Origin of the sequence: Serratia sp. T13T92 (genome assembly GCF_047530105.1) — a bacterium.
Classification (GTDB): domain Bacteria; phylum Pseudomonadota; class Gammaproteobacteria; order Enterobacterales; family Enterobacteriaceae; genus Chania; species Chania fonticola.
The window spans coordinates 1-57671 of record NZ_JBLJAK010000027.1 but is presented as its reverse complement, the minus strand read 5'-3'; the positions used below and the strand labels follow the sequence as shown (position 1 = coordinate 57671).

Annotated in this window: 53 protein-coding genes and 1 other annotated feature (1 of these 54 running past the window's edge); of the genes, 32 read left to right on the top strand and 21 right to left on the bottom strand. The window is 55.0% G+C overall.

Annotated features, from left to right (window positions below):
• From ACMV5I_RS20800 to sapF, 6 genes are all read left to right on the top strand, one after another.
• Nucleotides 1-486, top strand: the 3' portion of a protein-coding gene (locus tag ACMV5I_RS20800; RefSeq protein WP_414825192.1) for an NAD(P)H-dependent oxidoreductase. The gene continues 291 nt to the left of window position 1, outside the view; 486 of the gene's 777 nt are visible here — the last part of the coding sequence; its start codon lies off the left edge, out of view; it ends in the stop codon at nt 484-486.
• Between the two features lie 350 nt (nt 487-836).
• The gene (gene sapA, locus ACMV5I_RS20795) at nt 837-2489 is read left to right on the top strand and encodes an ABC transporter substrate-binding protein SapA (protein ID WP_414825188.1); all 1653 of its coding nucleotides are present in this window, start codon (nt 837-839) and stop codon (nt 2487-2489) included.
• Complete coding sequence (gene sapB / locus ACMV5I_RS20790) at nt 2486-3451, top strand: putrescine export ABC transporter permease SapB (protein WP_021806550.1); 966 nt, start codon at nt 2486-2488, stop codon at nt 3449-3451. The genes sapA and sapB overlap by 4 nt, the downstream gene beginning before the upstream one ends.
• Nucleotides 3438-4328 (top strand): putrescine export ABC transporter permease SapC, encoded by an 891-nt coding sequence (gene sapC / locus ACMV5I_RS20785; RefSeq protein WP_024486758.1) that lies wholly within the window; start codon nt 3438-3440, stop codon nt 4326-4328. The genes sapB and sapC overlap by 14 nt, the downstream gene beginning before the upstream one ends.
• A complete protein-coding gene (gene sapD / locus ACMV5I_RS20780) occupies nt 4328-5320 on the top strand; it encodes a putrescine export ABC transporter ATP-binding protein SapD (RefSeq protein ID WP_021806551.1) in 993 nt (330 codons plus the stop codon). The genes sapC and sapD overlap by 1 nt, the downstream gene beginning before the upstream one ends.
• Before the next feature lies 1 nt (nt 5321).
• Nucleotides 5322-6134: a putrescine export ABC transporter ATP-binding protein SapF gene (gene sapF, locus ACMV5I_RS20775; RefSeq protein ID WP_046808282.1), complete on the top strand. Its 813-nt coding sequence runs from the start codon at nt 5322-5324 to the stop codon at nt 6132-6134.
• Nucleotides 6135-7170: 1036 nt separating this feature from the next.
• Here the strand turns inward: sapF and ACMV5I_RS20770 are convergent.
• Complete coding sequence (locus ACMV5I_RS20770) at nt 7171-7320, bottom strand: hypothetical protein (RefSeq protein ID WP_202672967.1); 150 nt, start codon at nt 7318-7320, stop codon at nt 7171-7173.
• Nucleotides 7321-7421: 101 nt separating this feature from the next.
• Between ACMV5I_RS20770 and ACMV5I_RS20765 the strand changes: the two genes are divergently transcribed.
• Nucleotides 7422-8600, top strand: a complete 1179-nt coding sequence (locus tag ACMV5I_RS20765; protein ID WP_121606967.1) for a CMD domain-containing protein — start codon at nt 7422-7424, stop codon at nt 8598-8600.
• On the opposite strand, the gene ACMV5I_RS20760 is transcribed toward ACMV5I_RS20765, so the two are convergent.
• On the bottom strand, nt 8589-9485 hold the full coding sequence (locus ACMV5I_RS20760) for a LysR family transcriptional regulator (RefSeq protein ID WP_046808284.1): 897 nt from the start codon (nt 9483-9485) through the stop codon (nt 8589-8591). The genes ACMV5I_RS20765 and ACMV5I_RS20760 overlap by 12 nt on opposite strands.
• Before the next feature lie 204 nt (nt 9486-9689).
• Between ACMV5I_RS20760 and ACMV5I_RS20755 the strand changes: the two genes are divergently transcribed.
• The 3 genes from ACMV5I_RS20755 to ACMV5I_RS20745 all read left to right on the top strand — a co-directional run bounded on the left by ACMV5I_RS20755 (nt 9690) and on the right by ACMV5I_RS20745 (nt 16410).
• Entirely contained in the window at nt 9690-11996 is a 2307-nt protein-coding gene (locus ACMV5I_RS20755) for an FdhF/YdeP family oxidoreductase (RefSeq protein ID WP_414825187.1), read from the top strand.
• A 171-nt stretch (nt 11997-12167) separates the two neighbouring features.
• Nucleotides 12168-14102, top strand: a complete 1935-nt coding sequence (locus ACMV5I_RS20750; protein ID WP_414825186.1) for an exoribonuclease II — start codon at nt 12168-12170, stop codon at nt 14100-14102.
• Between the two features lie 241 nt (nt 14103-14343).
• A complete protein-coding gene (locus ACMV5I_RS20745; protein WP_024486517.1) occupies nt 14344-16410 on the top strand; it encodes a carbon starvation CstA family protein in 2067 nt (688 codons plus the stop codon).
• An 88-nt stretch (nt 16411-16498) separates the two neighbouring features.
• On the opposite strand, the gene fsa is transcribed toward ACMV5I_RS20745, so the two are convergent.
• Complete coding sequence (fsa, locus tag ACMV5I_RS20740) at nt 16499-17164, bottom strand: fructose-6-phosphate aldolase (RefSeq protein WP_021806558.1); 666 nt, start codon at nt 17162-17164, stop codon at nt 16499-16501.
• A gap of 147 nt (nt 17165-17311) precedes the next feature.
• On the opposite strand from fsa, the gene ACMV5I_RS20735 reads away from it, so the two are divergent.
• From ACMV5I_RS20735 to ACMV5I_RS20725, 3 genes are read left to right on the top strand one after another with little or no spacing between them, the layout of a single operon-like run.
• A complete protein-coding gene (locus tag ACMV5I_RS20735; protein WP_261444875.1) occupies nt 17312-18214 on the top strand; it encodes a glycyl-radical enzyme activating protein in 903 nt (300 codons plus the stop codon).
• A 4-nt stretch (nt 18215-18218) separates the two neighbouring features.
• On the top strand, nt 18219-20651 hold the full coding sequence (locus ACMV5I_RS20730; protein WP_414825185.1) for a formate C-acetyltransferase/glycerol dehydratase family glycyl radical enzyme: 2433 nt from the start codon (nt 18219-18221) through the stop codon (nt 20649-20651).
• 48 nt (nt 20652-20699) lie between these two features.
• On the top strand, nt 20700-21446 hold the full coding sequence (locus ACMV5I_RS20725; RefSeq protein WP_024486514.1) for a DNA-binding transcriptional regulator YciT: 747 nt from the start codon (nt 20700-20702) through the stop codon (nt 21444-21446).
• Nucleotides 21447-21478: 32 nt separating this feature from the next.
• On the opposite strand, the gene araD is transcribed toward ACMV5I_RS20725, so the two are convergent.
• A complete protein-coding gene (gene araD / locus ACMV5I_RS20720; protein ID WP_202672972.1) occupies nt 21479-22174 on the bottom strand; it encodes an L-ribulose-5-phosphate 4-epimerase in 696 nt (231 codons plus the stop codon).
• Nucleotides 22175-22675: 501 nt separating this feature from the next.
• Here araD and osmB point away from each other — a divergent pair.
• Nucleotides 22676-22894 (top strand): osmotically-inducible lipoprotein OsmB, encoded by a 219-nt coding sequence (osmB, locus tag ACMV5I_RS20715; protein ID WP_037375983.1) that lies wholly within the window; start codon nt 22676-22678, stop codon nt 22892-22894.
• A 152-nt stretch (nt 22895-23046) separates the two neighbouring features.
• Here the strand turns inward: osmB and yciH are convergent, their stop codons facing one another.
• Together yciH and pyrF are read right to left on the bottom strand one after the other, a co-directional pair.
• Nucleotides 23047-23373, bottom strand: coding sequence for a stress response translation initiation inhibitor YciH (yciH, locus tag ACMV5I_RS20710; RefSeq protein WP_024529279.1), 327 nt, complete (start codon nt 23371-23373; stop codon nt 23047-23049).
• A gap of 10 nt (nt 23374-23383) precedes the next feature.
• Complete coding sequence (gene pyrF, locus ACMV5I_RS20705) at nt 23384-24112, bottom strand: orotidine-5'-phosphate decarboxylase (protein WP_024487003.1); 729 nt, start codon at nt 24110-24112, stop codon at nt 23384-23386.
• Between the two features lie 327 nt (nt 24113-24439).
• On the opposite strand from pyrF, the gene bhsA reads away from it, so the two are divergent.
• Nucleotides 24440-24700 (top strand): multiple stress resistance protein BhsA, encoded by a 261-nt coding sequence (gene bhsA / locus ACMV5I_RS20700; RefSeq protein ID WP_202672974.1) that lies wholly within the window; start codon nt 24440-24442, stop codon nt 24698-24700.
• Between the two features lie 79 nt (nt 24701-24779).
• Here the strand turns inward: bhsA and ACMV5I_RS20695 are convergent, their stop codons facing one another.
• Nucleotides 24780-25709: a LysR family transcriptional regulator gene (locus ACMV5I_RS20695; protein ID WP_414825184.1), complete on the bottom strand. Its 930-nt coding sequence runs from the start codon at nt 25707-25709 to the stop codon at nt 24780-24782.
• A gap of 153 nt (nt 25710-25862) precedes the next feature.
• On the opposite strand from ACMV5I_RS20695, the gene ACMV5I_RS20690 reads away from it, so the two are divergent.
• Nucleotides 25863-26150, top strand: coding sequence for an Arc family DNA-binding protein (locus ACMV5I_RS20690; protein WP_024487006.1), 288 nt, complete (start codon nt 25863-25865; stop codon nt 26148-26150).
• 56 nt (nt 26151-26206) lie between these two features.
• On the opposite strand, the gene lapB is transcribed toward ACMV5I_RS20690, so the two are convergent.
• The 3 genes from lapB to pgpB all read right to left on the bottom strand — a co-directional run bounded on the left by lapB (nt 26207) and on the right by pgpB (nt 28826).
• Nucleotides 26207-27379 (bottom strand): lipopolysaccharide assembly protein LapB, encoded by a 1173-nt coding sequence (gene lapB / locus ACMV5I_RS20685; RefSeq protein WP_121606975.1) that lies wholly within the window; start codon nt 27377-27379, stop codon nt 26207-26209.
• Nucleotides 27380-27385: 6 nt separating this feature from the next.
• The gene (locus ACMV5I_RS20680; protein ID WP_024486501.1) at nt 27386-27688 is read right to left on the bottom strand and encodes a LapA family protein; all 303 of its coding nucleotides are present in this window, start codon (nt 27686-27688) and stop codon (nt 27386-27388) included.
• A gap of 373 nt (nt 27689-28061) precedes the next feature.
• The gene (gene pgpB, locus ACMV5I_RS20675) at nt 28062-28826 is read right to left on the bottom strand and encodes a phosphatidylglycerophosphatase B (RefSeq protein WP_414825183.1); all 765 of its coding nucleotides are present in this window, start codon (nt 28824-28826) and stop codon (nt 28062-28064) included.
• 277 nt (nt 28827-29103) lie between these two features.
• On the opposite strand from pgpB, the gene ribA reads away from it, so the two are divergent.
• The gene (gene ribA, locus ACMV5I_RS20670; RefSeq protein ID WP_414825182.1) at nt 29104-29697 is read left to right on the top strand and encodes a GTP cyclohydrolase II; all 594 of its coding nucleotides are present in this window, start codon (nt 29104-29106) and stop codon (nt 29695-29697) included.
• Between the two features lie 33 nt (nt 29698-29730).
• Here the strand turns inward: ribA and acnA are convergent, their stop codons facing one another.
• From acnA to topA, 3 genes are all read right to left on the bottom strand, one after another.
• Nucleotides 29731-32403 carry an aconitate hydratase AcnA gene (acnA, locus tag ACMV5I_RS20665; protein WP_414825181.1) on the bottom strand — a complete coding sequence of 891 codons (2673 nt, stop codon included), beginning with the start codon at nt 32401-32403 and terminating at the stop codon, nt 29731-29733.
• Between the two features lie 228 nt (nt 32404-32631).
• Nucleotides 32632-33606 (bottom strand): HTH-type transcriptional regulator CysB, encoded by a 975-nt coding sequence (cysB, locus tag ACMV5I_RS20660; RefSeq protein ID WP_021181263.1) that lies wholly within the window; start codon nt 33604-33606, stop codon nt 32632-32634.
• Nucleotides 33607-33969: 363 nt separating this feature from the next.
• Nucleotides 33970-36579 carry a type I DNA topoisomerase gene (topA, locus tag ACMV5I_RS20655; protein ID WP_121606978.1) on the bottom strand — a complete coding sequence of 870 codons (2610 nt, stop codon included), beginning with the start codon at nt 36577-36579 and terminating at the stop codon, nt 33970-33972.
• A gap of 426 nt (nt 36580-37005) precedes the next feature.
• Here topA and ACMV5I_RS20650 point away from each other — a divergent pair, with 426 nt between their 5' ends.
• On the top strand, nt 37006-37257 hold the full coding sequence (locus ACMV5I_RS20650; RefSeq protein ID WP_021181261.1) for a YciN family protein: 252 nt from the start codon (nt 37006-37008) through the stop codon (nt 37255-37257).
• 49 nt (nt 37258-37306) lie between these two features.
• On the opposite strand, the gene sohB is transcribed toward ACMV5I_RS20650, so the two are convergent.
• A complete protein-coding gene (gene sohB, locus ACMV5I_RS20645; RefSeq protein ID WP_202672979.1) occupies nt 37307-38353 on the bottom strand; it encodes a protease SohB in 1047 nt (348 codons plus the stop codon).
• Nucleotides 38354-38735: 382 nt separating this feature from the next.
• Between sohB and ACMV5I_RS20640 the strand changes: the two genes are divergently transcribed.
• Both ACMV5I_RS20640 and cobO read left to right on the top strand, forming a co-directional pair.
• Nucleotides 38736-39497 (top strand): YciK family oxidoreductase, encoded by a 762-nt coding sequence (locus ACMV5I_RS20640; RefSeq protein WP_024486386.1) that lies wholly within the window; start codon nt 38736-38738, stop codon nt 39495-39497.
• Between the two features lie 13 nt (nt 39498-39510).
• Nucleotides 39511-40101 (top strand): cob(I)yrinic acid a,c-diamide adenosyltransferase, encoded by a 591-nt coding sequence (gene cobO / locus ACMV5I_RS20635; RefSeq protein ID WP_024486387.1) that lies wholly within the window; start codon nt 39511-39513, stop codon nt 40099-40101.
• 47 nt (nt 40102-40148) lie between these two features.
• On the opposite strand, the gene rluB is transcribed toward cobO, so the two are convergent.
• The 3 genes from rluB to rnm all read right to left on the bottom strand — a co-directional run bounded on the left by rluB (nt 40149) and on the right by rnm (nt 42767).
• Nucleotides 40149-41057, bottom strand: coding sequence for a 23S rRNA pseudouridine(2605) synthase RluB (gene rluB, locus ACMV5I_RS20630; RefSeq protein ID WP_024486388.1), 909 nt, complete (start codon nt 41055-41057; stop codon nt 40149-40151).
• A gap of 153 nt (nt 41058-41210) precedes the next feature.
• Complete coding sequence (locus ACMV5I_RS20625) at nt 41211-41831, bottom strand: L-threonylcarbamoyladenylate synthase (protein WP_021181255.1); 621 nt, start codon at nt 41829-41831, stop codon at nt 41211-41213.
• Nucleotides 41832-41879: 48 nt separating this feature from the next.
• On the bottom strand, nt 41880-42767 hold the full coding sequence (gene rnm / locus ACMV5I_RS20620) for an RNase RNM (protein ID WP_414825180.1): 888 nt from the start codon (nt 42765-42767) through the stop codon (nt 41880-41882).
• Nucleotides 42768-43007: 240 nt separating this feature from the next.
• Nucleotides 43008-43112: a sequence feature (Trp leader region), on the top strand.
• 28 nt (nt 43113-43140) lie between these two features.
• On the opposite strand from rnm, the gene ACMV5I_RS20615 reads away from it, so the two are divergent.
• From ACMV5I_RS20615 to ACMV5I_RS20585, 7 genes are all read left to right on the top strand, one after another.
• Nucleotides 43141-44700 (top strand): anthranilate synthase component 1, encoded by a 1560-nt coding sequence (locus ACMV5I_RS20615; RefSeq protein WP_284121422.1) that lies wholly within the window; start codon nt 43141-43143, stop codon nt 44698-44700.
• Entirely contained in the window at nt 44700-45281 is a 582-nt protein-coding gene (locus ACMV5I_RS20610) for a glutamine amidotransferase-related protein (RefSeq protein ID WP_021806581.1), read from the top strand. The genes ACMV5I_RS20615 and ACMV5I_RS20610 overlap by 1 nt, the downstream gene beginning before the upstream one ends.
• A 16-nt stretch (nt 45282-45297) precedes the next feature.
• Complete coding sequence (gene trpD / locus ACMV5I_RS20605; protein WP_414825179.1) at nt 45298-46296, top strand: anthranilate phosphoribosyltransferase; 999 nt, start codon at nt 45298-45300, stop codon at nt 46294-46296.
• A 3-nt stretch (nt 46297-46299) separates the two neighbouring features.
• Nucleotides 46300-47661, top strand: a complete 1362-nt coding sequence (trpCF, locus tag ACMV5I_RS20600; protein WP_202727437.1) for a bifunctional indole-3-glycerol-phosphate synthase TrpC/phosphoribosylanthranilate isomerase TrpF — start codon at nt 46300-46302, stop codon at nt 47659-47661.
• A 38-nt stretch (nt 47662-47699) separates the two neighbouring features.
• Complete coding sequence (gene trpB, locus ACMV5I_RS20595; RefSeq protein WP_024486835.1) at nt 47700-48890, top strand: tryptophan synthase subunit beta; 1191 nt, start codon at nt 47700-47702, stop codon at nt 48888-48890.
• Nucleotides 48890-49696: a tryptophan synthase subunit alpha gene (gene trpA, locus ACMV5I_RS20590; protein ID WP_021806584.1), complete on the top strand. Its 807-nt coding sequence runs from the start codon at nt 48890-48892 to the stop codon at nt 49694-49696. The genes trpB and trpA overlap by 1 nt, the downstream gene beginning before the upstream one ends.
• A gap of 225 nt (nt 49697-49921) precedes the next feature.
• Complete coding sequence (locus ACMV5I_RS20585; protein WP_024486834.1) at nt 49922-50236, top strand: BON domain-containing protein; 315 nt, start codon at nt 49922-49924, stop codon at nt 50234-50236.
• Nucleotides 50237-50281: 45 nt separating this feature from the next.
• Here the strand turns inward: ACMV5I_RS20585 and ompW are convergent, their stop codons facing one another.
• Nucleotides 50282-50923, bottom strand: a complete 642-nt coding sequence (gene ompW / locus ACMV5I_RS20580) for an outer membrane protein OmpW (RefSeq protein WP_121606986.1) — start codon at nt 50921-50923, stop codon at nt 50282-50284.
• 295 nt (nt 50924-51218) lie between these two features.
• Here ompW and ACMV5I_RS20575 point away from each other — a divergent pair, with 295 nt between their 5' ends.
• Nucleotides 51219-51659: a YkgJ family cysteine cluster protein gene (locus ACMV5I_RS20575; protein ID WP_414825191.1), complete on the top strand. Its 441-nt coding sequence runs from the start codon at nt 51219-51221 to the stop codon at nt 51657-51659.
• Nucleotides 51660-51700: 41 nt separating this feature from the next.
• Entirely contained in the window at nt 51701-52495 is a 795-nt protein-coding gene (locus ACMV5I_RS20570) for a YciC family protein (RefSeq protein WP_121608980.1), read from the top strand.
• Nucleotides 52496-52544: 49 nt separating this feature from the next.
• On the opposite strand, the gene ACMV5I_RS20565 is transcribed toward ACMV5I_RS20570, so the two are convergent.
• Complete coding sequence (locus ACMV5I_RS20565) at nt 52545-54248, bottom strand: SulP family inorganic anion transporter (protein WP_414825178.1); 1704 nt, start codon at nt 54246-54248, stop codon at nt 52545-52547.
• A gap of 222 nt (nt 54249-54470) precedes the next feature.
• Here ACMV5I_RS20565 and ACMV5I_RS20560 point away from each other — a divergent pair, with 222 nt between their 5' ends.
• On the top strand, nt 54471-55010 hold the full coding sequence (locus tag ACMV5I_RS20560; protein WP_021181242.1) for a septation protein A: 540 nt from the start codon (nt 54471-54473) through the stop codon (nt 55008-55010).
• Nucleotides 55010-55432: an acyl-CoA thioester hydrolase YciA gene (gene yciA / locus ACMV5I_RS20555; protein ID WP_021181241.1), complete on the top strand. Its 423-nt coding sequence runs from the start codon at nt 55010-55012 to the stop codon at nt 55430-55432. Before ACMV5I_RS20560 ends, yciA begins: the two co-directional genes overlap by 1 nt.
• A 48-nt stretch (nt 55433-55480) precedes the next feature.
• Here yciA and tonB read toward each other — a convergent pair whose 3' ends face one another.
• A complete protein-coding gene (tonB, locus tag ACMV5I_RS20550; RefSeq protein WP_368443977.1) occupies nt 55481-56227 on the bottom strand; it encodes a TonB system transport protein TonB in 747 nt (248 codons plus the stop codon).
• Between the two features lie 319 nt (nt 56228-56546).
• Here tonB and ACMV5I_RS20545 point away from each other — a divergent pair, with 319 nt between their 5' ends.
• Nucleotides 56547-56843: a YciI family protein gene (locus tag ACMV5I_RS20545; RefSeq protein WP_024486857.1), complete on the top strand. Its 297-nt coding sequence runs from the start codon at nt 56547-56549 to the stop codon at nt 56841-56843.
• A gap of 111 nt (nt 56844-56954) precedes the next feature.
• On the opposite strand, the gene tnpA is transcribed toward ACMV5I_RS20545, so the two are convergent.
• Nucleotides 56955-57413 (bottom strand): IS200/IS605-like element IS1541B family transposase, encoded by a 459-nt coding sequence (gene tnpA / locus ACMV5I_RS20540; RefSeq protein ID WP_202811174.1) that lies wholly within the window; start codon nt 57411-57413, stop codon nt 56955-56957.
• Nucleotides 57414-57671: the final 258 nt, after the last annotated feature.

Below are 57671 nucleotides of genomic sequence, written 5' to 3'. Positions count from 1 at the left end.
TTTCCACTGTGGTGGTTCTCCATGCCAGCCATCCTCAAAGGTTGGGTAGAACGCGTGTATGCCTATGGCTTCGCGTACGGCGTTGGCGAGCATTCCGATACGCATTGGGGGGATCGTTATGGCGAAGGTACGCTGGCAGGAAAACGGGCTATGTTGCTGGTTACCGCTGGCGGTTGGGAGTCTCATTACAGCCCGCGCGGTATCAACGGCCCGATAGAGGATATTTTGTTCCCCATTCACCATGGCATTCTGTATTACCCCGGCTTTGACGTGCTGCCACCGTTTGTGGCGTACCGCACCGATCGCTTCGACGAGGCGAAATTCCCAGAGCTTTGTGCGGCGCTGGGGGAACGACTGGATACGCTGGCCAGTACCGAGCCGTTGCCATTTCGTAAGCAAAACTTTGGCGATTATGAGATCCCACAGTTAACGCTGCGAGAAGACATTGCCCCTGGCCGCTCCGGTTTTGCCGTTCACCTGAAATAGAGGCAAAAAAAAAGCCAGCACCCGAGCTGGCTAAGTAAACACTGGAAGCAATGTGAGCAATGTCGTGCCTTCCACAAAGGGCCACAAGGTGTGGCCTTCCGTGAACTGCCAAATGATGATAATGGTTATCAGTATCATCTGTAAAGCAATTTGTTGAGAATTTTTCTCATTACCACACTAAGCTTGGGTAATTATCCACCAGCACGGATTTCGGGCTGAGGCCGACACGCCAAAAAACAGCGGCAAGCTTAACCAAACCGCCGAAATTTCAGCCATTTTGCTCAAGGAATTGGGCTGTTGGTCAGAGTGCGATACACTAACGTTATTGCTTAATAACCCATGAAGCGTCTATGCGTGGTTTACCTCTTTGGATAATGTCGCTCGGCTGCCTGGCAACGTCTGCCCTGGCCGCGACACCGGCTGTGCCCAGCGCAGCACCACCGCCAGCAGACATCCGCCAGAGCGGCTTTGTCTATTGCGTCAGCGGCATACTGAACACCTTCAATCCGCAGATGGCCAGCAGCGGTCTGACGGTCGATACCCTCGCCGCCCAGCTTTACGATCGGCTACTGGATGTCGACCCCTACACTTACCGCCTGATCCCGGAACTGGCGGAAAGCTGGGAAGTGCTGGACAACGGCGCTACCTACCGTTTCCACCTGCGCCGGGATGTGCCTTTCCAGACCACCGCCTGGTTCCAACCCACCCGCAAAATGAACGCCGACGATGTAGTGTTTAGCTTTCAGCGGGTGTTTGACCAGAAGCATCCGTTCCACAATGTCAACGGCGGTGAATACCCGTACTTCGATAGTTTGCAGTTTGCCGACTCTGTGCAAAGCGTTAAAAAGCTGGACCAATACACCGTCGAGTTCCGCTTGCAGGCACCGGATGCGTCCTTCCTATGGCATCTGGCAACCCATTATGCGCCGGTGCTATCGGCAGAGTATGCCGACAACCTGACGCTGGATGGCACCCAGGAAATGATCGATCGTGAACCGGTCGGCACCGGCCCATTCTTGTTGAACGAATACCGTTCCGGGCAATATATCCGTCTGGCACGCAATGACGTTTACTGGAAAGGGAAACCGCGCATGCCGCAGGTGGTGATCGACATGGGGGCCGGGGGTACGGGCCGCTTGTCCAAATTGCTGACCGGCGAGTGCGACGTATTGGCCTACCCCGCTGCCAGCCAGCTTTCGATCCTGCGCGACGATCCGCGTTTACGCCTGACGCTGCGCCCAGGGATGAATATCGCCTATCTGGCCTTCAACACCCGCAAGCCGCCGCTGGATAACCTGAAGGTGCGCCAGGCCATTGCGTTAGCCATTAACAACCAACGCCTGATGCAGTCGATCTATTACGGCACCGCAGAGACCGCCGCCTCGATCCTGCCGCGCGCCTCCTGGGCCTATGATAATGATGCCCACGTTACCGAATACGATCCGGCCAAGGCGAGAGAGATGCTACGCGAAGCCGGTGTGGGGCCACTGGATCTGAAGCTGTGGGTGCCTACCGCATCACAATCCTATAACCCTAGCCCGTTGAAAACGGCGGAGCTGTTACAGGCAGATTTGGCTCAGGTCGGCATTAATGTCACCATCGTGCCGGTAGAGGGCCGCTTCCAGGAAGCCCGACTGATGGAGATGAACCACGATCTGACGCTCACAGGCTGGTCAACCGACAGTAACGATCCTGACAGCTTCTTCCGCCCGCTGCTGAGCTGTGCGGCAATCCGTTCGCAAACCAACTATGCTCACTGGTGTGATCCCGCTTTTGATGAACAGTTGCAGGATGCCTTGTTGTCACAGCAGTTATCACAGCGTATCGAGCATTATCAGATGGCGCAGAAGATCCTCGAACAGCAGTTGCCGGTATTGCCGCTGGCCTCCTCTTTGCGTTTGCAGGCCTACCGTTATGATATTAAAGGACTGGTGTTGAGCCCGTTCGGCAACTCATCATTTGCCGGGGTGTACCGTGAACCGGCGGAGGCCGCGAAAAAGTGATTATCTTTACCTTACGCCGCATTCTGTTGCTGCTGATCACGCTGTTCTTCCTGACGCTGGTCAGCTTCAGCCTGAGCTACTTTACCCCGCGCGCGCCGTTAAACGGTGCCGCCTTGCTGGATGCCTACCAGTTCTATTTCGTCAGCCTGCTGCACTGGGACTTTGGCGTTTCCAGCATCAACGGCCAGGCGATCAGCGAACAGCTGCGCGAAGTGTTCCCGGCCACCATGGAACTGTGCATTTTAGCCTTCACGCTGGCCCTGTTTATCGGCATTCCGCTGGGCATTATTGCCGGTGTGATGCGCGGCAAGTGGCAGGATACCGCCATCAGTACCTTTGCCCTGCTGGGCTTTTCCATTCCGGTGTTCTGGCTGGCGCTGCTATTGATGCTCTATTTTTCACTGCATCTTGGCTGGTTGCCGGTGTCAGGCCGTTTCGATCTGCTGTATCAGGTCAAGCAGGTCACCGGTCTGGCACTGGTTGACGCCTGGCTGTCCGATTCGCCTTATCGCAATGAGATGATTGCCAGTGCACTGCGCCATATGGTGCTGCCGATTGCCGCTCTGGCGGTGGCCCCAATCACCGAGGTGATCCGCCTGATGCGCATCAGCACCGACGATGTCCTCAGCCAGAACTACATCAAGGCTGCCGCTACACGTGGCCTGTCACGCTTCACCATTATCCGCCGTCACGTGTTGCACAACGCGTTACCACCGATCATCCCAAAACTCGGTCTGCAATTTTCTACCATGCTCACGCTGGCCATGATCACCGAGGTGGTGTTCAGTTGGCCAGGGCTGGGGCGCTGGCTGATCAATGCCATCCGCCAACAGGACTACGCAGCCATCTCCGCTGGCGTGATGGTGATCGGCACGCTAGTGATCACCATTAACGTGCTTGCCGACATTCTGGGCGCGGCGACCAACCCGCTGAAACATAAGGAATGGTATGCCCTTCGATAACGTATACCGCGAAAAGAAAATGCCTAGCCCGCTGCTCTATACCTGGCGGATTTTCTATGGCGACACTTTGGCGATGATTGGTTTTTATGGGGTGATCGGCCTGCTGCTGCTTTCCCTGTTCGGCAGCCTGCTGGCACCTTACGCCCTCGATCAGCAATTCCTGGGATATCAGTTGCTACCACCGTCCTGGTCACGCTACGGCAACGTGTCGTTCTTCCTGGGCACCGACGATCTCGGCCGCGATATCCTTAGCCGTTTGCTGACCGGCACCGCCGCCACCTATGGTTCGGCACTGATTGTGACCATCGCCGCCGCCCTATGTGGCGTGATCCTGGGGGTGTTTGCCGGGGTCACCCATGGTCTGCTGTCTGCGATGCTCAACCATATTCTCGATACCCTGCTCTCCATCCCTTCACTGCTGCTGGCGATTATCGTGGTGGCCTTCCTTGGGCCGAAGCTGGAACACGCCATGCTGGCCGTTTGGCTGGCACTGTTGCCACGGATGGTGCGTACCATCTACAGCGCAGTGCACGATGAGCTGGAAAAAGAGTATGTGGTCGCAGCCCGTCTGGATGGAGCTTCGACGATGCAGATCCTGTGGTACGCCGTGGTGCCGAACATTGCCGCCGTACTGATCACCGAATTCACCCGCGCGTTGTCGATGGCCATTCTCGACATCGCGGCGTTGGGCTTCCTCGATCTGGGGGCGCAGTTGCCTTCCCCGGAATGGGGAGCCATGTTAGGCGACTCGTTGGAGTTGGTCTATGTCGCACCTTGGACCGTGATGCTGCCCGGTGCCGCTATTCTGATCAGCGTATTGCTGGTTAACCTGTTGGGCGACGGAATACGCCGCGCGATCAATGCGGGAGTGGAATAATGCCGTTACTCGATATCCGCAATCTGACGATTGAATTTATGACCGCCGAAGGGCCGGTGAAGGCCGTCGATCGCGTCAGTATGACGCTGACAGAAGGTGAAGTGCGCGGCCTGGTAGGCGAATCCGGCTCAGGAAAAAGCCTGATCGCCAAAGCCATATGCGGCGTGACCAAAGATAACTGGCGCGTCACCGCCGACCGCTTCCGCTTTGACGATATCGACCTGTTGCAGCTTAGCCCGCGTGAACGGCGCAAACTGGTGGGCCACAACGTTTCGATGATCTTCCAGGAGCCGCAGTCCTGCCTTGATCCTTCCGAAAGCATTGGCCGCCAGTTGGCTCAGGCCATTCCCGGCTGGACTTACAAGGGCCGTTGGTGGCAGCGCTTTAACTGGCGCAAACGGCGGGCGATTGAGCTGTTGCACCGCGTCGGTATCAAGGACCATCTCGATATCATGGGCAGCTTCCCTTACGAACTCACCGAAGGGGAATGCCAGAAAGTAATGATCGCCATTGCGTTGGCCAATCAGCCAAGATTGCTGATCGCCGATGAGCCAACCAACGCCATGGAACCCACCACGCAGGCGCAGATCTTCCGTCTGCTGGCGCGTCTGAACCAAAACAATAACACCACCATCCTGCTGATCAGCCACGATTTGCAGATGATGAGCAAGTGGGCCGACCGGGTTAACGTGCTGTACTGCGGCCAGACGGTGGAGAGTGCGCAATGTGAAGACCTGCTTGCCGCCCCTCATCATCCTTATACCCAGGCGCTGATCCGCGCTATGCCGGACTTTGGCCGTTCACTGCCGCATAAGAGCCGTCTGAATACGCTGCCGGGAGCGATCCCCTCATTGGAGCATCTGCCAATCGGCTGTCGCCTGGGGCCGCGCTGCCCGTATGCGCAAAAGCAATGTATTGAAACCCCACGCCTGCGCCCGGTGAAGAATCACCTGTTCGCCTGCCACTTCCCGCTGAACATGGAGGAGCAATAACATGGAAACGCTGTTGGAAGTGCGCAACCTGACCAAAACCTACCGCTATCGCACCGGGCTGTTCCGCCGCCAGCATGTGGAGGCGGTCAAGTCAGTCAGTTTTACCCTGCGTGAGGGCCAGACGCTGGCGATCATCGGTGAAAACGGCTCGGGTAAGTCAACCTTGGCGAAAATGCTTTCCGGTATGGTGGAACCCTCCTCGGGTGAAGTACTGATTGACGACCATCCGCTGGTCTATGGCGATTACCGCTACCGTAGCCAGCGTATCCGCATGATTTTCCAGGATCCGAGCACCTCGCTCAACCCACGTCAGCGCATCGGTCAGTTGCTTGATGCACCGCTACGTTTGAATACCGATCTGGAAGCCGCAGAGCGCGAGGTGCGGATCAATCAGACCCTGCGCCAGGTGGGGATGTTGCCAGACCACGCTTATTATTACCCGCATATGCTGGCCTCTGGGCAGAAACAACGTGTCGCGCTGGCACGGGCGTTGATCCTGCAACCCAAGGTGATTGTTGCCGACGAGGCGCTGGCTTCGCTGGATATGTCGATGCGTTCGCAGATCATCAACCTGATGCTGGAGCTCCAGGAAAAGCACGGCATCGCCTACATTTATGTGACTCAGCATCTGGGGATGATGAAGCATATCAGCGACCAGGTGATGGTGATGCATGAAGGGGAAATCGTGGAGCGCGGCAGCACCGCCGAAGTGCTGGCCGCACCGCTGCACGACCTCACCAAGCGGCTGATCGCCAGCCACTTTGGCGAAGCGCTCACTGCCGATGCCTGGCGACGTGACGGCGGCAGGTTTTAATTTCGCTGACTTCCTCCGGGCGCGCAACTGCGCCCGTTTCCCCACCTACCTGCTCGTTAGCATCGGCTGTTAGCGTTAATATGGACCTGCTTAACCACGAATAATTAACGCTCAGGCAGACCAAACCAATCACTCATCATTCAGTCAAAATAAAACATTATTTCATTCATTTTAGGTAGGGATTATTTCTGCCCCCATAAACATTACCGGTATATTCTTGATTTATGTCGAGAAGCATCCAATTGATTATAAAGTCAGTCTGTTATTATAATAACACCGCTTAGGAAATTGATTAAATATCAGTAGGTACAGATTTACTCTCATTAATTACCATAAGGATATACTGTGAAAAAGCTCAACTGCTCGGAAGCGTCAAAGATTGTCGGTGGCCATCGATACATTTGCACTACTCACTATGAACAACGGAGTCCTGGGAACTGTTTCCGCGTAGAGCATTGTAAAGACAAGTTCGGTTATGGCGAAGATATTGCACATAGTCGTGTCAGTTGCGAAAAACCGCAATAATGGTTATTGCTGGGTACGGATATCGTGTAATCGCTATACTCCTGTTATTATAATAATTAACTTTTAATAATTTGATTGGTTCTCATCGACTGCCATCAAGGATATGTTGTGAAAAAACTCAATACCTCAAAAGCGTCAAAGATTATTGGCGGCGCCAACTCTATTTGCATAACACGTGATGTAGCCTATACATCAGAAATTTGTTATCGCGAAAAGACATGCAAAGACAAGAACGGTAATACTAGAGATCTTACTCGCATCGCTATTATTTGCCAAAACCCGTGATAATTGGCAGTGGGTGGCTCTAATCTAAAGTCATCACTACCTTGGCACGGCATAGTTATGCCGTGCCGTTATGCACATCGTCAAGGCCACATAATTCCAGTAAACGCTTAATTACTAGCCATGTTGTAGGGCATCGACAGTGGAAGCTCGGGCGATGGCATCTTGGCACTCATCTACCCTACCGCAATATATTTTATTCCTTTACGTTATTAATTAGCACTTAACATTATTTTATCTCGCCAATCGAATCGGTGAGGATATCCGCTACGTTGAGCCATGCAAACAACAGGATATCGCGCTGATGAACAACGCCCACCACCAACGCTTCTCGCAACTGATGCTTATCCTTGCCGCCGGTTTCGCTATTTATGGTCATGGTCTATGCAGCCATGACTGACGCCTGCTCCGTGGTTTTTTACCCTGCCGCCGTTGCCAACTGTAACGGTGGCTTGTTGTATTGATGAAGGATTTTATCCGATGGAACATCGCCTAACCCCTTTCCAGTGGTACCACGAAACCCAGCGTAGTTCTGGCGACAGTTCGCCACTCGAGCCTGCCGCTGCAAGCTTGCGAGAGCGTTTTCTGTTAGGCCTGGGCACGTTTAGCGACGAGGGATTGAATGCCGCCCTCAGCCATCGCATTGACGTTTTTACTGCATCTTCGGCCTGCTATCCGATACTGTTCCCCGATCGAGTCAACGTTTCGCGTGAAGTGACATTGTCACCTTACGATCGCCTGTCGACGGCCTTGACGGTGGCACAGGTCACTGGCGTGCAATCGCTTTGTAGCCATTACGCCGCTCGCCTCGCCCCTCTGGACAGCCCAGATGCTTCACGGGAAAGTAATGTCCGCCTGGCACAAATCACCCAATACGCCCGCCAACTCGCCAGCCAACCTACTCTGATTTGCTCTAAGGCTGTACAACAGCTCGGCGAAGTTGGCCTGAGCACGCAAGATATTGTGACCTTTTCGCAAATCATCGGTTTCGTTAGCTATCAGGCACGGGTGGTAGCCGGTATTGCCGCGCTGGCAGGCAGACCCGCCGTGGTGTTACCCGGTTTTCCCCAAATCGAAGATGCCGAACCGGCGGGATTTTCCTGTACGGAACGGTCATGGCAAACTCGCCTGCCGGAGATCGTTGTCGAGCAGGCCCAAGCTCGGCAACTCGACATTCTGGACCAAAGCCACCCGGATGCCCGCAGCGAGTCTTATTACCTGCTGTTGGCCCACGACGCGCCAGCCCTACATGAGCGCAATGCGGTATTTAACAGCATTACCCACCACGCTGATGGGCTATCTCCACGCCTGAAGGCTTTGGTTGCCCTGGTGACATCACGCATTAATGGCAGCCATTACTGTGCCGCCACGCTAGCCCATAACATTGCCGATCGGGAGTTGGCACTGGCATTAGTGGCTGGGATTGATAACGCGCTTGAGGTGGCCGACGATCCGGTAACCGCTGCCGTGATAGGCGTGACGGCCGAACTGACGCGAACGCCTGAGAAATTTACGGCACAAAGCGTGCAGCCGCTGCTCAACAGCGGGCTGGATCGGTCGCAGGCATTGGACGTGATTTTAACCAGCGCGCTGTACGCCTGGGAAAACCGGCTGCGTTACAGTCTTGGCGATACGGTGGCAGCCGATTTAGCGCAATAACCATGCCTGAGCCGCATCAAAAAAGTGCTGTGCCAGCGGCGTGGCCCTTGCTGGCTCAGCGATTACCAAGGCGGCATGACGAGACATCGGCGCAATGGCAACGCTGCGCCGTTGCAGTTGCGGCATCATTTCCATCTGCAAGTTACCGCCGGGGAACAACCCGCATCCCAAGCCGACAAAAATCCCCTGTAACAGTTGGAAGATCGAGGTGGTTTCCATCCGGGTATGCAGCGTCAAGCCCGCCTCACGAAACTGTTGATCCAGATAACGACGGAAGTAACGCGTCGGCTCTGCCAGGCATAATGGCAACTCCGCCACGGTTGCCAGCGTTAGTGGACTTTCCCCCACCAGCTCGGGGAAATGCTGCGGATGAAATACCAGGTCGATACCGCTGTCAGCCAAAGACTGCGACTGAAAATGCAGCTCCTTCAGCGTTGGCAGCTCAAAGAAACCAATGCCGATATCCACCGTGTGCGCAGTTAGCGCTTCCAGCAACTGATCGGCGCTCAATACCGCTACGCGATAGTCTAACTGCGGGTAACGCTCGCTGACCGCCTTTAACATCTGCGCTAACGAAATGCTGCACTGGGGCACGGTGCCGATACGCAACGTCCCGTTCAGCCCGTGTTTAAGCGACTCCACTTCCAGCTTCAGCCCCTGGTAAACGGAAACAATTTCCCGCGCCCAAGCCAAGACCCTCTCGCCTTCGGCAGTGAAGCCTTCAAAGTTGTTGCCACGGTTGATCAACGAGACCCCGAGCTCTTTTTCCAGGTTTTTCAGCCGCATGGATAGGGTCGGCTGGCTGACAAAGCTGGCCTCAGCGGCACGGCCAAAGTGGCGTTCCCGCTCAAGATTACACAGGTAGATCAGTTGCTTAATATCCATGTATTGGCCCGGAAAATGATTTCTGCATGAAGTATATCATTTGCTACGGCCTTGCTGGCAGTTGCGATAAGTGTCGTCTATCCCATCATTGCTCTATTCGATTAGACGCCGAGGCCTCACGCCCCTAGACTTGCCACATAAATACTCAAAATGCTTAAAAAGGCATTTACCTTTTAGCTACATTAATCACCTGCGAAGAAAATCATGAAATTTAAACCGTCAATCAAGCCTTATCGCGGCGCGGCGGGCGGCTGGGGCTCATTGGAAGCCACCACCCGCTATGTGTTCGACAGCAAACAGGCGCTGAAAAATCTGCGCAACCTGATGCGCGTTAACAAAGCGCGCGGTTTTGACTGCCCCGGCTGTGCCTGGGGCGATGACAACCACAGCACCTTCAGCTTCTGCGAGAATGGGGCCAAAGCGGTCAGTTGGGAGGCGACACGCAATGCGGTTGAACCGGCATTCTTTGCTGCCCACAGCGTCAGCACCCTGCGCGAGCAGAGCGACTACTTTCTGGAGTATCAAGGCCGGTTGACGCACCCGATGCGCTACGACGCCAAGACCGATCGCTATCAGCCCATCACCTGGCCGGATGCCCTAAAACTGATCGCCAGCCATATCCAGGCAATGGATAACCCCAACCAGATTGAGCTGTACACCTCAGGGCGTGCCAGCAATGAAGCCTCCTACCTTTATCAGCTGTTTGGTCGGATGCTGGGCACCAGCAACTTCCCGGATTGTTCCAATATGTGCCACGAAGCCAGTGGCGTTGGCCTCAAGCAGAGCATCGGCGTCGGCAAAGGCACCATCCGTATGGATGACTTCGAGCATGCCGATGCGATTTTTGTGTTTGGCCAGAACCCCGGCACCAACCATCCACGCATGCTGCACAGCCTGAAACACGCGGCCAGCCGCGGTGCGCGCATCGTCAGTTTCAATACCCTACGCGAACGCGGGTTGGAACGGTTTGCCGATCCGCAAAACCCAATCCAGATGCTGACACCCAAGTCCTCCCCCATCAGCTCGGCCTACTTCCAGCCCAACCTGGGTGGCGATATGGCGGCGGTGCGCGGCATGGTGAAGGCGCTACTGGAAACCCACCGCCAGCGGTTAGCCGCCAACGAGCCTGGGTTGTTCGACCAGCCGTTTATCGATCGGCATTGTGTTGGCATCGAAGATTATCTGGCTCAGGTGGATGCCACCTCATGGCAACAGATCACCACGCAATCTGGGTTGAGTGAAACCCAACTGCGCCATGCGGCTACGATTTACCAAGGCGCAGAGCGTGTTATCTGCACCTGGGCGATGGGCGTCACGCAGCATAAGCATTCCGTACCGACGGTGCGCGAGATCACCAACCTGCAGTTGTTGTTCGGCCAGTTAGGCAAGCCAGGCGCGGGCCTGTGCCCGGTACGCGGCCACAGCAACGTGCAAGGCAACCGCACCATGGGCATCGATGAGAAAGCGCCCAAGGCGCTGCTGGATAGCCTGGAGCAACACTTTGGCTTTAGCCCCCGCCGCGAGATGGGCCACAATACGGTCGAAGCCATTGAAGCGATGCTGCTTGGTGAGGTCAAGGTGCTGATTGCGCTGGGAGGTAATCTGGCAGCAGCAGCTCCGGATACCGAGCGTACCGCTCAAGCCCTGCGCCGCTGTGACTTGACGGTGCATATCAGCACCAAGCTGAACCGCAGCCATTTGATCACCGGCAAAGACGCACTGATACTGCCGACGCTGGGGCGTACCGAACTGGATATGCAGGCCAGCGGCCCGCAATACATCACGGTGGAAGATTCCTTCAGCATGGTGCACGCCTCCGAAGGCATCGGCAAACCGCTGGCAGATACACAGCGTTCTGAAACCGCGATTGTCTGCGGCATTGCCGACGCGGTGCTGGGCAACCAACAGTTGGACTGGTTGGAGCTGGCCGACGATTATTCACTGATCCGTCAGCATATTCAGGCCACCATTCCCGGCTTTGACGATTTTAACCAACGTTGCGAGCTACCTGGGGGGTTCTATCTGGGCAACGCCGCTGCCGAATTGCGCTTTGCCACTCAGAGCGGCAAAGCCGAGTTCAGTGCCGCTCCGCTACCCGATACGTTGTTCCCGCAAATCGGGGCACAAAAAGCGCCGTTCGTGCTGCAAACCCTGCGTTCGCACGATCAGTACAACACCACCATCTATGGACTGGACGATCGCTATCGTGGCGTTTACGGCCAGCGCGAGGTGCTGTTTATTCATCCGGAAGATTTGGCCGATCTTGGCCTGCAGGATGGGGAGTTGGTGGAAATCGAAACCTTATGGAACGATGGCATAACCAGAAAGGTCAGCGGCTTCAAGCTGGTTAGCTACGATATCCCACGCGGTAATCTGGCGGCCTACTATCCAGAAACCAACCCGCTGGTGCCGCTGGCCAGTTTTGGTGATGGCACCGGCACGCCGACTTCCAAATCGGTTCCCGTCGCCATCCGCCGCTGCGCTCAACCCCCTACGTTGCGTATTGTTTAGTTTGGTCGGGTATGGCATGCAGCTAAGCATGCCGCGCCCCTAGAGCAGTATTGCTTCAATTATCGCGAGCCATCGTCGGAAAAGCGTGACGTTTGGCTTGCCCGCAAGGAGTGATTCGCGTAAAACTGTCAGCCGCAAATCTTGCCACTCACAACCCATTCACTGGACGATATGTTTCAAGATAACCCGCTGCTGGCGCAGCTTAAACAGCAACTTCACTCTCAAACCCCGCGTGTTGAAGGCGTAGTAAAAGGGACTGAGAAAGGTTTTGGCTTTTTAGAAGTCGACGGGCAGAAAAGTTACTTCATTCCGCCGCCGTACATGAAAAAAGTCATGCATGGGGATCGTATCGTCGCCACCCTGCATACCGAAAAAGAGCGCGAAATCGCTGAACCGGAAACCCTGGTTGAGCCTTTCCTGTCGCGCTTTGTTGGCCGGGTGCAGAAAAAAGACGATCGCCTGTCGATTATCCCCGATCATCCGTTGCTGAAAGACGCGATCCCATGCCGTCCGGCGCGTGAAGTGACCCATAATTTCCAGGCCGGTGACTGGGCCGTCGCCGAAATGCGCCGTCATCCGCTGAAAGGCGATCGCACTTTCAATGCCGATCTGACCCAGTTCATCACCGACGGTGAAGATCACTTCGCGCCGTGGTGGGTCACGCTGGCTCGTCATAATCTTGAAAAAGAAGCGCCAGACATGGTCGCGATCTCCGAACAAGAGACCGCTCTGGTCCGTGAGGACCTGACCGCACTGGACTTCGTCACCATCGATAGCGCCAGCACCGAAGATATGGACGATGCGCTGCACGTGCAAGACAACGGTGACGGCTCGCTGTTGTTGACCATCGCCATTGCCGATCCTACCGCCTACGTCGAGCAAGGCAGCAATCTGGATGAAATCGCCCGCAAGCGCGCGTTCACCAACTACCTGCCGGGCTTCAATATTCCGATGTTGCCGCGCGATCTGTCCGACAACCTGTGCTCGCTGCGCCCGAATGAACGCCGCTCGGTACTGGCTTGCCGCGTGACTATCGCCGCAGACGGTGCGCTGGGCAACGATATCCATTTCTTCGCCGCCGAAATCGAGTCCAAAGCCAAACTGGTTTATGACGAGGTATCTGACTGGCTGGACGGAGTCGCTGGCTGGCAGCCACCGAGCGAGAGCATCGCACAGCAGATCACATTGCTTAAACAGGTTTGCGATGCACGCAGCGCCTGGCGTCATCAGCATGCGCTGGTATTCAAGGATCGCCCGGACTACCGCTTTGTCCTCGGCGAGAAAGGCGAAGTGCTGGACATCGTTACCGAACAGCGTCGCACCGCCAACCGTATTGTTGAAGAATGCATGATCGCCGCCAACGTCTGTGCCGCCCTGGTGCTGCGCGATCGTTTGGGCTTTGGCATCTATAACGTGCATAACGGCTTTGATCCGGCCCTGGTTGAGCAAGCGGTCACCGTATTGCAGGCCAACGGCGTTGAAGCCGATGCCGAGAAGCTGCTGACCCTGGAAGGATTCTGCGAACTGCGCCGTCACCTCGACTCGCAGCCAACCCAGTTCCTGGACAGCCGTATCCGCCGTTTCCAGACCTTTGCCGAGATCAGCACCACGCCTGGCCCGCACTTCGGTCTGGGGCTGGAGGCGTACGCCACCTGGACCTCTCCGATCCGTAAGTATGGCGATATGGTCAACCATCGTCTACTGAAAGCCATTATTAGCGAGCAGTCGGCGGAAAAACCGCAGGACGACGTCACCGTACAGTTGGCCGAACGTCGCCGTTTGAACCGCATGGCTGAGCGCGACGTTGGTGACTGGTTGTATGCCCGTTTCCTCAAGGATAAGGCCGGAACCGATGAGCGCTTCAACGCCGAGATCATCGACGTAACCCGTGGTGGCCTGCGCGTACGCCTGCTGAACAACGGCGCGATGGCCTTTATCCCTGCCCCGTTCATCCACGCGGTTCGCGACGAGATGGTGTGTAGCCAAGAGACCGGCACCGTACAGGTGAAAGGCGAGGTCATTTATCGCCAGAGCGATAGTTTGCAGGTGAACATTGCCGAAGTGCGTATGGAAACCCGCAGCGTAATCGCCAGACCGGTGGCCTAACTTTATCCGTGTTCGATCAAGGCGATACTTCGGTATCGCCTTTTTTTATGCCCGCACCAACCTATTCTGCGCCCGCATGGCACGCATCTTTCAGCAAACTCCAACTGAGCTCACATTTCTGATCCGACCAGCCACCGTCCGCGTTTAAACCTCCTACGTTTAATGAGTCGTTAACTTTTTGACGTACTCACAAACTAAAAAAATCACCTTTCTACCTCTGCACAACAAGGAGTTGCGGAACATGAAAAACGTCAAGTCAGCCATAATCTGGCTCGCGGTGGCGCTGGTCGGTGCCTTCGCTTTCGGCATGCTGGCTTTGAGCCGTGGGGAGCACGTCAACGCTGTCTGGCTGGTGGTGGCTTCCGTCGCCTGCTACAGCATTGCTTACCGCTTCTATAGTCGGTTTATTGCCAAGAACGTCTTTGAACTCGATGACCGTCGGTTAACGCCAGCGGAGCGCCATAACGATGGCCTGGACTATGTTCCCACCAACAAATGGGTGCTGTTTGGTCACCACTTTGCCGCCATTGCCGGTGCTGGCCCGCTGGTAGGGCCGATCCTGGCGGCGCAGATGGGCTTCCTGCCTGGCACCATCTGGATATTGGTTGGGGTGATGCTGGCCGGTGCGGTGCAAGATTTCTTGATCCTGTTTATCTCCACCCGCCGCGACGGGCGTTCGCTGGGGGAAATGGCCAAGCAGGAGTTGGGCGCCTTTGCCGGTGTGGTAACCATGCTGGGTGCACTTGGGGTGATGATCATCATCCTCTCGGCGCTGGCGTTGGTGGTCGTTAAAGCGCTGGCAGACAGCCCTTGGGGTCTGTTCACCATTGCTGCCACCATCCCGATTGCGCTGTTTATGGGCGTTTACATGCGTTTTATCCGCCCAGGAAAGATTGCCGAGGTTTCGCTGATCGGCTTTGTGCTGATGATGATGGCGATCATCTACGGTGGCAACATCGCCATGCATCCTTACTGGGGGCCGTTCTTTACCCTGCACGGCACCACCCTGACCTGGGTGCTGGTGATTTATGGTTTTGTCGCCTCGGTGTTGCCAGTGTGGTTGCTGCTGGCTCCGCGTGATTATCTTTCTACCTTCCTGAAAATCGGTGTGATCGTGGGGCTGGCGGTGGGCATTGTGTTCGCGATGCCGGAAATGAGAATGCCGGCGGTATCACGCTTTATCGATGGCAGCGGCCCGGTGTTTGCCGGTTCACTGTTCCCGTTCCTGTTTATTACCATTGCCTGTGGCGCAATCTCCGGGTTCCACGCCCTGGTCTCCAGTGGCACCACGCCGAAGCTGGTTGAGCGTGAGAGCCATATCCGCTTCATCGGCTACGGCGGCATGCTGATGGAATCCTTCGTGGCCATCATGGCGCTGATTTGCGCTTCGGTGATCGACCCAGGCGTCTACTTTGCCATGAACTCACCGGCGGCGCTGATCGGCACCACGGTGGAAAGTGCTTCACAGGCAATTAACAGCTGGGGCTTTATGGTCACCCCGGAAACGCTGACGCAGATTGCCCATGATGTGGGCGAGAAGTCGGTGCTGTCCAGAGCCGGTGGCGCGCCAACCTTTGCCGTTGGCATGGCTCATATCATCAGCGAGGTGTTTAACAGCCGGGCGATGATGGCCTTCTGGTATCACTTTGCCATCCTGTTTGAAGCCCTGTTTATCCTCACTGCGGTGGATGCGGGCACCCGCGCCTGTCGCTTTATGGTGCAGGATCTGGTTGGCGTAGCCATTCCACGGCTGGCGAACAACCGCTCCTGGTTCGGCAACCTGGCTGGCACCACCGTGGCCGTGGCCGGTTGGGGCTTCTTCGTTTATCAAGGCGTAGTGGATCCGTTAGGTGGGATCAATACGCTGTGGCCGCTGTTCGGTATTGGTAACCAAATGCTGGCCTCAATGGCGCTGATCCTGGGCACCGTGGTGCTGTTCAAAATGAAGAAACAGCGTTACGCATGGGTGACCATTCTGCCGACCATCTGGCTGTTTATCACCTCAATGACGGCGGGCTGGCAGAAGATTTTCCATGAGAAACCGAGCATCGGCTTCCTGGCTCAGGCGAAGAAATTCTCTGCCGGGATTGAATCGAACACGGTTATCGCCCCGGCCAAATCCATTGCGGATATGCAGACCATCGTGTTTGCCAATCAGATTAACGCCGCCTTGTGCGCCTTCTTTATGCTGGTTGCGGTGACGATGCTGGTTTCGGCCTTCTTCGTGGTGCGCCGCGCGTTGAGTTCCAAAACGCCTACGGTACGTGAAAGCACGATTGTACTGCGTGAGGAAACCGGGCGTATCTAACTGAACGGGCACTCTACAGGATGAGCCGGTGAAACTGGCTCATCGAATACCTACAAGGGCGGCCAGGTGCCGCCCTTTTCAATGCATTTTAGCTTATCAGCGTCGTGCCGAAAGCTCCCTGCCAATCCTGTTCAAACTTCTCTACCGCCGCCTGAACCGCCGGGGTAGAAATAAACTGCTCTGCCACATCCACCGGTAAAGTAATCGACTGACAGCCTGCCAACAGACACTCCAACGCCTGACGTGGCGTTTTGAAGCTGGCCGCCAGCACCTTGGCGTGAGGAGCATGCAGCGATAACAGCTGTTGTAACTCGTGCACCATTTCAACGCCGTCGCCGCCCTGCGCGTCCAGACGGTTAACGTAAGGTGCCACATACTCTGCCCCGGCCAACGCCGCCAGCAGCCCCTGACCAGCGCCATAAACGGCGGTACCCAAGGTAGGGATCGACATGGATTTCAGCTTCTTGATTGCCGCCAGCCCTTCTGCAGTGGTGGGGATCTTCACTACCAGGCCCGGCACGCGTTGACTCAGCAGGACGGCTTCGGCAACCATACGTTCCGCGTCGTTGGCCATCACCTGGGCAAACAGCTTGCCGGTACCGCCTAACGCATCACGCAAGGCCGGGAGAACCTCCCAGATCGGCTTGCCTTCTTTGGCAACAATGCTGGGGTTGGTGGTCACACCGTGCAGCGGCAAGACGCGCGCCAAACGTTTCACTGCGCTGACGTCGGCAGTATCGAGATACAGTTCCATAACCTTCTCCTGATTCTTTTGTGGGCAGATTCAAACTCTGAACATAATAAGCGAAAAAAGCCGCCATCATTTGATTAAAATCAAATCAACTTTCATTCGAAACATATTTAATTTACGTAAGAAGATTTTAAACTTCACAGGTGACGAATGCTTTTCAATCTACAGCGCTACTCAACACATGACGGCCCAGGCATCCGCAGCGTGGTGTTCCTTAAGGGCTGCTCACTTGGCTGCCGCTGGTGCCAGAACCCGGAAAGCCGTTCGCGTCAGCAGGAGCTGCTGTTTGATGAGCGCCTGTGTCTGGCAGCCTGTACCCTGTGCAGTGAGAGTTGCCCGCACGCTATCACCCGCGTTGACGACAACACCCTGAGCCTGCAACGTTCGTTACTGACCTCCGCCGATTATGACGCATTAAACGGCTGTTGCCCAACCGGCGCGCTGAGCGTCTGCGGCACGGCACTCGACATTGATGCGGTAATGGCCGAAGTGATGCGCGATAAGCCTTACTATCTGCGTACCGGCGGAGGCCTGACACTGTCCGGCGGTGAACCGTTCATGCAGCCAGAGGTTGCGGCTGAACTGCTCAAACGCGGGCGCGAGGCCGGTATCCATACCGCCGTAGAATCTTGCCTGCATACGCCTTGGTCCTATATCGAGCCATCTCTGCCCTGGCTAGACCTGATGCTGGCGGATCTGAAACACGTCGACCCAGTTCGCTTCAAGGAATGGACCGAAGGCTCCGCCAAACGGGTGATGGATAACTTCCGCCGCTTGGCCGCCGCTGGCACTCAGATCACCGTGCGGGTGCCGTTAATCCCCGAATTTAACGCCGATCGCAACTCGATCCGCGCCATTACCGACTTTGCCGCCGATGAGATCGGCGTCAAAGAGATCCATTTTTTACCGTACCACACGCTGGGGATGAATAAATACCATCTGCTCGGCGCGCCTTATTACGCTTCCCGTACCCCACTAGACGACCCCGAACTGCTGGCCTATGCCGAAGATTACGCCAGCGTCAAAGGTCTGACCGCCATTTTGCGAGGATAACACCATGACAACGCTGGATCTGACTACCCTGACCGAACGCACGCTAGCGCACAAGAACGCGCTGATCCATATCGTCAAGCCACCGGTCTGTACCGAACGCGCACAGCACTACACCGAAACTTACCAGCAGCATCAGGATAAACCGCTGCCGGTAAGGCGTGCCATGGCGTTGGCTAACCACTTGGCCAAACGGAGCATCTGGATCAAGAATGATGAGCTGATTATCGGTAACCAGGCTAGCCAGCTCCGTGCCGCGCCGATCTTCCCGGAATACACCGTCAGTTGGATCGAAAGCGAAATTGACGAGTTGGCCGATCGCCCCGGCGCTGGCTTCTCCGTCAGCGAACAGGATAAAAAGGTATTGCATACCCTGTGCCCATGGTGGCGTGGTCAGACCGTGCAGGATCGCTGCTACGGTATGTTCACCGATGAGCAAAAAGCCCTGCTGGCTACCGGGATCATCAAGGCCGAAGGCAACATGACGTCTGGCGATGCGCACCTGGCGGTCAACTTCCCGCTGTTGCTGGAAAAAGGTCTGGGCGGCCTGCGTGAGAAAGTGTCTGAGCGCCGTGAACGCCTGCACCTGACGGACTGGGACGACCTGCATAAGGAACAGTTCCTCAAGGCTATCGACATCTCGCTAGACGCTCTCAGCGAGCATATCCTGCGCTTTGCCCAGTTGGCTCGTGAAATGGCCCAGGAAGAGCAACTCATCTGGCGGCGTGAAGAGCTGTTGACCATGGCAGCTAACTGCGAACTGATCGCTCATCAACCACCACAGACCTTCTGGCAGGCGCTGCAACTGTGTTACTTCATTCAGCTGTTCCTGCAGATCGAATCCAACGGCCACTCCGTATCCTTTGGCCGCCTCGACCAATATCTGTATCCTTGGTATCGCCGTGACGTGGAGTTGGAGCAAAGCCTGCCGCGCGAAAAAGCCATCGAGATGCTGCACAGCTGCTGGTTGAAACTGCTGGAAGTGAACAAGATCCGTTCCGGCTCGCACTCCAAAGCCTCCGCCGGAAGCCCGCTGTATCAGAACGTCACCATCGGCGGCCAGAAACTGGTCAATGGCCAGCCTTGTGACGCGGTCAACCCGCTCTCTTACACCATTCTGGAATCCTGTGGCCGTCTGCGTTCAACGCAGCCTAACCTCAGCGTGCGCTATCACGCCGGGATCAGTAATGATTTCCTCGACGCCTGCGTGCAGGTGATCCGCTGCGGCTTTGGCATGCCGGCGTTTAACAACGATGAGATCGTGATCCCCGAGTTTATCAAGCTGGGTGTCGAACCGCAGGATGCCTACGATTACGCCGCTATCGGCTGTATCGAAACCGCCGTTGGCGGCAAATGGGGCTACCGTTGTACCGGGATGAGCTTTATCAACTTTGCCCGCGTGATGTTGGCAGCACTGGAGCAAGGGCGCGACGCCACCTCCGGCAAGATTTTCCTACTGCAGGAGTTGGGGCTGTCTCAGGGCAACTTTAACCAGTTTGACCAGGTGCTGGAGGCCTGGGATACGCAGATCCGCTATTACACCCGCAAATCGATTGAGATTGAGTGCGTAGTCGATACCGTACTGGAAGAAAATGCCCACGACATTGTGTGCTCGGCCTTGGTAGATGATTGCATCGAGCGCGGAAAGAGCGTCAAACAAGGCGGTGCGAAATATGACTGGGTGTCCGGCCTGCAGGTTGGGATCGCCAACCTGGGTAACAGCCTGGAAGCGGTACGCAAGCTGGTGTTCGATCAGGGGATTATTGGTCAGCAACAGCTGGCTCAGGCTCTTGCTAACGACTTTGCTGGGCTGGACGGCGAGCAGCTGCGCCAACGCTTGATCAACGCGGCGCCAAAATACGGCAACGATGTGGATGATGTCGATCAACTGCTGGTACGTGCCTACCAGACCTATATCGACGAACTGAAGCAGTATCACAACACCCGCTTTGGCCGTGGCCCGATCGGTGGTACCTACTATGCGGGCACTTCCTCCATTTCGGCCAACGTCCCGTTTGGTGCTGCCACCATGGCTACTCCAGACGGCCGTAAAGCACATACGCCATTGGCGGAAGGGGCTAGCCCGGCCTCCGGCACCGACCATCTTGGCCCAACGGCGGTGTTCAACTCGCTGAGCAAACTGCCCACCGAATCGATTCTGGGTGGCGTGTTGCTGAACCAGAAGCTGAACCCGTCAACGCTGGAGAACCCGCGTGATCGCGAAAAACTGATGCTGATGCTGCGCACTTTCTTCGAGGCTTACCATGGCTGGCACGTGCAGTATAATATTGTGTCACGGGAAACGCTGCTGGCCGCGAAGCAACATCCTGACCAATATCGCGATTTAGTGGTACGCGTAGCTGGATATTCTGCCTTCTTTACCGCATTATCCCCAGATGCGCAGGATGACATTATCGCGCGTACCGAACATACTCTTTAATCAGTGAATCGTTGCGGTCACCCTTTGGTGGCCGCCTATCAGGCCGCTATGAATTCAAGACAACAAACCATTTTGCAGTTGGTGAATGACCGCAGGCGCATCAGCGTTGGCGAGCTGGCGCGCGCCTCTGGCGTTTCTGAGGTGACGATCCGCCAGGATCTCAATCTGTTGGAAAAGCGCAGCTATCTGAAACGCGTTCACGGTTCTGCCGTTGCGCTGGAAAGCGACGACGTTGATGCCCGCATGATGTCCAACTTCACGCTTAAGCAGAAGCTGGCACAATATGCTGCATCGTTGGTCAACGATGGCGAAACCATCTTTATCGAGAGCGGTAGTGCCAACGCCTTACTGGCCCGCTATCTGGCCGAGCGCAAGCGCGTCACGCTGATCACCGTCAGCCATTACATCGCCCATCTGCTTAAAGAGACCGACTGCGATGTGATCGTACTCGGCGGCATGTATCAGAAGAAGAGTGAAACCGTGGTTGGCCCGTTAACCCGCATGTGTATCCAACAGGTGCACTTCAGCAAGGCGTTTATCGGGGTGGATGGCTATCACGCGGAAACTGGCTTCACCGGCCGCGATATGATGCGTGCCGACGTGGTCAATGCGGTGTTAGCCAAAGGCGTAGAGAACATAGTGCTGACCGACTCATCAAAATTTGGCCAGATCCAACCTAATCCATTGGAGCCAATGAGCCAGATTGGGCGGGTGATCACCGATTCACGCATCGCCAACGACTACCAGCAATTGCTCAAACGCCAAGGTATCAAGTTGGATCTGGTTAACGAATAACGGCTGCGGGGCCGTTCGGCCCCGTGGTGAGGTTACTGCCCGTAATAGGCATGCGCACCGTGCTTGCGTAGATAGTGCTTGTCCAGCAGGGTCTGCTGCATATTGCCCAACCCAGGCGCTAACTGGCGCGAGAAGATCCCCATATAAGCCAACTCTTCCAACACGACGGCGTTATGCACCGCGCTGTCAGCATCTTTGCCCCAGGCAAATGGACCGTGGGAATGCACCAGCACCGCAGGTATCTGGGCAGCATCCAACCCGCGCTCTTTGAAGGTTTCGACGATCACCTGCCCGGTTTCCCATTCATAACGGCCGTTGATCTCTTCGTCCCGCATTAGCCTAGTACAGGGAATATCACCATAGAAGTAGTCTGCATGTGTCGTTCCCCAGGCGGGGATGGCTAATCCGGCCTGGGCCCAAATGGTGGCATGGCGCGAGTGGGTGTGAACGATCCCACCCACGGCAGCAAAGTTCAGGTACAGCACCCGGTGGGTATCCGTATCGGAAGAAGGCTTTTTACTCCCCTCCACCACCTTGCCGCTCTCCAGTTCCACCACCACCATATCCTCACGGGTCATGGCATCATACTCAACGCCTGAAGGTTTGATCACCATCAGCCCCTGCTGGCGGTCTACGGCACTGACATTGCCCCAGGTAAAGGTCACCAGATGATGGCGCGGAAGTTGAAGGTTGGCTTCCAGCACCTGTTGTTTCAGTTCATTGAGCATGATCTTGTCCTTGTGGCGGCTCTACTGCTATACCCTATGAATTTCAAGTTGCAGCTAGGCAACAAGCTATCTCATCCTCAGGAGCTTACTTTTCGTAAGTGACTGAGGTGAGATAGCGCAGGTAACAACGCTGCAACTTGAAAGACGACGGGTATATTGTCGGCAGGCATGCCACTGGGCGGTATGGGATAGATCGCTAAAGACCACGTAGAGTTCTGCTGGATATACCAAGATGTGTGGCGGCTGATTCGGAATAATCGCCTGCCGATCCGGGCTAAATTAAGACTATTTCCCTATTTATCCCTCGTCAGAGATTTATACTGAAACAAGGCGAAAAAACCGCCCTGATTTTTTAATTGCCCTGTTTTGTGCAATAAATGCCATTTTTTATTTCAAGGTTGTCTGGAAGACAGTCTCAGGCCAGTTTGCTGATTACTGCCTATACTTAAGCTGTACTATGCCAGCAAAGTAGTTCCATATAGCCGATGCTAAGGAGAACTCATTATGATCATTAATCAACGTTTGGCCACTGCCGCAGTGGTGATTACCCTGGCTCTGTCGCTGAGTGCCTGTTCGAATATGTCTAAACGTGACCGCAACACGGCGATTGGTGCTGGTGCAGGTGCGGTAGGCGGTGCGGTGCTGACTAACGGCAGCGCGTTGGGGACCGTCGGCGGTGCCGCTGTTGGTGGCATCATCGGTCACCAGGTGAGTAAATAAGCCACGGCTTGCTGATACCTCTGCCGATAGGCTGACAAAAGCGTTCACGCTTTGACGTCTAATTGAAAAAAATCTTTCAGGTCTATTTTTACGATTATCATTTCGATGAATGCAGCCGCAGTGACACACTGCGGCATATTTCATTCAGCTGCTCAACCGCCTGCCAGCTTAACCTTCATGCCCTTGGCTTCCAGCAATTGCTTAAGCAGGTCGCGTTTGTCGCCCTGGATCTCGATCACACCATCCTTCACCGAGCCACCACAACCGCATTTCTTTTTCAGTTCGGCAGCCAGTTTATCCAGTGCCGCATCATCCAGATCGACACCGGTGATCAGGCAAACCCCCTTGCCTTTTCTGCCGCTGGTCTGGCGTTGAATACGCACGATGCCATCGCCTTTGGCGCGCTCTGGCTTGGCTTCTTCCTGCTTGATACGCCCGCTGTCGGTGGAGTACACCAGGCGGCTATTATCATCATTCATGTTGGGTTCCTTAAGCCAGTGAGGCTCGAATAGCGCTGAGCGCTGCCGCTGGATCGGCGGATTGCGTAATTGGGCGGCCGATCACCATATAATCAACTCCGGCGGCCAAAGCCTGCACCGGCGTCATCACGCGGCGCTGATCGCCTGCGGCACTGCCTTCCGGGCGAATACCTGGGGTAACCAGTTGGAATTGGTTGCCACAGGCAGCTTTCAGGCGTGAAGCTTCCTGTGCAGAACAGACCACGCCGTCCAGGCCACAGTCGCGCGTCAGGCGAGCCAATCTTTCCGCCTGTTCTGCCGGGCTGAGTTCGATACCAATGGCGCGCAGATCTTCCGCCTCCATGCTGGTGAGAACGGTGACGGCAATCAATAGCGGTGCATCCGCGCCATAAGGCAGTAGCGCCTCTTTGGCAGCGTTCATCATGCGAGCACCACCGCTGGCATGTACGTTCACCATCCATACGCCCAACTCCGCCGCAGCGGCTACGGCATGCGCCGTGGTGTTAGGAATATCGTGGAATTTCAAATCGAGGAACACCTCAAATCCACGCTGATGCAGATCGCGCACAATCTCAGGCCCGAACAGGGTGAACATCTCTTTACCCACTTTTAGCCGGCAATCTTGCGGATCGATGCGGTCAGCAAAGGCCAATGCGGCGGAACGGTCCGCGTAATCCAATGCCACGATGATGGGCGATGATTTTAAGTCATTGTTATTTGAGTTATTTTCAGACTTCATAGCTTCTACCTTGTGTGAAATGGACATGATGAGTGAGCCGCCAGCAAAACTGACCGCCGCATTCTACATGCCAGACAGCGGAAATCCCAGTCACGCAACCCATTGCCGTTACGTAATGTTAACGCAGCGTTGGTCATCGACTGTCAATAACACCCTGCGCCGTTAACCCAGGGTGAGTAAAACGCGGTAAAGAAGCGTAAATTCTCAATCAAATAATTTGATTAACATGCTCAAGCCTATCCGATTTCATCCGTTTATAAATGCTTTATCATTCAACACATCGAAAGCGGAAACACTTTCACCCTCAAAACCAAATTGGAGATACTCATGAAAGGCATCAAATATTTTGCAGCAGCTACCGTTCTGGCCCTAACCTCATTTGCCAGCGCTGCCGCTGAGCCGGTCAGCCAGCAACAGGCACAGAGTCTGACCGAAGTTGGCGTAGTTTCTGCCGGTGGCGTTACCACTCTAAGCGGCCTGGAAGCCAAGCTGGCGGCCAAAGCCGAAGCCCAAGGCGCTAGCAGCTACCGCATTGTCGCCGCCGGTGGCAACAACATGCTGCACGGCAACGCGGTCATCTATAAATAAGTTCGAACCACCCTCTAGATTATCTGAACGGGCGCTGCATTCGGCGCCCATCCCCTACTGCACCACAGCCCACATGTTTTTATTCTGGTACCAACTTGCGGCAGACATTCAGTACCAATTGCCGCAACCAGCGATGAGCCGGATCCGCCTCTGAGCGGGGATGCCACAGCTGCGATATCGTAATCGCCCTGGTGGTTACCGGCAGTTCAAAAGCCCAGAGTGTCCCTACGCCCCCATCAATATTGGCCACCGGTTGATTGATCAGGAATGAGGCAGGCACCAACGCCACCAGATCGGACTCCTGAGCTACGGCCAAGGCTGCCGGGAAACTCGGCACCACGGCGGCAATGTTGCGCCGCAAACCTAGTTCAGCCAATGCTTCGTCTACCGGCCCGTCGGTGCGCTCCCGCCGGGAAGCGACAACATGGCCCAACGCAGCATACTGGCTGGCCGTCACCTCTGGTTCCTGCGTCAGCGGATGCCCCGCTCTTACCACCCCAACGAAGCGATCCCTGAACAGCGCCTGCAAGCGTATTTCCGGCCCCATGGTCCCCAAGACGCCAATCTCAAGATCGACCAGACCTTCACGCAGATGCTTTGAGGTTTTCTCTGGTTTGGGTGAAAAGCGCAGGCGCACCAAAGGCGCTGCCTTCGCCGTTGCCGCAATCAGTGAAGCTCCAAATGCCTCCACAAACCCCTCATTGGCACGAATGATAAAGGTTCGTTCCAGCGTGGCGAGGTTCAATTCTGTGGCCGAAGGGCGCAGCACCGAACGCGCCGCAAATACGGCATTTTGCGTACGTTCCCGGAGCTCTTCGGCATAAGGCGTCAGCACCATGTGGCGGCCGGCGCGCACCAACAAGGGATCTTCGGTAACGGTGCGTAACCGGGTGAGCGTGCGGCTCATGGCCGAAGCGCTGAGGCCAAGACGACGCGCAGCACCAGCCACGCTAACTTCAGCAAGCAGCGCATCAAGGGCGATAAGTAAATTGAGATCGGGTTCAGTCATGGCTCATAGTAGCTCGACCAGAAAAATGAGGAAAGCGTGGCGCGTTTATGTAGCCTACTTATGTTACAAAATTATTAAATTTTTATTACACACTAGACAGATCTGCATGGCTGACTTAGCTTGATGGTAACCTCCCGCGTAAAAGGCAGCAAAATGAGCGAGATATCGACACTTACCATCAAGATCCCTCTGGCACTGAAAGAGCAAATCAAGGCAATGGCCTTGGAGAACCAGCTTTCATTGAGTGCAGAGGTGTGCCAACGGCTGGAGCATAGCTTCGAAGTCCCGGCCAAAGCCAGCAAGAAAGCGGCTCCGCTGCATCATGACGATATCGATAATCAGGGTACCGAAGAGGAGGTTGAACAACCTCTTAGCCAGAAAGAGCTGAAGAAGCTGCGCCAACTGTTGAAAGGCGGCGCGAAAAGCGGCAAGAAAAAGTAACCCCGGACAATCTAAGCGGGCGCCGCATTTGCAGCGCCCCTAGTTAACAAGCTCTTTTATTGCCCGTCCAGCCCGCGTATCGGTTTAACCGAAGACCAGGCCCGGCACGAAGGACAATGCCAGTAAAGTGAATGGGCGGTAAAACCGCATTTGTGGCAGCGGTAGCGCGGTTTGGTACGGATCTGCTCGCCCACCATATCCCGTAGCAACAGCAGGCTTTCTTTGGCGCGCCCGTCTTCTGCATCTGCCAGATGATAATCCATCAGGCGATAAAACACGCGCATGGTCGGATGGCGCTGCAACTGGCGATTGATGTACACCTGCACCACATCGCTCCCTTCCCGCTGCTCGATCACTTCCGCCAGCATCAATTCCGCCGTGGCACCGGTATTCTCCGCCACACAACGTTTGAGGAAGTCTGCCCAGTCTTGCTGTTGTTGAGGCAAATGCTGGTAGCATTCCTGCAGCATCGGTAACGCTTCGCTGACCAGCTCTTTATCTTGATCCAATACGCGCGTCAGGGTTTCTACCGCCTTGGCATACTCCTCTTGCGCCATGAAGATACGCCCAACCATGATCGACACGCGAGCGCACTGTTTATCCGCCGAGGCCGCGCGCTTGAGCAGACCCATCGCCTTGTCCAGATCGTCGCTGCCCATCGCCTGCAGGGCCAGCTCACAGTAAAAATGCGCGATCTCGACGCGCTGCTTTTCCTTACCCAGTTTGACCAGCTTTTCTGCCACTTCGATGGCTTTCTGCCAGTCGCTGGTGGCCTGGTGGATCACCAGTAATTGCTGCAGCGCGGAAACACGGAAGTCTTCTTCATTGATTAACTGGCTGAACATGTCCTCGGCGCGGTCATACAACCCGGCGGCCATATAGTCACGCCCCAGTTGCTGTATCGCCAGCAGACGCTGTTCGAAGGTTAGAGAAGCGCTTTCCATCAAGGCCTGATGGATGCGGATGGCGCGATCGACCTCACCACGAGAGCGGAACAGATTGCCCAACGTCAGATGGGCTTCAACGGTATTGCTGTCCTCTTTCAACATGTCGAGAAACAGATCGACCGCTTTATCCTGTTGGTTGGAAAGCAGGAAGTTAACCCCAGCCACGTATTCACGCGACAGGCGGTTGGCTTCCTGTTGTTTATCCTGCTGAGCACTTCTGCGCCCCATGTACCAACCGTACGCGGCAGCTACAGGCAGCAACAGAAACAGCAGCTCTAACATAACAGATTATTCCTTGCTGACTGCGGGCAACGGTGCCGGCTCGACAGGTGCTTCGAGCTGCAGTTCCAGCCTTTTGATTTTCCGCTCTGCACGCCCAAGAGCGATGCGTGTGCGCAGATAAAATAACCCACAAATAATCCACCCCAACACAAAGCCAGCACCAAACAGGGTGGCTAACAGGGTAGATACAGGATATTCGCCCTGAGCAACCAAATAGTTAAACGTCACCACCTGGTCGTTATGCGCGCCCAGCGTGACTGAAGCCACGAAAATCACCAGAACCAGTAAAAAAATCAGTAAATATTTCACATTCTTTCCCGCAATGCCGAGTGAATCGGATGAACTCTACCCTCAAGGCCACAAACCGGAACCCAATACAGGGTTTGCCGCCCACGGGTAATTGCCGCTAAGTGGCGTCCCTATGACTTAAGTTAGCATTTCCCATCGTAGCAGGGAAACCCTGGCAGACGATAAAACCGTAGATCTGCTGGGATATTCAGCAAGAAATGCAGCGCCTGAGCAAATTAATGAGAAAGCTTCTCAAAATCACGGGTTTGATAAGATATGGGGGCGAAAGGACAGATTGCAATGCAGGGTAAATACCAGCGTTGATGCGGCCCCGGGTTGGAGCCGCTAAAATGTGACAATGTCACGATAAATTTTCATCACCTTCCGTGCGAAATCACTTATCGCGTTCCCGCTCGCCGATTTCCTGCTGCTCCTGCGGGGGAATGGTGAGTGGCCCAAACCAACGCTGAGTCAGCCAACTTGCCAGGGTAACCAGCAGCCAGCTAATAACAATCGCCATCGCCAGATCCCGCGGCCAATGCATGCCGAGCATCAGGCGGCTTCCCATCACGCCAAATGCCCAAACCATCAGTACCGCTACGGTTTTAAAGTGCCTCCGTGGCCACAGTAACCCGACCCCCAGCAATGCCCACGTAGCGGCAAACATCGTGTGGCCTGAAGGGAACGAGAAGCCGGTTTCAAACTGCCAGTGTCTGCTCAACCATTCAGGCACCAGCGCCTGGTCCAGCAACTGCTCTTTGACCAGAGCGCTACGTTGCTTCCTGTCCAACGAGTAGAAATATTTTTCATCAATCTGATGGGTCGACTCCAGCCACACGACAAACGGCCGCGGTGCCTGTACCTGCTCTTTGATGGAAGATTTGACCGCCTGGCCAATCCCGATCGCCGCAGACAACAGGATGAACAGCCCCACCGCCGGTTTCAGCCGAAAACGCAGACACCACAGAAACCAGGCCGACAGGATCAGGCTGGTGAGAATACCCCAGGGCGCAGTGACAGTTTCCGTCACCCAGAACAGCGCTTTTAACAGGCCGTCATTACCGCCGGGTTGCCAGTGCCAGCCAAAAAGCCAGACCGCCAGCGGCAACAACATCAGCACTATCGCTCCGCCCGCCGTGCGTTTTGCTATCTTTAACATCCCATTATCCTTCCGCTGTGGTTAACCCGCAGTGTAACAATCTTGCGAACTCAGCAAAACAAGAGAAATTAGATAGATAAATGACCTATTGCAACAATAGGAGCGGTAAAACGCCGTATGCTGCTTTGCTGAGCACCGCTCGGCCACAAGTTATGGCAAAATAGCCGGTAAAGAATGAAATAGCGATCGTCGCCGTCTGTTTTAATGCTGGTCAGTCCCCTGTTCCAGTCGTAGGATGCACGCAGCGATTTGACAGGTAGTGTTTTTGGAGAGTGACATGCAGCTTAAACGTGTGGCGGAAGCCAAACTGCCAACACCATGGGGTGATTTTCTGATGGTGGGGTTCGAAGAACTGGCCACCGGGCAGGATCATCTGGCACTGGTTTTCGGCGATATTACCGGTGAAATACCGGTCCTCTCACGGGTTCATTCCGAATGTCTGACCGGTGATGCGCTGTTCAGCCTGCGCTGTGACTGCGGTTTTCAACTGGAAGCCGCGTTGGAACAGATCGCCGAGGAAGGCCGTGGCATTCTGCTGTATCACCGCCAGGAAGGCCGTAATATCGGTCTGTTGAACAAGATACGCGCCTATGCCTTGCAGGATAAAGGGGCGGACACGGTGGAAGCCAACCATCAGCTAGGCTTTGCCGCCGATGAGCGAGACTTCACCCTGTGCGCCGATATGTTCAAACTGCTGGGGGTAGATGCGGTGCGCCTGCTGACCAATAACCCAAAGAAGGTCGAGATCCTGAGCGAAGCGGGCATTAATATCTCCGAGCGCGTGCCGTTGATCGTGGGCCGTAACCCGAAGAACGAACGTTATCTGGCCACCAAGGCCGCTAAAATGGGCCACTTGCTGGACAAAAAATAACAACAAGGGCGCCTTTTGGCGCCCTTGTTCTCTCTACAGCATTTTACGGATAACGTAGTGCAGGATGCCGTCGTTCTGGTAATAAGTCAGCTCATTGCCGGTATCAATGCGGCAACGGGTGTTCACCACCACCTGCTGGCCATCGGCATAGGTGATATTGACCGGCACCGTCTGGCCGGGTTGCAACGCCTGCAAACCACTCACGTCGATCAGTTCCTCCCCCGTCAAACCCAGCGTTTTGCGCGTTATACCCTGCGGGAATTCCAGCGGCAAGATACCCATACCGATAAGGTTGGAACGGTGGATGCGCTCAAAGGATTCGGCGATCACCACTCGCACCCCCAATAAACGCGGACCTTTGGCTGCCCAGTCACGGCTGGAGCCGGAGCCATACTCTTTACCAGCGATTACCGCCAGTGGCACCTGCTCCTGCTGATACTGCATGGCAGCATCATAGATCGCCATCTGATTCTGCGAAGGCAGATGGCGGGTATAGCCCCCCTCCACACCCGGAACCATTTCGTTACGGATACGGATGTTGGCGAAGGTGCCCCGCATCATCACTTCGTGGTTACCGCGGCGCGAACCGTAAGAGTTGAACTCTTTCACCTCGACACCACGTTCACTCAGGTAGCGCCCCGCCGGGCTGTCACGCTTGATGTTGCCCGCAGGCGAGATATGGTCAGTGGTCACCGAGTCTGCCAGGATTACCAGAATACGCGCGCCGTGAATGTCCTGCACCGGATCCGGTTGCGCTTTCATGGTACTGAAGAATGGAGGATGGCGAATATAGGTAGAGTCAGCTTGCCATTCGTAGGTCGCGGAACCGGTCACCTGGATCGCTTGCCAACTGGCGTCGCCATCAAACACGGCACCATATTCCTTATGGAACATTTCGGTGCTGACCTCGGCCACGGCTTGGGCAATCTCCTGGCTGGTAGGCCAGATATCCTTCAGATAAACCGGTTTCCCGTCGCGACCTACGCCCAACGCATCTTTGGTCAGATCAACCTTCATGTTACCTGCCAGCGCATAGGCAACCACCAGTGGCGGCGAAGCCAGCCAGTTGGTTTTTACCAGCGGGTGGATACGCCCTTCAAAGTTACGGTTACCGGACAGCACAGCGCCTACGGTAAGATCCCCTTCCTTGATCGCCTGCTCAATCGGCTCGGGCAACGGGCCCGAGTTACCAATACAGGTCGTACAGCCGTAGCCAACCAGGTTAAAGCCCAATTGCTCCAGGTACGGCGTCAGTTTGGCGCGGTCGAAGTATTCGGTCACCACTTTGGAACCCGGTGCCAGTGAGGTTTTCACCCACGGCTTGGTTTTCAAGCCCTTTTCAACGGCTTTTTTGGCCAACAGGCCAGCGGCCATCATCACGCTCGGGTTGGAGGTGTTGGTACAGGAGGTAATGGCTGCGATCACCACCGCGCCGGTATTTAGCTCCAAGCTTTTGCCTCCCAGCGTGAAGCTTTTCACTTCCTGCTTATCTTTCTGACCGCCAATCTCCAGCTCGGTCGCGGCGGTGAATGCGGTTGGCACCTGCGGTAGCGCGACGCGGTCCTGCGGGCGTTTCGGCCCTGCCAGGCTGGCCTCAACCGTTGACATATCCAGCGACAGCGTGCTGGTAAACACCGGTTCATCGCCTGGATTACGCCACATCCCCTGTGCCTTGGCATAGGCTTCCACCAATGCGATCTGCTCAGTGCTACGGCCACTTAACTGCAGGTAGCCCAACGTCACGTCATCCACCGGGAAGAAGCCACAGGTTGCCCCGAACTCTGGCGACATGTTGGCAATGGTTGCCCGGTCCGCCAACGGCAAATCAGCCAGTCCATCACCATAAAACTCAACAAACTTGCCGACGACGCCGTGCTTACGCAGCATTTGGGTGACGGTCAGCACCAGGTCGGTGGCCGTAATACCCTCGGATAACTTACCGCTGAGTTTAAAACCCACCACATCCGGGATCAGCATGGAGACTGGCTGGCCCAACATGGCAGCTTCGGCCTCAATACCGCCAACGCCCCAGCCTAGGATACCAAGACCGTTAATCATGGTGGTGTGGGAGTCGGTCCCCACCAGGGTATCGGGGTAAGCAATGCGTTGGCCATTCTCTTCGGTATGCCAAACGGTTTGCCCCAGATACTCCAGGTTTACCTGATGGCAGATGCCGGTGCCGGGTGGCACCACGCGGAAGCGGTTGAAGGCCTTTTGCCCCCACCGCAGGAAGGTGTAGCGTTCGTGGTTACGCTCCATTTCGATACGCACGTTTTCGCCAAAGGCGTCATGGTCGCCAAACTCATCGACAGTGACAGAGTGGTCAATGACCAAATCGACCGGTGACAGCGGGTTCACCTGATCGACGTTCCCTCCCAGGCGCAGAACGGCCTCACGCATTGCCGCCAAATCCACCACGGCAGGCACACCGGTGAAGTCCTGCATCAACACCCGCGCCGGGCGATAAGCAATTTCGCGATCGGCATGGCCGGTTTGCAACCAACCTACGATCGCCTTCAGATCGTCAACCTGTACCGTATCACCATCCACATGGCGCAACAGGTTTTCCAGTAACACTTTCATCGATTTCGGCAGCCGGTCAATATCCCCTAACTGTCTGGCCGCCAGTGGCAAACTGTAATAGTGATACTCACTACCCAGTGCTACCAGCTTATCCATACTCGTTTTACGAAGATCGGACGACATAGCTCCTCCATTTTTTATTATGTCAAACCAGGGTGATTTCTGAGGTGTTATTTAAAGATAACACAAACGCCATGTAACGTTTTGATAACAACACGTATTGATCATAACGATAGGCAAGAGCAATCAAAGGCGGGAAGCTACAGGTAGGTCAATGAGTTAGCAGGTATCAGACAGTGAAAAACCGCCCTTCGGCGGTTTAAATGAGTTAATGCGGTTCAAGTTAACGGCCTATTTGGTCGGCAGTTTGATGTCCTTGAACATGGCTTCGATCTCGTCATTAGTACGTAAAGCCACCGCGGTATCGACCACGTCGCGCGTCAGATGCGGTGCGAAACGCTGGATAAAGTCGTACATATAGCTGCGCAGGAAGGTACTGCGGCGGAAACCGATCTTGGTGGTGCTATAGGTGAAGATATCGCGGGCATCCACCATCACCAAATCCGGATCCTGTACCGGATCGACCGCCATGCTGGCGATCACGCCAACACCCAGCCCCAGGCGTACATAAGTCTTGATCACGTCAGCATCGGTAGCGGTAAACACGATGCGCGGCGTCAACCCCGCCCGGTTAAACGCCGTATCCAGCTCCGAGCGCCCCGTAAAGCCGAAGGTATAGGTGACGATAGGATACTCGGCCAGCTCTTCAATGGTGATGTGGCTCTTACCCGCCAAAGGATGATCGGGCTTCACTACTACCGCCCGGTTCCAGTGGTAGCACGGCAGCATGATTAAATCGTCATACAGGTGCAGCGCTTCGGTAGCGATGGCAAAGTCTGCAGAGCCTTTGGAAACCGCTTCGGCAATCTGCGTTGGCGAGCCCTGGTGCATATGCAGCGACACGCGCGGGTAACGCTCGATAAAGCCTTTAATCACATTGGGCAAGGCATAGCGTGCCTGGGTATGGGTGGTGGCCACATATAGCGAACCTTTGTCCGGGTAAGTATGTTCCCCGGCAACGGCCTTGATGGCCTCTACTTTGGACAGTACTTCGCGAGCAATGCGGATAATTTCCTGGCCAGCAGGCGTCACCTGGGTAAGGTGCTTGCCGCTACGGGCGAAAATCTGGATGCCTAGCTCATCCTCCAGCATCCTCACCTGCTTGCTGATACCCGGTTGCGAGGTATAGAGACCTTCAGCCGTGGAAGAGACGTTGAGGTTATGATTCACCACTTCTACGATGTAACGAAGCTGCTGCAATTTCATATTTGAATACCATCCTAGGTTAAAACACTGCGGCCTGCCGCAGCCAGGTATCTCGGTGTTGCCCCGGTATGCTTAATTCTCACAAGCCTTAAACACAGTGATTTCGCCCAGATGCTGATGAAAACGCCGTTGCTAATAAGCTTTAATCATAAAAAACGTTTTTATATAACCATTATATCATGTCGCGCTACCAAGTATAGAGCCGCTTCACAAGATGATAACGATCTTTTCGCATGATTATCAACGCCGAGCCTTGCCGATAAAAATAAGAAAAAGCAGAGAAGAATAGATCCGCCAGCCGATTTTCGCCAATAAAAAACCAGCTCAGTGAGCTGGTTTTTTTGGTGCTGCCTTGCAGCCGGGTTACTTCTTGCCTTCAACCCATTTGCCATCAACGAAGAATGCGGACCAGCCGGTGGCCTTGCCGTCTTTCTCTGATGAGACATACTGCTGCTTGGTTTTACGGCTGAAGCGCACCATCGTCTTGTTGCCTTCGGGATCGGCCACCGGCGCATCGGCCAGATAGCTCAATTTCTCCGGCAAACGATCTTTGAAGCGCAGCAACTCTTCCACTAACGGCGCACGGGTTTCGCGCGATTTAGGGAAGGTGTTGGCCGCCAGGAACACGCCTGCCGCCCCATCACGCAACACAAAGTAGGCGTCCGATTTCTCGCACGGCAACTCAGGCAGCGGGACCGGATCCTCTTTCGGCGGCGCAACTTCACCGCTGCGCAGGATCTTACGGGTGTTCTTGCAGTTTTCGTTGGTGCAGCCCATGTACTTACCAAAGCGCCCCATTTTCAGGTGCATTTCGGAACCACATTTCTCACACTCAACGATCGGGCCGTCGTAACCTTTCAGGCGGAATTCGCCCTGTTCGATTTCGTAGCCATCACAGGCCGGGTTGTTACCACACACGTGCAGCTTGCGCTGGTTGTCGATCAGGTAGCTGTCCATCGCGGTGCCGCACTTCTGGCAGCGCTTGCGGGCACGCAGGGCGTTGGTTTCTGCATCATCCCCTTCCAGGATGTTCAGCACTTCCGCTTCCGGCACCAGGTTGATGGTGGTTTTGCAGCGCTCTTTCGGCGTCAACGCATAACCGGAACAACCAAGGAACACGCCGGTACTGGCGGTGCGGATGCCCATCTTGCGGCCACAGGTCGGGCAGTCAATGCTGGTCATCACCATCTGGTTCGGGCGCATACCGCCCTCTTCAGGGTCTTTCTCGGCGGTTTCCAACTGCTCGCTGAATTCGGCAAAGAATTCGTCCAGCACTGCTTTCCATTCCGCCTGATTGTTGGCGACCTGGTCCAGGCCATTTTCCATGCGTGCGGTGAAGTCGTAATTCATCAGCTCACGGAAGTTTTCTTCCAGGCGATCGGTGACAATCTCACCCATTTTTTCCGCGTAGAACCGGCGGCTCTCTACCCGCACATAACCACGATCCTGAATGGTCGAGATGATCGAGGCGTAGGTAGATGGACGGCCAATTCCGCGTTTTTCCAACTCTTTAACCAGTGAAGCTTCACTGTAACGTGCCGGTGGCTTGGTAAAGTGCTGGCTCGGGATCAGCTTTTGCAGATCCAGCTCGCTGCCCACTTCCACAAACGGCAGAGTGCGATCTTCATCGCCCTTACGCAGCGCAGGCATCACCTTGGTCCAGCCATCGAAACGCAGCGTACGGCCTTTGGCACGCAGCAGGAAGTCGTCGGCTTTCACCGTCAGCGTGGTGGAGTCGTATTGCGCTGGTGTCATCTGACAGGCGACAAACTGACGCCAGATCAGCTGATACAGTTTCTGCGCATCCGCTTCCATATCTTTCAGTTGTTCAGCCAATACGCTGACATCGGAAGGACGGATCGCTTCGTGCGCTTCCTGGGAGTTTTCTTTGCTGCTGTATTGGTTAGGCGCCTTCGGCAGGTATTTGTCGCCGAAGTTGTCACCGATATAACCACGCACCATGTTGATCGCATCCTGACTCAGGTTGGTGGAGTCGGTACGCATGTAGGTGATATGACCGGCTTCATACAGACGCTGCGCCATCATCATGGTTTTCTTCACGCCGAAGCTCAGGCGGGTACTGGCAGCCTGTTGCAGCGTGGAGGTGATGAACGGTGCACCCGGTTTGCTGCTGGTTGGCTTGTCTTCACGATCCAGCACCGTATAACGGGCTTTTTCCAGCAGGTTAAGCGCGGCATGAGTCTGCTCACGGTTAACCGGTTTGAACGGCTTATCGTGGGCATGGGTGACTTCCATCTGCAGCGCGATTTCGCCTTTCGCCAGCAGATCGGCATGCAGTTCCCAGTACTCTTCGGGTACGAACGCTTTGATGTCGCGCTCACGCTCCACCACCAGCCGTACCGCAACGGACTGCACCCTGCCAGCGGACAGGCCACGAGCAATTTTTTTCCACAGCAGTGGCGACACCATGTAGCCCACCACGCGGTCCATAAAGCGACGCGCCTGCTGTGCGTTGACACGATCGATATTCAGCTCGCCTGGCGCTTGGAACGCCTGCTGGATCGCGTTTTTGGTGATTTCGTTAAACACCACGCGGCTAAAGCGCTTGTCGTCACCACCGATCACTTCCCGCAGGTGCCAGGCGATGGCTTCCCCTTCGCGGTCAAGGTCGGTTGCGAGGTAAATGTGGTCAGCATTTTCGGCTAACGACTTTAACTCGGCGACCACTTTTTCCTTACCGGGTAAAATCTCATATTGCGCTTCCCACCCGTGGTAAGGATCGACGCCCATGCGATTGACCAGCGCGGTCTTTTCATCTTTCTTGACTTTCTTTTTGGCTTTGTCTTTGGTTTTGTCTTCGGTTGACTCAGCGCTCTTTTTGCTAGCTGAGCCACTGGTCGGCAAATCACGGATATGACCGACGCTGGACTTCACCACGTAGTCATTACCTAAATATTTATTAATAGTTTTGGCTTTTGCCGGGGACTCAACTATTACGAGAGCTTTGCCCATAATTACCTTTACCTGAATTTAATACTTCTAAAAAGAAGCCATTTGTCTCGCCGTACCGCGGCAATTCGTATCTCTTATTTATATTGCGGTACTCTGGCAAGAGATCAACCTGTTTTTTTCTAATGGTTGCCTAACTGGTCAACCTGAACGCATTTAGCCAGCCTAACCTGTTCACGCCGAACCCCAGAGGCCAGGCCAGGTATGCCCTGCGTTGAGCGTAAACAAATCCTTCCACCGGAAGCCGCAAAATCCCACACTCTACCTGATAACAAACGCGACGCAACTTAATTAGCGCGGAAAACCTCATTTCACCTCGGACGGTCAAATCACTGGCCGTCCAGACGGCAATTAAACCTTAGCTGGTTTGCGGACAAACGCGAACCCGCGCTAGAATACGTTCAGAATTTTCGCTTGCAGGAGAAATAAATGCGTAACAACACTCAACCCATCGAACGAGCAGATCTGCTTACTGAAGCAAATAACATCATCCGCCAACACGAAGATTATATGCACGGCATGGTGGCCACCGACGTTGAGCAGAAAGGCAGCGTGTTGGTTTTCCGCGGCGAGTTCTTTTTAGATCCCGAGGGGCTGCCAACGGCAAAAACCACCGCCGTATTTAATATGTTTAAGCACCTGGCCCATGTGCTTTCCGAGAAATATCATCTGGTGGATTAACCATTAAAAACGGGGCCATCTGGCCCCGTGTAATCACCGGTTTAACAGCTTACAACAATGGTTTCTCGCCGCGTTGCCACCAGCGCAACAGCAGACGATCTGCGCTCTCTGCCGCACTGCCGGTAAAGCGGTCGATCAGGCGTTTACGGCGAGCATAGCGCACCCCTACCACCTCATGATTTTCCATCTCGGCAATCAGCAGATCGTCACTGGTGCCGACCGCGTCAACCAGCCCTTTATCTTTCGCCTGAGTGCCATACCAATGCTCACCGGTCGCGACCTCTTCGATAGCCAATGAAGGACGTTGCTGATGAACAAACTGTTTGAACAACTCGTGGGTTTCGTTCAGATCTTCACGGAATTTTTCCCGCCCTTGTTCGGTATTCTCACCAAACAGGGTCAAGGTGCGTTTGAACTGGCCAGCGGTGTGCAATTCCACATCGATGTTGCTCTTTTGCAGCAAACGATGGAAGTTGGGGATCTGCGCAACCACGCCGATCGACCCAATGATGGCAAACGGGGCTGCCACAATGCGGTCGGCAACGCAGGCCATCATGTAACCGCCGCTAGCCGCGACCTTATCCACCGCCACCGTCAGGCGGATACCGCCCTTGCGCAGGCGCTCCAGTTGCGACGCTGCCAGACCATAACCGTGCACCACCCCACCAGGGCTCTCCAAACGCAGCAACACCTCGTCTTTGGCCGTCGCTACCGCCAACACGGCAGAGATTTCTTCACGCAGTGAGCTGACCTCATGGGCATCCATGCTGCCCTTGAAATCCAACACATACAGGCAAGGTTTGACTGCCTCAACCGCACCGGCCTTGGCACGCTGTTTTTTCAGCTTGTCGTCGGCCTTGTTCTGCTTTTTAAACTGCTTGCTCCAGGCCTTCTGCTCTGCCGCTCCCATGCGGGCAAGGCGCATTTCCCGTTGCATTTCACGATATTGCTCACCCAGGTCGGTAAGCTGTAGTTCCCCTTTCTGCTGGCTCTTGCGCTGCCCAAGGCTCACCGCCAGTAACGCCAGCGCGGCAATAGCAATCACCACCGTGGCGACTTTGGCCAGAAAAAGGCCATAAACAGATATAAACTCCACAGATACCGCCTTTATTTACAGTTTGTTAGTGTGATCCCGTTCATTTTAGCCAATCGCCACCAAGGCTGTCGCGCCTAAATGAAAATTCAGATGGATGAACGGCTCAGCATGCTGCGCACCTACGTGCTATGGGGTTGCCCGCATCGATAACCAAGCCGCTATTGTACCGTTTTTGTTACAAAAGAATGCCGTTTCTGTAGGTTACTCATTGAAAATGCGATCCATTTCAGGCATATAACAGACATTATTCATTAAATTACTGACAAAAATTCGCAGCGGATCGCCATTGTGGTTGAGCAATCCTGCTCCTGCCAGCGATCCGCAATCCACCCAAGCTTCCAGCCATAGCGCGGGAGCCGCCAACCAGGCGCGAGGAACTATTGTGCATTACCAACCTAAGCAGGATCTGCTCGAACAACGAATTATTCTGGTGACCGGGGCGGGCGACGGCATTGGCCGTGAAGCAGCGCTGACTTACGCTCGCTACGGCGCACAGCTAGTGCTACTTGGCCGCACTGAAAGCAAACTGCAGGCCGTTCAGGCCGAAATTGCCGCCATCTCCAGCGCCCCGACGCATATCGTTACGCTGGATTTGTTACACACCACGCCAGAGCAGTGCCAAACCCTGGCGGCAGACTTGGCCACCAAGGTGCCACGTCTGGACGGCGTATTGCAAAACGCCGGCCTGTTGGGCGACATAGCCCCAATGGCCGAGCTTTCGATGACCATGTGGAACGAAGTGATGCAGGTCAACGTGAATGCCACCTTCATGCTTACCCAGGCGCTGCTGCCGTTGCTGCTGAAATCCAATGCAGGATCGTTGGTGTTCACCAGTTCCAGCGTTGGCCGTACCGGCCGTGCCGGCTGGGGGGCCTATGCCGTTTCCAAGTTTGCTACCGAAGGGATGATGCAGGTATTGGCCGATGAGTATAAAAACCGTAACTTGCGGGTAAATTGCATCAATCCTGGCGGAACTCGCACCAAAATGCGTGCATCTGCATTCCCACAGGAAGATAAAAACAAGCTGAAAACACCGGCCGATATCATGCCGCTCTATCTGTATTTGATGGGCGATGACAGCCGCCGTAAAACCGGCATGAGCTTCGATGCTCAGCCCAACCGTAAACCCGGCGCCGCCGAATAAGGAAGCTTTTAACATGGCTGAAGATCGTCACCAGCAACGCCAGCAACGGCTGAAAGAACAGGTGGATGCCCGCATTGCCGCCGCGCAGGAAACCCGTGGTCTATTGCTGGTCTTTACCGGCAATGGCAAAGGCAAGACCACCGCTGCATTCGGTACCGTCACCCGCGCCGTCGGCCACGGTATGAAGGCTGGAGTGATCCAGTTTATCAAAGGCCAATGGCCCAACGGCGAGAAAAACCTGCTGCAACAGCACGGCGTGGAATTTCAGGTGATGGCAACCGGCTTTACCTGGGAAACTCAGGATCGGGAAAGTGATACCGCCGCCTGTCAGGCCGTCTGGCAACACGGTAAGCGGATGTTGGCCGACAGCAGCCTGGATATGGTGCTGATGGACGAGTTGACCTATATGGTGAGCTACGGCTATTTAGAGCTGGCTGAGCTGCTGGAGGCGCTTGAGCAGCGTCCTGCGCACCAGACGGTGATTATCACTGGGCGTGGCTGTCATCGCGATTTACTGGAGCTGGCGGATACCGTAACGGAGATGCGGCCGGTGAAGCACGCGTTTGAAGCGGGGATCAAGGCTCAGCAGGGCATTGACTGGTAACTGAATAATCCGTGGCCAAGCCAGAAGGCAAGGCCACGGTGATAAATTTAGCTACGCTTGGAAGACTTGGCCGGTTTACCCGGTTTGCTGCTGCCTGGTGCGCCACGACGGCTACCGGGAGCAACCTGGCTGTGACGTTTTACCGCACGGCGGATCTGGTTGGCTTTCACACGGCGGCGATCGCGTTCCACCGGCAGTTTGCTGACGGTTTCCGGTTGCAGTTCCACCAGCTCACGCAGATAGTTGATCGCCTTGAGATCCAGCTCGGTATAACCGCCACGAGGCAGGCCTTTTGGCAGATCGATATCGCCGTAACGTACGCGGATCAAACGGCTTACCTGCACGCCAACGGCTTCCCACAGGCGACGCACCTCACGGTTACGGCCTTCGGTCAGCGTGACGTTGTACCACTGGTTGATCCCTTCGCCACCCTGGAAGGTGATGGTGCGGAATGCCGCTGGGCCATCTTCCAGTTGGACACCTTTGCTCAGTTGCTTGAGCTTTTCGTCGTCGATCTGGCCGAACACGCGCACGGCGTATTCGCGTTCAACTTCGCGGCTTGGGTGCATCAGGCGGTTAGCCAGTTCACCGTCAGTGGTAAACAGCAGCAAGCCTGAGGTATTCACGTCCAAACGCCCTACCGCTACCCAGCGAGAGCCACGCAGTTTTGGCAGGCGATCGAAGACCGTTGGGCGACCTTCTGGATCGCTACGGGTACAGAGTTCGCCTTCCGGCTTGTAATAAGCCAGCACGCGGCAAACCGCTTCTTCGGATTCTTTGATCGAGACAACATGACCGTCCAGACGAATTTTCATCCCGGCGACCACTTCAACGCGGTCGCCCAGTTTGGCGATCTTGCCGTCGACGCTGATGCGACCCGCCTCAATCATGGTTTCTATTTCACGACGCGAGCCATGGCCAGCATTCGCTAATACTTTCTGTAACTTTTCGCTCATTGAGCAACCTCTAATGTCGCCTTCACAGGCGTCGGGGGGACTTTGCCGCCACTCTCACCAAGAGGAGGAGGCCGCAAAGATTAGCACTTGGTCAAAACCAACCGCTTATTATACAGGCTTTATCCCTCCTTGGCACTGACTTCGTCCGGCAGTTTAGCGGAAAGGCGCTGGATCGCCCGCCCCTTCACGGATCACTTCCGGGGAGGATTCGGTCAGGTCGATAACCGTGGTTGGCTGCTGGCCCAGGAAACCGCCGTGGATCACCAGATCCACCTGCTTACCAAGGTGTTCGCTGATCTCTTCCGGATCGGATTCGGCAAAGTCATTGCCTGGCAGCATCAGCGTGGTCGACATCATCGGCTCATTGAGCACTTCCAGCAATGCCAGAGCAATCGGGTTGGATGGCACACGCAGGCCGATGGTTTTACGCTTGTCATTCATCAGGCGGCGAGGGACTTCTTTGGTCGCTTTCAGGATGAAGGTGTAATTGCCCGGCGTATTGTTCTTGATCAGGCGAAACGACGAATTGTCCACATAGGCATAGGTCGACAGCTCGGACAGATCGCGGCACATCAGCGTAAAGTTGTGGTTGCCGTCCAACTGGCGAATACGGCAGATACGCTCCAAGGCCGTCTTCTCTTCAAGTTTGCAGCCCAGCGCATAGCCAGAGTCTGTTGGATAGACGATCACACCGCCCTTGCGCAGCACCTCTACGGCCTGATTGACCAGGCGCGGCTGTGGATTGTCCGGGTGAATATAAAATAGCTGGCTCATCTGTAACTCCTGAAAATGATGCACGCGGACGACAACGCCCGCGTTAAATCAATTTACGTTGCTCTCTTGGGGCTGTGGCCAATCTCGCCACACCGGTTCAACACCGCCGGGTAACCACAGTTTGCGCCCCAACTCAATCCACGAACAGGGCTGATGGAAATCCGAACCCTGAGACGCCAATAATTGATAGTCCTGCGCATATTTAGCCAACACCGTACGCTCATGGGGGGCTTGCTGACACTGCGCCACCTCCATCGCATCGCCGCCATGTTCGGCAAAATAGGCCAGCAGGCGTTTCAGCCATTTTGCCGTCAGATCGTAACGGCCCGGATGCGCCATCACCGCTTGGCCACCGGATTGATGAATGACATCAATGGCTTGTTCTATTGTACACCACTGTGGCGGAACATAGCCGATTTTCCCTTTGGCGAGATACTTCTTGAACACCTGCGCCATGTTGTCGGCCATGCCCTGCTGCACCAGAAAACGAGCAAAATGCCCTCTGGTAACCGCCCCATCCCCCGCCAACTGTTGTGCTCCGGCATAGGCATCGGGAATACGTGCTTTCGCTAACCGAACGCCGATTTCTTGCGCACGTAGATTACGGCGCTCGGTCTGTTCGACCAGCAGTTGTAACAGCGCCGGATGGGTGATATCGAGCCCCAGCCCAACAATGTGGATCTCATGGTTTTCCCACAGCGTAGAAATCTCGACGCCGTTAACCAGCTGCAAGGGCAAGGCAAGATCGGCTATCGCGGCCGCGGCCTCTGCCAATCCATTAGTGGTGTCGTGATCGGTAATAGCCAGCACGCCAACGCGCATCTCAACGGCTCGCTGCACCAATTGTATCGGCGTTAAGTAACCGTCCGAAGCGGTGGTGTGGCTGTGGAGATCGTACAGGGTAAAAGCGGAGGATTGTGGGCTGCTGTCTGTCAAAAGGGATATCCTGCTATGGCTTGGCTTTCTATCATACCCGTTATGGTTGGCCGGACGGAAATCTATTCTGCCGATGGCGCTCCCGCCAGATTAACGATTTCACATTAGCCGCTAACATATTGTGCAAAAAGAGAGTTGACATTGCCCCTTCGTTCCAGTTAACTAGTACACAAGTTCACGGCAATGACCGTGTTGGATGAAAATACAGAGAGCAACATGATGACTAAGCACACTTCTCTTCTTCGCTGGTGGCGTACTTCCCAATCAAGGGTCGAGTAATCACGCATACCTGTCATCTGACACTGCAGATTCCCTAGGCCCGCTCATTACAGCGGGCTTTTTAATGGACAAGATTTGACTGGAACTACCGAAGATGAACATCAAACCACAGCTCAAACTACTCACGGCACAGGCCGGTTACCGCAGCGATCCGACGGCGATTTTTCATCAGCTGTGCGGCGCGCGCCCTGCCACCCTGTTGCTGGACTCGGCGGAAATCAACAGCAAGCAAAACCTGAAAAGCCTGCTGATTGTCGACAGTGCCCTGCGCATTACCGCCTTGGGCCGTAAAGTCAGCCTTCAGGCGCTGACTGCTAACGGCGCAGCCCTGCTGCCACTGTTGGATGAAGCCTTGCCTACCGACGTACAAATCCAGGTTCGCCCTAATGGCCGTGAGCTGACCTTCCCGGCAATTGATACGGTACAAGACGAAGATGCCCGCCTGCGTTCACTGTCAGTGTTTGATGCGTTACGCACGATGCTGACGTTGGTCGATGCTCCTGCCGATGAACGTGAAGCGATGTTGCTCGGCGGCCTGTTTGCCTATGACCTGGTTGCTGGCTTTGAAGACCTGCCAGAGCTGCGCCAAGACCAACGTTGCCCGGACTTCTGTTTCTATCTGGCGGAAACGCTGCTGGTGCTGGATCACCAACGCGGCGTAGCTCGTTTACAAGCCAGCGTATTTAACGGTGACAACGCTGAAACCCTGCGTTTGCAGCAGCGTCTCGAACAGCTTCAGGTGCAATTGCTGCAAACTCCGATCGCCATTCCTCATCAGAAACTGGAAGACATGCAGCTAAGCTGCAATCAGAGCGATGAAGAGTACGGCGCGGTAGTCAGCCAGTTGCAGCAGGCCATCCGCCACGGTGAGATTTTCCAGGTGGTGCCTTCTCGTCGCTTCTCTCTGCCTTGCCCTAACCCGCTGGCGGCTTACCAGACGCTGAAGGAAAACAATCCAAGCCCTTACATGTTCTTTATGCAGGACAACGAGTTCACGCTGTTCGGTGCCTCGCCGGAAAGCGCACTGAAATACGAAGCCACCAGCCGCCAGATCGAAATCTATCCGATCGCCGGTACTCGTCCTCGCGGACGCCGCGCCGACGGTTCGCTGGATCTGGATCTCGACAGCCGTATCGAACTGGAAATGCGTACCGACCATAAAGAGCTGGCGGAACATCTGATGCTGGTCGACCTGGCCCGCAACGATCTGGCCCGCATCTGCGAAGCTGGCAGCCGCTACGTGGCCGATCTGACCAAGGTAGACCGTTACTCATTCGTGATGCACCTGGTTTCCCGCGTGGTCGGCAAGCTACGTAGCGATCTCGACGTGCTGCATGCCTATCAGGCCTGTATGAATATGGGCACGTTGAGCGGTGCACCTAAAGTGCGCGCCATGCAACTGATTGCCGCCTCTGAAGGCACCCGTCGTGGCAGCTACGGCGGCGCAGTGGGTTACTTTACCGCTCACGGCGATCTCGATACCTGTATTGTCATTCGTTCCGCGTATGTTGAGGACGGTGTTGCCACCGTGCAGGCCGGTGCCGGTGTGGTGCTGGATTCCGTTCCGCAGGCAGAAGCCGATGAAACCCGTAACAAGGCACGTGCCGTGCTGCGTGCCATCGCCAGCGCGCACCAGGCCAAGGAGATTTTCTAATGGCCGATATCTTACTGCTCGACAACGTCGACTCCTTTACTTACAACCTGGTCGATCAACTGCGTGCCAGCGGCCATCAGGTCGTAATTTACCGTAACCAGATTGCCGCCGAGATCATCATCGCGCGTCTGCAACAGATGGAGCAGCCTATTTTGATGCTGTCCCCAGGCCCAGGTACTCCAGCCGACGCCGGCTGTATGCCCGAGCTGTTGCAACGCCTGCGCGGCCAGATGCCAATCATCGGTATCTGTCTCGGCCATCAGGCGATTGTGGAAGCCTATGGCGGCCACGTTGGCCAGGCCGGTGAGATCTTGCACGGCAAGGCGTCTTCCATTACTCACGATAACCAGGGGATGTTTGCCGGTATGGCCAACCCGCTGCCGGTCGCCCGCTATCACTCGCTGGTCGGCAGCAATATCCCTGAAGGACTGACCGTCAATGCTCGCTTCGGCGACATGGTGATGGCAGTGCGTCACGATGAACACCGCGTATGTGGTTTCCAATTCCATCCAGAATCCATTCTGACCACCCAAGGCGCGCGTTTGCTTGAGCAGACGCTGGCCTGGGCGCTGGCGAAATAATCAAGGGGAACCGACTATGCAACCTATTCTAGAAAAACTGTATCGCTCGGAGCCGATGAGCCAGGAAGAAAGCCAGCAGTTATTCAGCGCTATCGTGCGCGGTGAGCTGGAACCTAGCCAACTGGCGGCGGCATTGATCAGCATGAAGATCCGCGGTGAGCACCCGGAAGAAATCGCCGGAGCAGCCAAGGCACTCTTGGCCGATGCTTTACCGTTCCCACGCCCGGACTATGCCTTCGCGGATATCGTCGGCACCGGCGGTGACGGCACCAACAGCATCAATATCTCCACGGCCAGCGCCTTTGTCGCCGCGGCCTGTGGGGTCAAGGTAGCCAAGCACGGCAACCGCAGCGTCTCCAGCCGTTCCGGTTCATCCGATCTGTTGGCCGCCTTCGGGATCCGCCTGGATCTGCCCGCGGAAGAATCTCGCAAGGCATTGGATGAACTGGGCGTGTGTTTCCTGTTTGCACCGCAGTATCACACCGGTTTTCGCCATGCGATGCCGGTACGCCAACAGTTGAAGACCCGCACGGTGTTCAACGTACTCGGGCCGTTGATTAACCCGGCTCGCCCACCGTTGGCGTTGATTGGGGTCTATAGTCCGGAGCTGGTGTTGCCAATCGCCAAAACCCTGCGCGTATTGGGTTATCAGCGCGCCGCCGTCGTGCACGGTGGCGGCATGGATGAAGTGGCGATCCACACCACCACTCACGTAGCCGAGCTGAATGACGGCGAAATTGAAAGTTATCAGCTGACGCCTAAATCTTTTGGGTTGGACAGCTACCCGCTGGGCTCTCTGCTGGGCGGGTCGCCGGAAGAAAATCGTGACATTCTGGCAAGGTTGTTACAAGGTAAAGGCGAGCCAGCGCACGCCGCGGCGGTCGCCGCCAACGTCGCACTGTTGCTGAAACTATTCGGACAGGAAGACCTGCGCCAGAACGCGCAGCAGGCATTGGAAATGATCCACAGTGGGCAGGCTTACCAGCGTGTCACTGCTTTGGCAGCAAGAGGATAAATGATGCAGGAAACCGTGCTCAACAAGATTGTTCGTGACAAGGCGCAGTGGGTCGCGGCACGTAAGCAACAACAGCCATTAGCCAGCTTTCAAAACGAAATCGTGCCAAGCGAGCGTAGCTTTTATCATGCGCTACAAGGCGCCAGAACGGCATTTATTCTCGAATGCAAGAAAGCCTCTCCTTCCAAGGGGCTGATCCGCGAGAATTTTGACCCGGTGGAAATCGCCTCGGTGTATAAGGACTTCGCCTCGGCGATCTCGGTGCTGACCGATGAGCAATACTTCCAGGGCAGCTTCGATTTTCTGCCGCTGGTGAGTAAAACCGTGACCCAGCCGGTACTGTGTAAGGACTTTATGATCGACCCTTACCAAATCTATCTGGCACGTCACTACCAGGCCGACGCCATTCTGTTGATGCTGTCAGTGCTCGATGACGAACAGTACCGCCAACTTGCCGCGGTGGCACACAGCCTGAATATGGGCGTGCTGACAGAGGTGATCAGCGAAGAGGAATTACAGCGCGCGGTACAGCTCGAAGCCAAAGTGATTGGCATCAACAACCGCGATCTGCGCGATCTGTCTATCGATCTGGATCGCACCCGTATCCTGGCTCCTAAAGTGCCACATGGCGTGACGGTGATCAGCGAGTCCGGCATCAATAACTATCGCCAGATCCGTGAACTCAGCCGCTATGCCAACGGTTTTCTGATCGGCAGCGCCTTGATGTCGGAAACCAACCTGCGCAGCGCGGTACGCCGCGTGATCCTGGGCGACAACAAGGTCTGCGGCCTGACCCGGCCGCAAGATGCCGCAGCCGCTTATCAGGCAGGTGCCAACTACGGCGGTCTGATCTTCGTTGGCCGTTCCCCGCGTAACGTGGACATTGCCCACGCCAGGGAAGTGATCGCCGGAGCGCCGTTGAAATATGTGGGTGTTTTCTGTGATGCGCCGATCGCTACGGTAGCGCAAACTGCCGAGCTCCTTGGTCTGCATGCAGTGCAACTGCACGGCGCGGAAGACCAGGCTTATATCAACGCCCTGCGCGCCGAGCTGCCAGCCACCTGTCAGATCTGGAAAGCCTTGAGCGTAAAAGACAGCCTACCCGCTCGCGATCTGCAACAGGTCGATCGTTACCTGCTGGATAACGGCGCTGGCGGTACCGGAGTTCGCTTTGACTGGTCAGTGTTGCAGGGCCAAACGCTGGACAACGTGATGCTGGCTGGCGGCCTGAGTGCAGACAACTGCGTAGATGCGGCCCAACTGGGCTGTGCGGGCCTCGATTTCAACTCTGGCGTAGAGAGCCAACCCGGCATCAAAGATGCCGAGCGTCTGGCGGCGGTGTTCCAAACCCTGCGCGCCTACTGATTGCGAACCTCATTTAACGGATAATAACGGGAAAAATAATGACGCTGCTTAACCCTTACTTCGGCGAATTTGGCGGTCAGTACGTGCCGCAAATTTTGATGCCAGCCCTGAAACAACTGGAAGAAGCCTTCGTCAGCGCCCAGCGTGACCCAGAGTTCCAGGCAGAGTTTATCGATCTGCTGAAAAACTACGCGGGTCGCCCGACGGCACTGACGCTGTGCAAAAACCTGACTGCCGGTAGCAAAACCAAGCTCTACCTGAAGCGTGAAGATCTGCTGCACGGCGGTGCCCATAAGACCAACCAGGTATTGGGCCAGGCGCTGCTTGCCAAACGCATGGGCAAAACCGAGATCATCGCGGAAACCGGCGCAGGCCAACACGGTGTGGCCTCTGCGCTGGCCTGCGCCCTGCTCGGTCTGAAATGCCGTATCTACATGGGCGCCAAGGACATCGAACGCCAGTCACCTAACGTATTTCGTATGCGCCTGATGGGAGCAGAGGTGATCCCGGTGCACAGCGGCTCTTCCACGCTGAAAGATGCCTGTAACGAAGCGCTGCGCGACTGGTCTGGCTCTTACGAAAAGGCCCACTACATGCTGGGCACTGCCGCAGGCCCGCACCCGTTCCCGACCATCGTGCGTGAATTCCAACGCATGATCGGCGAAGAAACCAAAGCTCAGGTGCTGGAGCGTGAAGGCCGTCTGCCGGATGCCGTATTGGCCTGCGTTGGCGGCGGTTCCAACGCCATCGGCATGTTTGCCGACTTTATCGATGATACCAGCGTTGGCCTGATCGGCGTTGAACCCGCTGGCCTGGGGATCGAAACCGGCCAGCATGGTGCGCCGCTGAAACATGGCAAGGTAGGGATCTACTTCGGTATGAAATCACCGATGATGCAAACCTCTGAAGGTCAGATCGAGGAGTCTTACTCGATTTCCGCCGGTTTGGACTTCCCTTCCGTTGGCCCGCAGCACGCCTATCTCAACAGCATCGGCCGTGCAGAATACGTGTCGATCACCGATGATGAAGCGCTGGAGGCTTTCAAGGAGCTTTCCCGCCACGAAGGGATTATCCCGGCGTTGGAGTCTTCCCATGCTCTCGCACACGCGTTGAAAATGATCCGTGAAGAGCCGCAGAAAGAACAGATCCTGGTGGTTAACCTGTCCGGCCGCGGCGACAAAGACATATTTACCGTTCACGACATTCTGAAAGCACGGGGAGAAATCTGATGGAACGTTATCAGCAACTGTTCAAACGGTTGGAAAATAATAAAGAAGGCGCCTTTGTGCCGTTTGTCACCCTCGGTGACCCAAACCCGACGCTATCGTTACAGATCATTGATACGCTGGTGGAGAACGGTGCAGATGCCTTGGAGTTGGGGATCCCCTTCTCAGATCCGCTGGCCGATGGCCCAACCATTCAAAGTGCAGCTCTGCGTGCTTTCGCTTCTGGGGTTACGCCAACGCACTGTTTCGAAATGCTGGCGGCGATCCGTCAGAAGCACCCTGATATTCCGATTGGCCTGCTGATGTACGCCAACCTGGTGTTCCACGGCGGTATTGACGCATTTTATCAGCGCTGTGCGCAGGCCGGTGTAGATTCCGTGTTGATCGCGGACGTTCCTTTCGAAGAGTCCGCGCCTTTCCGCGCGGCGGCAACTCGCCACGGTATTGCGCCAATCTATATTTGCCCGCCAAATGCGGATGAAGATTTACTGCGTGAAATCTCGTCCCACGGCCGGGGTTACACTTACCTGCTGTCACGCGCCGGAGTAACCGGAACGGAAAGCCGGGCACAGTTACCGCTGCACCACCTGGTCAATAAGCTGCGCGAGTATCATGCGGCACCACCGCTGCAAGGCTTTGGCATCTCTGAACCATCACAGGTCAAGGATGCGTTGCAAGCCGGGGCCGCCGGGGCAATCTCCGGTTCGGCAATTGTTAAAATCATCGAACAGAATCTGGCTCAACCAGCAGAAATGTTGGCAAAGCTAGGCAAGTTTGTACGTGAAATGAAAGCCGCTACCCGCGTTTAATCTCCCCGCTCTCAATCACCGGATACTACGAAAGTATCCGGTGATAACACTTTGTTTACCCTCAATCTTGCCAAAGATATTTTCGCAAACAATTTGAACAAACCAGCAACCTGCCCCACAATCATATTTGCCGCTAAATATTCAGTGGTTCAGTGCATACGATTTCGTTAGCTGATTGAAATCAGCCTTTAATTTCAACAATAACATATGCAAGGAGAGTCATTTATGAAGCTATTTAAAACCCTTTCGGCGCTGTGCATGGCGGCTATTTTGGCTATGGCAGTTTCTGCCTGTGCTCCAACGGCAAAATCAGAAGGGACTGGCGGCTATATCGACGATACGGTCGTCACTACCAAGGTGAAGTCAGCACTGCTGGCGGATAAAACCATCAAATCAACCGAAATCAGCGTCGAGACCTTTAAAGGCAAGGTTCAGTTAAGCGGTTTCGTCAGCTCTAGCGCCGATGCCAATCGCGCCGTTCAGGTGACTCGCGGCGTGGCGGGTGTTAAATCGGTCGAAAATGATATGCGCATTAAATAACTAAAGAGGGAGGCGCCGAACAGCGCCTCCTTATTGCAGCGTAGCTTAGAAGCGGTAGCCCGCACCAAACATAAACACAAATGGATCCAGACGCGTATCAACGCTCTGATGTTGGTCACCGGCGTCAAAGCGAACCTTGGTCTCGATATTCATCCACCAGACCGACATGTTCAGCATCCAGTGCTCATCCAGGTTGTAATCCAGACCTGCCTGCCCGGCAACACCCCAGGAATTTTTCAGGTCCAGGTTGCTTAAACCTGCATCCTTCCCGTTGTCGTTGAATTTCTCGTCGAAGAACATGGTGTAGTTCACACCAATACCCAGGTATGGACGCAGCTTGTCCTGCTTGTCACCAAAGTAGTACTGCGCCATCAGCGTTGGTGGCAGTTGACGAACTGTTGCAATATCCCCGTTGACCGCTGGGCCACCCAGAGAAACTTTATGGCGGAACGGCGTTGCAGCCAGTAACTCGACGCCGATATTGTCCGTCACCATATAGCCAAAAGTCAGACCCAACTGGGTGTTGTTATTGGCGTTGAACGATCCTTGGCCTAAAACGTTGTCCGAACCTGCATTAGGACGCACTGTTGCAGTCCCTGCACGGAACAGGAAATCACCCGCTTGATGCGCGCTTGCTACCATAGGAGCCATCAGAGCCCCTAACACCACCAGAGTTGTCTTTTTCATTATCCATTCCATTTGTGTGGTTTACAGTCCCGATGAATATACCTATTAACAGGTATTTATGATCCCATCGAGATCACATCTTAAGTGTAAAAATTTAAATTCCCACCAAAAACAAAGCCACCTAAGGTGTTAATAAATCGATAATTGATCTGAATCAATAAACACCTTTTATTGCAAATTATATGCATGTTTACATTTCTGTTACCAAAAAAAGTTGCTAAAAAAAATGCCTCTGCGTAATTTCATCATTCCTGTTGGTTTTGGTTGGGCCGGTAAGGAGTCGGTGGCAATCAAGATGAGCGAAATTCAAAATCCCTGCACCAACTGCGGCGCCTGCTGCGGTTATTTCCGAGTATCATTCTATTGGGCCGAAGCGGAAGATGGCGGCGGCGTGGTACCTATATCCTTAACTGAACCCTTGAGCCCCTTTCTGCGCTGTATGCAGGGAACCAACAGCAAGTCCCCACGCTGCACCTCGCTGGTGGGTGAAATTGGTCAGGCGGTATCCTGTTCGATCTATCCCAATCGCCCTAGGCCCTGCCGCGAATTCGATCAATCCGGGGAAAACGGCCTGCGCAATGAAGCCTGCGATCGGGCCCGTGAGCGCTACGGCCTGCCGCCCTTGCCGGTTCCCCTGCCATTATCATTGTCAGAGACCATAATCGCCCAAGAAATCAGCACAGTGCCATTCGCGGGGTGCCACAGCGGAGCGGAACAAGGTACAATCGCCCACTGATTTAACTATGTTCCCGACGCCAAGGAGTCTGCATGCCAAGCATGCCAATTACGGCCAACACGTTGTACCGTGACAGTTTTAACTTTTTCCGTAATCAGGTTGCCAGCATTGTGCTGTTGGCATTGCTGACCGCATTCATTTCTGTGCTGCTTAATCAGGCGTTTAGCCCCGATATCGAGCAGTTGAAGATCCTGACCGCGACGGAAAGTGATTTGGCCTCCAACGCCGGTGCCGGCATGGGGATCCAGGAAATCATTCAGCAAATGACGCCTGAACAGCAGATGGTGCTGTTGAAAGTCTCCGCCGCCGCCACGATTTCCGCTTTAGTGGGTAACGTGCTGCTGGTAGGGGGTATGTTGACGCTGATCCGTCTGGTTTCTGAAGGCCAGCGTACCAGTGCACTGCGGGCTATCGGGATATCTGCCCCGCTATTGCCGCGGTTACTGTTGCTGCTGTTTGTCTGCACTTTGCTGACCCAGCTTGGCCTGACGCTGTTCGTCGTGCCAGGTGTGATCATGGCGATCTCGTTCTCGTTGGCCCCGGTGATTTCCGTGGCCGATGGGAAAGGCATGTTTGCCTCACTGAAGCTAAGCTGCAAGCTGGCCTTTGCCAACGCGCGGGTGATCGTACCGGCGATGATGCTGTGGTTGGCGGCCAAACTGCTGGTGCTGTTTATGGTCAGCCATTTGTCGGTGTTGACACCACACGTTGCCAGCATAGTGCTGACTGCATTAAGCAACCTGGTTTCTGCCCTGCTGCTGATTTATCTGTTCCGTCTATATATGTTACTGCGGGAAACCGCGCCAGCTGCTGGCGTGTCCTTAGATAAAAGATAAACAGGGTCAGTTGACGTTTAAGGGCACGCTTTTAGCGTGCCCTTTTTATTTACTGTGCCGTGCCCGGTTCGGCCTGTTCCTTGCTTTGTATCAGCTTGAGTGCCAGATAGAGGTCGGGTACCAGGATCAGATCCTTATCGCGCCCCACCTGATTGATACGGAACCAGCGCGTTAACTCGGTGCGCCGTCCGGCCAGCACCAGCTTTACGTTACGCTGTAACAAATCACGTTTTAGCTCATCAATGGCTGCCAGCACGCTGATATCAGCATGGGTAAAACTGGCCACCGCATCCACCACCACCCAACGTGGCTGGAACGGCGTGCTGTCGACCAGATTGAGGATGCGCCGTTTGAAGTAGGCCACGTTAAAATAGGTCAGCGGGGAATTAAAGCGGTACATCATCACGCCCTGCACCGCCTTCACCCCGTTGTTGTTGCCCATTGAGTGGATCATGCCTTCCTCATTGACTCCCAGCAGTTGCTCCGTTGGGCGGAACACGGTGCGGAGAAACTGCATCAGGCCAAGCAATACCGCCAAGCCAATGCCGCTGATCACCCCCACCAGCAGCACACTGACGAAGGTGAAGGCCGCCAGCCTGAACGCCTGGGCATTGCGCTTGCGCAGGATCCAGATGCCTCGAATGTCGATCAACGACCAGGCGGCGTACATCAGCACCACGCCTAATCCGGCCACCGGAATAAATTGCAGCGGCGAAGTCAGGAACAGCAGCACAATGCCAATGACGATGGCGGCAATAATTGATACCAGCTGGCTTTTGCCGCCATTGGCATCGTTTACCGCCGTACGCGAATCGGCTCCGCTGATGGCAAAACCTTGCGACAATGCGGAAACAATATTTACCAGCCCCAGCGCACGGAACTCCGCATCGGCATTAACTTCGTAGCCATTTTTCGCCGCAAAGCTGCGCGCCGTAAGCATCATGCTGACAAAACTGACCACTGCCAGGTTGAGCGCCGGTATCACCATGTCACGCAGTAAGCCCGGCTGAAAATCCGGCCACTGGACGATAGGCAGCATGCCGCTGAAGCCCCCTACGGTAATAATACCGTGCTGCTGCAAATTACCCACCCAGGTGATAAAGGCGACCAGCACGATGGCAAACAACGGCGCAGGCCAATTAGGCCGCAGCTTTTTAACCCCCACCAGCATTGTCAGCGTAAGCAATGAAATGCCCATCGTCGGCCAATCGCTGTGCAGAATGTTGCCGGGCAAGGCATAAATACGTTCAATCAGCTGCGCCGGTGGCGTACCGAACCCCAGCACTTTACCGATCTGATCGACGATGATGGTCACCGCCACGCCATTTAGCAATCCGCTGAGGATTGGGCGGGAAAGTAGGTCTGCCAAGGCACCGAGCCGGAAGCGGCTGGCCAGCAAACACCAAGCTCCCGTCATGGCGGTCATCATGATGGTGAGCTGCCAGTGCAGCTCCATACTTCCTGCAGCAAGCGGAGTCACCACGGCGGCGATCACCGCACAGGTTGCCGCATCCGGCCCAACAATCAACTGCCGCGACGAGCCAAAAATGGCATAGGCGATCATCGGCAAAATACAGGAGTAAAGCCCGACCACCGGACTGACACCGGCCAATTCGGCATAGGCGATCGCCACCGGCAAAGCTACTGCTGCGACCGATAACCCCGCTCGAATATCCGGCTTCAACCAACTGCGTTCATATCCTAACAAATGCGTCAAACCGGGCGTCCACGCCCGCAGAGACTTCCACTGCATAGCTATTTTCCATGGTAAATTATGCGGCTATTATTATGCTTAATATGCGTGGTACACCCAGCGCTTGCAAATAACCGAGGGTAACAATCGTAAGTTTATGCAAATTCTGGCGTTTACAGCAGCAATCTACCGGACGAACACCGATAATCTGCCCTTTAGTGCGATACACAGAACGCGCCAAATCCGGTATAGTCGCCCGATGAACCTATGATGGATTGATTTATGAAGCAGTTTCTTGATTTTCTACCCCTGATTGTCTTTTTTGCCTTTTATAAGCTTTACGATATCTACGTCGCCTCAGGTGCCTTGATCGTCGCTACCGCCCTGGCACTGGTCTTTACCTGGCTGAAATATCGCAAGGTAGAGAAGATGACGCTGATCACCTTTGCCATGGTCGCCGTATTCGGTACCTTGACCCTCGTGTTCCACAACGACCTGTTTATCAAATGGAAGGTCACTGTCATCTACACCCTGTTCGCCCTGGCGTTACTGATCAGTCAACTGATACTGAAAAAGCCGCTGATCCAACGCATGCTGGGTAAAGAGCTGACCCTGCCGGACAGCGTCTGGAACCACCTTAACATTGCCTGGGCCCTGTTCTTCCTGGCCTGCGGCTTGGCCAATATCTATGTGGCATTCTGGATGCCGCAGGACGTTTGGGTTAACTTCAAGGTATTTGGCCTGACCGTGCTGACGCTGGTCTTCACCCTGTTGAGCGGTATCTATATTTACCGTCATATGCCAGAAGAGCAGAAGAAATAATGACCGAGCAACGACCTTTGCCTAGCGGTGAACTGGTACTGCGCACGCTGGCCATGCCGGCAGATACCAATGCCAACGGCGATATTTTTGGCGGCTGGCTGATGTCGCAAATGGACATCGGCGGCGCGATCCTGGCCAAAGAGATAGCCGAAGGGCGCGTGGTGACCGTGCGGGTAGACGGCATGACCTTTCTCAAGCCGGTGGCCGTGGGTGACGTGGTGTGCTGCTATGCCAACTGTATCCGCAGTGGCCGCAGCTCGATTACCATCAATGTGGAAGTCTGGGTCAAGAAGGTGTCTTCTGCCCCGATTGGCCAGCGCTACCGTGCCACGGAAGCGGTCTTTACCTATGTAGCGGTAGATGATGGCGGCAGCCCTCGCGCCCTGCCAGACGGCAAGATGAACTTCCGCGTTGGCGAGTAAGCCTACGCCAGATAGCAAAAAGGTCGCAAATGCGACCTTTTTTATTGCTTACTCAACCGTCGAGCCTTCCATTTTGAAGACGATGGTCTTCGTCAGGTTTTGCGCGGCTTTGGCTTCATAGCGCCATTTACGCATTGCCTGCTTCACTTCACGTTCGAACATATTACGTGGTTCCGCAGACAGAATACGCACGTTTGTAACCCGCCCATCGCTATCGACATCGAACTGAACTTTGACATTGCCTTCAATCTGCAATGCCCGGGCGCGCGGTGGATACATCGGCTTGCCGATGCTCAAGGCTTTTGGCCCCAACTCACGGGAAGTTCCCGGCGCGGGTGCTGATGGTGCCTGTTTAACCGGTGCCTTATCGATCGGCTTGGCTTCGGATTGATTGTCGAACGGCGAAGGTTCACGCGGTTCGGTTTTCTTCACTTCACGCTTGACCGGCTTCTCTACCTTCGGCTTCGGTTTTGGCTTCGGCTTGGGTTTCTCCGGCTCCGGTTTAGGAATGGCTACCGGTACCGGCGGTGGCGGCTCGGGCTCCGGGATCGGTTCTGGCTCAGGCTCAGGTTCTACCTGCGGTTCCGGTTCCGCCGCTGCCGGCGGTGGCGGTTCTGCCAGCGCGGTCATATTCACCATCATGACGCTGATAGGGGCATCTTCCTGTTTCGGCAGCTCCAACACTTCGTTGACGGAAGCGTAGAGCAAGGCGGCCACCAGGGCACTGTGCAAACCAACGGAGAGGACAATTGGCACGGAAATTCGGCGAATAAGGAACATTTTGTTTAGCGGCATAATGATTCTGTTTCCTCTGGTGCGCCAAGTTTAAATGCAAATAGCAATCATATTCAATAACGAAAGACAAACTATCGCTTTAATCGGCATCATTAGGCGCTAAAACCAGCAAACTCATAGGGATATTAACTTTTAATTAGCCTTTTATTGAGCTTTGCATACGTATTGTTAACCAATGTGTTCCCTCACTCGTCAATCGCAGCTCACGCAGCTATCCTCAGCACGGTAATGAATTTTTATCTGGATTGGCATTCCCTTGTCACAGGTTTTGCGCTACTTTGTGATTACCGTTGTATGGCAATGATTTTAAAGGTGAAATATGCTTTATCTGATCTACGCACAAGACGTACCTGGCACGCTGGAACAGCGCATGGCCGTTCGCCCCGCCCATCTGGCTCGCCTGCAGGCACTGCGTGATGAAGGCCGGTTGGTGGTCGCTGGCCCTAACCCGGCTATCGATAGCAACGATCCAGGCCAGGCTGGATTTACCGGTTCTACCGTGATCGCCGAGTTCCCTTCGCTGGAGGTGGCAAAATCCTGGGCAGCACAAGACCCGTACGTGGACGCTGGCGTATACGGCGAAGTCACGGTGAAACCGTTTAAACAGGTATTTTAAGCAAATAAATATCCTCCGGCATAGCCGGAGGTTTTTCATATGCGCCTATAAGGCTCTCTTGCCAGCCGCGCCCTAACAGGCGCATCGCGATCTGACATTTGCATCTATGGATTACTTACGGCCCGTAAACGGGCTACCCGGATAGGGGATCGACAACTGCTCACCCATCTTATCCTCTTCCAGTTGGTGCTTTATGTATTCTTGTATCCTGGTTGTATTTTTACCAACCGTATCAACGTAATACCCTCGACACCAAAACTCCCTGTTACGATATTTGAACTTCAAATCGCCAAACTGCTCATAAAGCATCAGGCTGCTCTTTCCCTTCAGATATCCCATAAAACCCGACACACTCATCTTGGGTGGGATTTCCAGAAGCATATGGATGTGATCCACACAGCATTCCGCCTCCAGAATATTCACGTTCTTCCATTCGCACAGCTTTCTTAAGATGCTGCCAATCGCTTTGCGTTTTTCCCCGTAGAACACCTGTCTTCGGTACTTCGGCGCAAATACTATGTGATATTTACAGTTCCATCGCGTGTGCGCTAAGCTCTTTTCGTCCCTCATTGGGACCCCCTTTTGATTTCTTGTTGAACGTTTGCAGTTGCCAGACCGCAAACTGTTTTAACAAATCAAAAGGGGTTTTTATAACTGGTTCAAAGCTGAAAGCTTTACGGAACCTCCAGCCTAGCTGGAGGTTCAGACTGATGACGAACCCCATTATTTTGATGGGGTTCGTTGTTTTTAGCGACCGTAGGTCGCGATCGCGATATTTTCCCACCACACTGCTTTTTGCTTTTTCTGAGGGCCTCTATGGGGCTCCTG

Coding starts and splice junctions, on each gene's coding strand:
- sapA (WP_414825188.1), top strand. CDS start 837: ATGCGTGGTTTACCTCTTTGGATAATGTCGCTCGGCTGCCTGGCAACG.
- sapC (WP_024486758.1), top strand. CDS start 3,438: ATGCCCTTCGATAACGTATACCGCGAAAAGAAAATGCCTAGCCCGCTG.
- sapD (WP_021806551.1), top strand. CDS start 4,328: ATGCCGTTACTCGATATCCGCAATCTGACGATTGAATTTATGACCGCC.
- sapF (WP_046808282.1), top strand. CDS start 5,322: ATGGAAACGCTGTTGGAAGTGCGCAACCTGACCAAAACCTACCGCTAT.
- ACMV5I_RS20770 (WP_202672967.1), bottom strand. CDS start 7,320: ATGACCATAAATAGCGAAACCGGCGGCAAGGATAAGCATCAGTTGCGA.
- ACMV5I_RS20765 (WP_121606967.1), top strand. CDS start 7,422: ATGGAACATCGCCTAACCCCTTTCCAGTGGTACCACGAAACCCAGCGT.
- ACMV5I_RS20760 (WP_046808284.1), bottom strand. CDS start 9,485: ATGGATATTAAGCAACTGATCTACCTGTGTAATCTTGAGCGGGAACGC.
- ACMV5I_RS20755 (WP_414825187.1), top strand. CDS start 9,690: ATGAAATTTAAACCGTCAATCAAGCCTTATCGCGGCGCGGCGGGCGGC.
- ACMV5I_RS20750 (WP_414825186.1), top strand. CDS start 12,168: ATGTTTCAAGATAACCCGCTGCTGGCGCAGCTTAAACAGCAACTTCAC.
- ACMV5I_RS20745 (WP_024486517.1), top strand. CDS start 14,344: ATGAAAAACGTCAAGTCAGCCATAATCTGGCTCGCGGTGGCGCTGGTC.
- fsa (WP_021806558.1), bottom strand. CDS start 17,164: ATGGAACTGTATCTCGATACTGCCGACGTCAGCGCAGTGAAACGTTTG.
- ACMV5I_RS20735 (WP_261444875.1), top strand. CDS start 17,312: ATGCTTTTCAATCTACAGCGCTACTCAACACATGACGGCCCAGGCATC.
- ACMV5I_RS20730 (WP_414825185.1), top strand. CDS start 18,219: ATGACAACGCTGGATCTGACTACCCTGACCGAACGCACGCTAGCGCAC.
- ACMV5I_RS20725 (WP_024486514.1), top strand. CDS start 20,700: ATGAATTCAAGACAACAAACCATTTTGCAGTTGGTGAATGACCGCAGG.
- araD (WP_202672972.1), bottom strand. CDS start 22,174: ATGCTCAATGAACTGAAACAACAGGTGCTGGAAGCCAACCTTCAACTT.
- yciH (WP_024529279.1), bottom strand. CDS start 23,373: ATGAATGATGATAATAGCCGCCTGGTGTACTCCACCGACAGCGGGCGT.
- pyrF (WP_024487003.1), bottom strand. CDS start 24,112: ATGAAGTCTGAAAATAACTCAAATAACAATGACTTAAAATCATCGCCC.
- bhsA (WP_202672974.1), top strand. CDS start 24,440: ATGAAAGGCATCAAATATTTTGCAGCAGCTACCGTTCTGGCCCTAACC.
- ACMV5I_RS20695 (WP_414825184.1), bottom strand. CDS start 25,709: ATGACTGAACCCGATCTCAATTTACTTATCGCCCTTGATGCGCTGCTT.
- ACMV5I_RS20690 (WP_024487006.1), top strand. CDS start 25,863: ATGAGCGAGATATCGACACTTACCATCAAGATCCCTCTGGCACTGAAA.
- lapB (WP_121606975.1), bottom strand. CDS start 27,379: ATGTTAGAGCTGCTGTTTCTGTTGCTGCCTGTAGCTGCCGCGTACGGT.
- pgpB (WP_414825183.1), bottom strand. CDS start 28,826: ATGTTAAAGATAGCAAAACGCACGGCGGGCGGAGCGATAGTGCTGATG.
- ribA (WP_414825182.1), top strand. CDS start 29,104: ATGCAGCTTAAACGTGTGGCGGAAGCCAAACTGCCAACACCATGGGGT.
- acnA (WP_414825181.1), bottom strand. CDS start 32,403: ATGTCGTCCGATCTTCGTAAAACGAGTATGGATAAGCTGGTAGCACTG.
- cysB (WP_021181263.1), bottom strand. CDS start 33,606: ATGAAATTGCAGCAGCTTCGTTACATCGTAGAAGTGGTGAATCATAAC.
- topA (WP_121606978.1), bottom strand. CDS start 36,579: ATGGGCAAAGCTCTCGTAATAGTTGAGTCCCCGGCAAAAGCCAAAACT.
- ACMV5I_RS20650 (WP_021181261.1), top strand. CDS start 37,006: ATGCGTAACAACACTCAACCCATCGAACGAGCAGATCTGCTTACTGAA.
- cobO (WP_024486387.1), top strand. CDS start 39,511: ATGGCTGAAGATCGTCACCAGCAACGCCAGCAACGGCTGAAAGAACAG.
- rluB (WP_024486388.1), bottom strand. CDS start 41,057: ATGAGCGAAAAGTTACAGAAAGTATTAGCGAATGCTGGCCATGGCTCG.
- ACMV5I_RS20625 (WP_021181255.1), bottom strand. CDS start 41,831: ATGAGCCAGCTATTTTATATTCACCCGGACAATCCACAGCCGCGCCTG.
- ACMV5I_RS20615 (WP_284121422.1), top strand. CDS start 43,141: ATGAACATCAAACCACAGCTCAAACTACTCACGGCACAGGCCGGTTAC.
- ACMV5I_RS20610 (WP_021806581.1), top strand. CDS start 44,700: ATGGCCGATATCTTACTGCTCGACAACGTCGACTCCTTTACTTACAAC.
- trpD (WP_414825179.1), top strand. CDS start 45,298: ATGCAACCTATTCTAGAAAAACTGTATCGCTCGGAGCCGATGAGCCAG.
- trpCF (WP_202727437.1), top strand. CDS start 46,300: ATGCAGGAAACCGTGCTCAACAAGATTGTTCGTGACAAGGCGCAGTGG.
- trpB (WP_024486835.1), top strand. CDS start 47,700: ATGACGCTGCTTAACCCTTACTTCGGCGAATTTGGCGGTCAGTACGTG.
- trpA (WP_021806584.1), top strand. CDS start 48,890: ATGGAACGTTATCAGCAACTGTTCAAACGGTTGGAAAATAATAAAGAA.
- ACMV5I_RS20585 (WP_024486834.1), top strand. CDS start 49,922: ATGAAGCTATTTAAAACCCTTTCGGCGCTGTGCATGGCGGCTATTTTG.
- ompW (WP_121606986.1), bottom strand. CDS start 50,923: ATGAAAAAGACAACTCTGGTGGTGTTAGGGGCTCTGATGGCTCCTATG.
- ACMV5I_RS20575 (WP_414825191.1), top strand. CDS start 51,219: ATGAGCGAAATTCAAAATCCCTGCACCAACTGCGGCGCCTGCTGCGGT.
- ACMV5I_RS20570 (WP_121608980.1), top strand. CDS start 51,701: ATGCCAATTACGGCCAACACGTTGTACCGTGACAGTTTTAACTTTTTC.
- ACMV5I_RS20565 (WP_414825178.1), bottom strand. CDS start 54,248: ATGCAGTGGAAGTCTCTGCGGGCGTGGACGCCCGGTTTGACGCATTTG.
- ACMV5I_RS20560 (WP_021181242.1), top strand. CDS start 54,471: ATGAAGCAGTTTCTTGATTTTCTACCCCTGATTGTCTTTTTTGCCTTT.
- yciA (WP_021181241.1), top strand. CDS start 55,010: ATGACCGAGCAACGACCTTTGCCTAGCGGTGAACTGGTACTGCGCACG.
- tonB (WP_368443977.1), bottom strand. CDS start 56,227: ATGCCGCTAAACAAAATGTTCCTTATTCGCCGAATTTCCGTGCCAATT.
- ACMV5I_RS20545 (WP_024486857.1), top strand. CDS start 56,547: ATGCTTTATCTGATCTACGCACAAGACGTACCTGGCACGCTGGAACAG.
- tnpA (WP_202811174.1), bottom strand. CDS start 57,413: ATGAGGGACGAAAAGAGCTTAGCGCACACGCGATGGAACTGTAAATAT.